The following is a 57,671-nucleotide window of genomic DNA, read 5'->3' on the forward strand; positions in this document are numbered from 1 at the left end:
CTGAGCCGCCTCGCCCTGCTCGAGACCAACGCCGCTCCGTTCCGCGGCTGGCGGCCGGTCGGCATCTTCGACCCGGAGCGACTCACCGACTTCAGCGAACTGTCGGAGGTGCCGCTGGAGACCTACGAGCCACCGGCCGTCGAAGGCGCCGACGACCGCAGCCGGCAGGCGCTCGGCAACCAGCCGCTCGAACCGAGCGGCAACCCGGGCGGCTACCGCTCCGCGCCCCCGCTGCTGCTGACCAACCTCGCCTCGGTCCCGAAGCTGTTCGAGCACGCATCGAGCCCACAGGCCGCCGCGCCGATCAGCGCGGTCCGGGTCCGGGTTGCCGGCGTGGACGGCTTCACCGAGGAGTCCGCCGAGCGGGTGCGGCTGGTCGCCGAGCGGATCGCCACCGCGACCGGCCTGGACGTCGACATCACCCTCGGCTCCTCCCCGGCCCCGTATCCGGTCGAGCTGGCCGGCGGCTCGTTCGGCCGGCCGGACCTGCGGCTGACCGAGGCATGGTCCTCGCTCGGCGTGGCCTCCGTGATCGCCCAGGCCGTGGACCGCAAGAGCGTCGCCCTCTTCCTGCTCGTGCTCGTGGTCTGCGCACTCTTCCTCGGCAACGCCGTGTCGGCCGCGGTCCGCGCCCGCGGACCGGAGTTGGCCGTGCTCGCCTGCCTGGGCTGGCCGGCCCGGCGGATCGGCGCGCTGATCCTCGGCGAGGTCGCCCTGCTCGGCCTCGCCGCCGGCCTGCTCTCCCTCGGGTTGGCGTTCCCGCTCGGCGCCGCGCTCGGCATCGACGTCGGCTGGCAGCGGGCCATCCTCGCCGTACCGGTGGCCTTGCTGCTCGCGCTGGCGGCGGGCGTCGCGCCCGCGCTGCGGGCCACGCGCGCCCACCCGGCCGCCGCGCTGCGCCCACCGGTCGCTGCCGCCCGCTGGGTACGACGGCCCCGCACCCTGTCCGGCCTGGCCCTGGCCAACCTGGTCCGCGCGCCCGGCCGCACCCTGCTCGGCGCCGCCGCCCTCGCCATCGGAGTTGCCGCACTCACCCTGGTCACCGCCGCCGCGTGGGCGTTCCAGGGCACTATCGTGGGCAGCCTGCTCGGCGACGCGGTGTCCCTGAGCGTCCGCAGCGCCGACGCCATGGCCGCCGTCGCCACGGTACTGCTCGGCGCCGCCGCCGTCGCCGACGTGCTCTACCTCAACATCCGGGACCGCTCCGCCGAACTGGCCACACTCCGCGCCACCGGCTGGACCGACGCCGCGCTCGGCCGCCTGATCGGCTACGAGGCGCTCTTCCTCGGCCTGCTCGGCGCACTCACCGGGGCGGCGCTCGGACTCGGCGGTGCAGCCTGGCTGGTGGGCGACCTGCCGGAGGCGCTGGTGCTGGTCGCCGCAACGGTGGCGGCAGCCGGGGTGCTCGTCACCTGCGCTGCGGCGCTGATCCCGGGCGCGCTGCTGCGCCGGCTGCCGACCGCACAACTGTTGGCCGAGGAGTGACGGTAACGCTGAGCGGCGGGCCGGCGTTGTCAGCCGGCGGCGCGGGTCGTTCCGGTGCGGTCCGGTGAAGCCGTCGGCACGTCGGCGGCGAGAGTGGCGAGCACCTCGCCGCCGTCGGCCAGCAGCGCCGCCTCGGCGTCGTCGACGAAAGCGAGGTCCGCCTCGACGTGCCGGCTCGCCGCGGTGAGCAGCAGCCCGACCACCGGGTCGTCCGCCCTGCGTCGCAGCCCGTCGAGGTTACGCAACTCGCGCATGAGGTGACCGCGTTGATTGCCCAGCACCGCCCGTACGGTCTCCGGAGAACCGGATCGGGCGGCGGCGGTGACCTTGAGAAAGAAGTCGTCCCGGAAGCCGCTACTGCGCGGGCTCGGCTCGGCGAGCCAGCGCTCCAGCTCGGTGCGCCCGTCGGCGGTGATCTCGTAGACCACCCGGTCCGGCTTGACCGGCTGAGCCTGCCGCTCGGCGACCACCAGCCCGTCCCGGGAGAGCCGCTCCAGGATCTGGTAGAGATGCCCGATGTTCAGCGGCCCCCATTGCGGGCCGACCGCCGCTTCGAAGGCACCCTTCAACTCGTAGCCGTAGCTGGGGCCCCGGGCCAGCAGTGCCAGTACCGCGTGCTGGATCGCCACCGTCTCCTCCAATCGGGTCTTGCATTGTGACAATGTATCGCGCAGAGTGTGGAACAGCACACGGGGAGGCGCGACATGTTCCGGTTCATCTGGGGGCAGCTACGTGGCCGTGCTGGTCGGTCGGTGGCGCTGCTGGCCGGCGTGCTGGTGGCCACCACCGGTTTCGTCGTGCTCACCGGCGCCACCACCACCTCACGGCTGGAAGTGACCGGCGCCGTCGAGCGAAACACCCGGGCGGCGTACGACATTCTGGTCCGTCCACCGGGGGCGCGCACGCCGCTGGAGGCCGAACGTCGCCTGGTCCGGCCCAACTACCTCTCCGGCCTCTACGGCGGCATCACGCTTAAGCAGTACGAGCAGGTGCAGGCCGTCGCCGGGGTGAACGTGGCCGCCCCGATCGCGATGCTCGGATATTCGACGTCGTACGTGCCGGTGTCGATCGACCTCACCGACGCCGTCGACCCCTCCCTGGACCGTCAGGTGATCCGGATCGACCCGGCCTACGTCGCCGAGCGCGGCCTCTCCGCCGCCCCGGGCAAGCCCACGTACGTGTACGTCACCCGGCGCCCACTGATCCACGCCGACTTCGATCCGAACACGCCCGACTCGGCCCGCTACACCGACGGCCGGGTCTACTCCGTCTCGGAGGCCTGCGGGCCGGTTCCCCGCGAGGTCCAGCCGGACGGAACCAGCCGGCCGGTCTGCGACCCGCGGACCGCCGTCGTCGAAGGCAACCCCGGCTGGTCGGAGCGCGAATTATGGGCGGTCGTCTCGGCGCGGCTGCTGCCCGACGGCCGTTTCGAGGTGACCCCAGGCCCCCTGTGGCGTAATAGCCCCTTGGACAGCACCCCCACCACCACGACCGACCGGCTGGTGCTGGAGAAGCTGCTGACCGTCCCGTTCCTGCTGGCCGCCGTGGACCCCGACGCCGAGCAGCGTCTGGTCGGCCTCGCCGACGCGGTGGTCGACGGCCGGCCGCTGAATCCGGCGGACACGCTCGTCGACGACACGCCGCCGGGCTTTTTCCCCCAGCGGTCCGTCCCGGCGCTCACCACCAACCGGCCCTACCTGGACGGGGGGCTACAGGCCCGCCTCACCCGGCTGCCGGCCGCCCAACCGGCGGGACTGCCGCCCGATGCATTGGAGAAGACGTTGGGGCAGGCGACGGGCATCCCAGCTGGTGATCGCCAGGTCGACCTGACGGAGAGCTACCAGGCCCTGCTCGCCCGCGGCCTCGGCGCCGACGGCATCGGCTTCGGGTGCTGCCGGGGTCAGATCCAGGTACTCGCCCAGCCCGGCGCGGTGGACTACGAACGCGGGCCGGACGAAACCCTGCGCGTCGCCCGCGCGTCGCCGCCTGACCCGGCGATCTTCGGCGACCGGAACGACCCCTGGACGCTTCCTCGGCCCGCGCTCAGCGACGACTTCGGCTTCCGCGAGGTGCGCCGGCTGGTCGTCCCGGCGGACAACGCCCTCCACAGTTGGAACGCGGTGGGCGTGTTCGATCCAAACAAGCTGACCGGCTTCGGGGAGCTGAGCAAGGTGCCGCTGGAGACGTACGAGCCGCCCACCGCCGAGGGGGCGGACGACCCCAGCCGCGCCGCGCTCGGTGGCCAGCCGCTGCTGCCCAGCGGCAACCCGGCCGGCTACCTGTCCGCTCCACCGCTGGTCCTGACCACCCTCGAGAGCGTCCCGAAGCTGCTGGAAGCCAGCAACTGGGCCAACACAAGAGCACCGATCAGCGCGATCCGGGTCCGGGCGGCCGACGTGGACGGTTACAGCGAACGCTCCGCCGAGCGGGTCCGGCTGATCGCCGAGCGGATCGCCACCGAGACCGGCCTGGACGTCGACATCACCCTCGGCTCCTCGCCGGCGCCGCAGACGGTGGAGCTGCCCGCGGGCTCGTTCGGCCGGCCGGACCTGCGGCTGACCGAGAACTGGTCGGCGCTCGGGGTCGCCTCGGTGATCACGAAGGCGGTCGACCGGAAGAGCGCCGCGCTCTTCCTCCTGGTGCTGGTCGTCTGCGTGCTCTTCCTCGGCAACGCGGTCACCGCCGCCGTCCGGGACCGCCGACCCCAGCTGGCAACGCTCTCCTGCCTGGGCTGGCCGGCCCGGCGGATCGGCGCGCTGATCCTCGGCGAGGTCACCCTGCTCGGCCTGGCCGCCGGTCTGCTCGCAGTCGGGCTGGCGTTCCCGCTCGGCGCCGCGCTGGGCATCGGCATCGACTGGCGACGGGCGCTGCTCGCCGTACCGGTGGCCCTGCTGCTCACGCTCGTCGCGGGGCTGACACCGGCGCTGCGGGCCGCGCGCGCCCACCCGGCCGCCGCGCTGCGGCCCCCGGTCGCCACCGCCCGCTGGGTACGACGGCCCCGCACCCTGCCCGGCCTGGCCCTGATCAACCTGATCCGCACCCCCGGGCGCACCCTGCTCGGCGCCGCCGCCCTCGCCATCGGAGTCGCCGCACTCACTCTCGTCACCGCCGCCGCCTGGGCATTCGAAGGAGCCATCGTCGGCAGCCTCCTCGGCGACGCGGTGTCCCTGAGCGTCCGCAGCGCGGACGCCATGGCCGCCATCGCGACCGTGCTGCTCGGCGCCGCTGCCGTCGCCGACGTGCTCTACCTCAACATCCGGGACCGCTCCGCCGAACTGGCCACACTCCGCGCCACCGGCTGGACCGACGCCGCACTCGGCCGCCTGATCGGCTACGAAGGGCTGCTCCTCGGCGCGCTCGGCGCAGTGGCCGGCGCCGGGCTCGGACTCGGCGGGGCAGCATGGCTGGTCGGCGACCTGCCACCGGCACTGGTGCTGGTGGCGGCCACCGTCGCGCTGACCGGGGTGCTGGTCACCTGCATCGCCGCGCTCGTTCCGGCCGCGCTGCTGCGCCGCCTCCCCACCGCACAACTACTGGCACAGGAGTAACCATGGACGCGACCACGGGCAGCACCGTCCGCATCGCCGGACTGGTCCGGCAGTTCCGCACCGGCCCCGAACGGCTGACCGCAGTCGACGACGTCTCCCTGGAGATCGCCGCCGGATCGGTCGTCGCGCTGACCGGACCGAGCGGCTCCGGCAAATCCACCCTGCTGCATCTGATCGGCGCGATCGAGCAGGCCGACGGGGGCACCGTGACGGTGGACGACCTGGAGATCACCGCGCTGCGCCGGGCCGCCCTGTCCCGCTACCGCCAACGGGTCGGCTTCGTCTTCCAGCGCTACCACCTGCTGCCGGCGCTGACCGTGCTGGACAACGTGAGCGCCCCGGTGCTGCCTCGCCGGGGGCGGGCCGACCACGCGGCACGGGCCCGGAAGCTGCTCGAATCGGTGGGCCTGGCAGACCGGCAGCGGGCACTGCCCGCGCAGCTCTCCGGCGGCCAGCAGCAGCGGGTGGCGATCGCCCGGGCGCTGATGGGCGAACCGCGCCTGCTGCTCGCCGACGAGCCGACCGGCAACCTGGACTCGACCACCGGTGCACAGATCCTCGATCTCCTGCTCGACCTGCGCGACCAGCACGGGATGACCATCCTGCTCGCCACCCACGAACGGGCCATCGCCGCCCGCTGCGACCGGCTGATCCGGCTCGGCGACGGGCGGATCGTGGAGGACATCGACCTGACCGACGGCGAGGACCCCGCTGACACCTACGACCGGGCGGCCCGCCTCCGCCTGTGAGCGTCAGCCGGTAGGGCTGGCGGTGCGGACCTGCTCGGCGATGCGCTCGGCGACCTCGCGGGCGGTCGCCTCGGTGGCGGCCTCGACCATCACCCGCACCAGCGGCTCGGTGCCCGACGGGCGCAGCAGTACCCGACCGGTCTCGCCCAGCTCGGCCTCGGCCCGCTCCACCTCGGCGCGGACGGCCGGCGCGGCGGCGCCGACGGTACGGTCACCGACCGGCACGTTGATCAGCACCTGCGGCAGCTTGGTCACCACCGCCGCGAGGTCGGCCAGCGTACGGCCGGTGGCCCCCATCCGGGCCATCAGGTGCAGGCCGGTGAGTACCCCGTCGCCGGTGGTGGCGTACGCCGGCATCACGATGTGTCCGCTCTGCTCGCCGCCCAGGGCCAGCCCGGAGGCGCGCAGCTCCTCCAGCACGTACCGGTCGCCGACCTTGGTCTCGACCAACCGGATGCCCTCGGCGGACATGGCCAGGCGCAGGCCGAGGTTGCTCATCACGGTCGCCACCAGAGTGTCCTCGGTCAGCGTGCCGGCCGCCCGCATGGCGAGGGCGAGGATCGCCATCACCTGGTCACCGTCGACCTCGTCGCCGTCGGCGGTCACCGCGACGCACCGGTCGGCGTCGCCGTCGTGCGCGATGCCGAGGTGCGCGCCGTGCTCCACCACGGCCTGCCGCAGGGCGGCGATGTGGTTCGAGCCGCACTCGTCGTTGATGTTGAGCCCGTCCGGCTCGGCGTGGATCGCGATCACCTCGGCGCCGGCCTCCCGGTACGCGGCCGGAGCCACCTCGGCGGCGGCACCGTTGGCACAGTCGACCACGACCTTGATCCCGTCGAGCCGGTGTGGCACCGTGCCGACCAGGTGCTGCACGTAGTGGTCGGCGCCGTCGAGCAGGTCGTGCACCCGGCCCACCCCCGCGCCGACCGGCCGCTGCCAGGCGGTGGTGGCGTTGGCCTCGATGGCCGCCTCGATCCGCAGCTCGATCTCGTCGGGCAGCTTGTGACCACCGGCGGCGAAGAGCTTGATCCCGTTGTCGGGCATCGGGTTGTGCGAGGCGGACAGCATCACGCCGAGGTCCGCCTTGGCCTCCGCGGTGAGGAACGCCACCGCCGGGGTGGGCAGCACACCGACCCGGACGACGGTGGCACCGGCGCTGGTCAGCCCGGCCACCACGGCCGCCTCCAGCATCTCGCCGCTGGCCCGGGTGTCCCGGCCCACCACGGCCAGCGGGGCGTGGCTACGGTCCGACTCGGCGAGGGTGTGTGCGGCCGCGACGGCCACCGAGAGCGCCAACTCCGGGGTGAGATCGACGTTCGCTCTGCCGCGTACGCCGTCGGTGCCGAACAACCGGCCCATACCCGCCAACCTCCGATGAAACTGCCGTTGAAGGAGAAGAGCGAAACGGCCGGCCCACCTCCCGCGTCGAGGGGGAGGCGGACCGGCCGTCCGTCAGAAGTACAAGGTGCGGCTGAAGGTCAGCGCTTCGAGTACTGAGGAGCCTTACGGGCCTTCTTGAGGCCGTACTTCTTGCTCTCCTTGACCCGGGCGTCACGGGTCAGGAAGCCGGCCTTCTTCAGGGCCGGGCGGTCGTCCGGCTCGCTGACGATCAGCGCCCGGGCGATGGCCAGCCGCAGCGCACCGGCCTGGCCGGTGGTGCCGCCGCCCCGCAGGTTGGCGATGACGTCGAACGCCTCGGGCTTCTCGGCGGTGACCAGCGGATCCTTGATCAGCTGCTGGTGCACCTTGCTCGGGAAGTAGGCTTCGAGGTCACGCCCGTTGCACGTGATCTTGCCGGAGCCCGGCACGATCCGGACCCGGACGATGGCCTCCTTGCGCCGACCCACGGTCTGGATCGGGCGGTCACCACGAGGCGCGCGGGCGACGGGCGCCGGCGCCTCGGTGGCCTCGAGGGCAACCTCGGTGGCGGTGATGTCGGTCATGCTGATTCCTTCGCCCGCGCTCACTGCGCGATCTGCTTGATCTCGAACGGCGTCGGCTGCTGCGCGCCGTGCGGGTGCTCTGCACCGGCGTAGACCTTCAGCTTCTTGATCAGCTGACGGCCGAGCTTGTTGTGCGGCAGCATCCCCTTGACGGCCAGCTCGATGGCCCGCTCGGGGCGCTTGGTCAGCAGCTCCTCGTAGCCGACCTGCTTCAGGCCACCCGGGTAACCGGAGTGCCGGTAAGCGATCTTCTGCTGGCGCTTGTTGCCGGTCAGCGCGACCTTGCCCGCGTTCACGATGACGACGAAGTCGCCCGTGTCGACGTGCGGCGCGAAAGTCGGCTTGTGCTTGCCCCGCAGCAGCGTGGCGGCGTGGGTGGCCAGGCGGCCCAGCACGACATCAGAGGCGTCGATGACGTGCCACTGACGCTCGATCTCACCCGGCTTCGGGCTGTACGTACGCACAGGTCTACCTTGTCTCGTCGTCGGTCTGGGGTCGCGCGCCGAGGTGACCGGAGATTCCCAGCCGGACCAGCGCGCACGAACGACCAAGCGTACCTCAGGCGGCACGCCCACAGATGTCGTACAACAGCAGGCAACGATACCCGCAGCCCTACCGGCCGGTCAAAACGGGGTCCGGCAGGCGCGTCTGGCCGGTGCCGGTGGCGCCGATCACACCCCCGCACGGGCCATCCTGCTCCCCGGCCGCAGGTACGCCAGCCAGGTGAGCACGAGCAGTACCAGGAAGAAGCCGACGTAGAAGCGCAGCGCCGGCTGGATGCCGCCGTAGCTCGACCGGGCCCAGGCGTAACAGATCGGCACCAGGAAGCCACCGAAGGCGCCGACCGAGGAGATGATGCCCAACGCCCCGGCCGCCTGCCGGCGCATCGCCAGCATGATCTCCGGCGAGCCGCCCAGGTCCTCCCCCTTGACCTGGAAGATCCGGCTGATCATCCGGTAGGTCGAGCCGTTGCCGACGCCGGTGGCCACGAACAGCAGCAGGAACGCCACGAAGAACAGGCTCAGGCTGCGCCGCTCGACCGACCAGAGGGCGGCCAGTGCGCCGATCGCCATCAACACGAAGCTAGCCACAGTCACCCGGGCACCGCCCACGACGTCGGAGAGCCGGCCGCCGAACGGCCGGCACAGCGAGCCCACGGCCGCGCCGAGGAAGGCCCAGGCCAAGGCGATGTCCGGCCGCCCGAACACCGAGGTGAGCAGAGTCGGGAAGGCCGCCGAGTAGCCGATGAACGAGCCGAAGGTGCCGATGTACAGCACGGACATGATCCAGGTGTCCCGGTGTCGCAGTGACGACCAGACCGGTCCCACGTCGGCTTTGGCCTCCACCAGGTTGTCCATGAACAGGTACGCGCAGACCGCGGCGATCACCGCGAGCGGTACGTACATCAGGCCGGCCCGGGCCAACGCGAGCCCGCCACCGAGCACGATCACCTGCGGCACCACGAACTGCACCACCGCCACACCGATGTTGCCGCCGGCCGCGTTGAGTCCGAGCGCCCAGCCCTTCTCCCGTTCCGGATAGAAGAAGGAGATGTTCGCCATGCTGGAGGCGAAGTTGCCGCCGCCGAACCCGGCGCTGGCGGCGATCAGCAACAGCACCGGGTAGCCGATCTCCGGGCGCTCGACCGCCCAGGCCAGGCCCGCGCAGGGCACCACCAGCAGCAGGGCGGAGATGATCGTCCAGTTCCGACCCCCGAAGACCGGCACGGCGAAGGTGTACGGCAACCGCAGCAGCGCGCCGACGCCGCTCGGTACGGCGGTCAGCCAGAGCGCCTGACTGGTGGTCAACTGCCAGCCGGCGTCGCCGAGCCGGACGACCACGATGCTCCACAGCAGCCACACCGAGAAGCCGATGTGCTCGGCGAAGATCGACCAGATGAGGTTGCGCCGGGCGATCCGGCTGCCGGTCGTACGCCAGAATCCCGGATCCTCCGGCGTCCAGTGCCCGATCCACCGGCCGGGCCGGCGATCCAGTCGTTCCGCTTCGATAACCTCGGGTTGCGCGCTCGTGGTGGTCATGGCGCGAAGCTAGGAATCGACCGTTACCGTGGCGTTCGTCGTTCGGGTCGGTCGGGCAACGGGTACCGCACCACCGGTCGGCGCCGACGGTGAGGAACGCGCCGGCTCGGAGTTGCTGGAGGATGCTCAGAGTTGCTGGAGGATGCGCAACGCCCGGTCGACGCGCCGCATGGTCTCGGCGTCGGCCACGTCCACGCACTCGGTGAACCACTTCTTCATCGGCGAGGAGATCCGGTCCGGCATCACCACCCAGCCGCCCATCGGCACCGCCAGCGGCGAGTCACGCAGCAACGCCGCCTCGACCACCTCGGTGACGATCACGATGGGTACCGCCGTGGAGTTGTAGACGTCGGAGCTGATCACCAGCCCGAGTCGCTCGCGGGCCCCCTCGATCCGCCAGACCTCGCCCCTACGCAGCACGCGGACGACCGCCGAAGAGCAGGTCGTCGACCAGGCCGACCTCCTGCGCGTCGGCCAGCGAGGCGGACTCCAGGTCCAGTCCGGCCCGACCCACTGCGGCGGCGTGCGCCGCGAAGACCTCACGCAGCGCCTTCTCCCGCGCCGCCTGATCCATCCAGGCCGAGAGGCTGAGCCCCTCGCGCTCGGCGAACCGCCGCGCGTCCGCGATCGTCTCGTCGGAGAACGACAGAGTCACCTTGGCTGTCATGCCACTCAGACTACCCGCTGGTATGACTCCCAGTCATCCAGCAAGCTGCCCACGGTCGGCACCCTGCCTTCCCGAGCCGGCCCTGTCGAGCTGATAGCGCAGACGGATCGCCAACACCGACCCCGCCGTGACCTCGCCCCAAGCCCGCACCGCGACTCCCTGGCCCACGGCGCCCCCGACCACAGCGCAACACAGCCCCGCCAACCCGCGCCTCCCGACCGCAACACAACCCCCCGCCAACCCGCACCTCCGACCGCAACACCCCCCACCACCAACCCGCACCTCCCGACCCCGCACAACCGCGCTGCCGATTCGGCGCCGGGCCGTTGATAGCGCAGACGGTTCAGCTCGACAGTGCCCACTGGAGGGTCTGGTGGGCAGCTCCGAGACAGCCCGCCGGGCCGAAGGAGCAGCAACCGGCGGAGGCGCCACCAGCCCGGGTCACGGCGGGTCAACCCGGGTCGGAGCGTGGCCACCGAAGACGGCGAAGCGCCAGGACTTGAAGAAGCAGTCGACGTCCACCAGACCGGCCTCGGTCAACCAGCGGCACTGCTCGTCCACCGGGGCGGGCCGGTCGTACGTCATCCGCTGTTCGGCGGCGGCGATCTCGGCGGCGTCCGAGCCGAGGGCGGCGACCTGGGCCAGCCAGACCTGGTGGTAGCGCCGGTCCAGCTCCGGTGTGGGGCCGGCGACCTGCTCGGCGTTGACGAAGACCCCGCCGGGGCCGAGCGCGGCGGCCACCCGCCGGTAGAGATCCCGCTTGCCGGCATCGTCTAGGTGGTGGATGGCCAGGGCGCTGACCACCGCGTCGTACCGGCCGGCGGGTAGCGGGTCGGCCAGGTCGGCCAGGACCACCCGGTGCGGCACGTCGTCCGAGGTGAACCGCTCGGCGGCGACCGCCAGCATCTTCGGCGCCGCGTCGACCAGGGTCAGCCGGGCCTCGGGCACGGCGGCGGCGAGCAGCGCGGAGAGCAGGCCGGTGCCGGCACCCAGGTCCAGCACCCGCGGGGTACGGCCGGCGGCGAGCGCGGCCCGCAACACCGGCACGGTCACCTCGGTCGCCGTGCCGTAGAAGTCGTCGAAGCAGGGCACCAGTCGACGGCGGGCCGGGTCGTAACCCACGGCCGTCGCGTCGAACACCCGGGCCACCTCCATGCCGCTCTCCGATCCGCGCCGCCGGGCCTAGCCCAGCCTCCGACCCTTCCCATTATATAGGAAGACAGTTCCACATTGTAGACCACGCGACCCGGCCCGCAGCCGTCGTGCGGTGTGAGCGGCTCTTGACAGGACCGAAACAAATGGGACGCGGACCGGAAACCGCCCAGCGGCACGCTTTGCCGACATGACAGACGGTGCACGGACGGCGACACGAACGGGGCATCCGCTCCGGGAAGTGGCGACGCACTGCCCGTACTGCGCGCTCCAGTGCGGGATGGTGCTGCGCGAGGAGGACGGCCGGGTGTCGGTACTCCCCCGGCAGTTCCCGACCAATCGGGGCGGCCTGTGCCAGAAGGGCTGGACCTCGGCCGAGTTGCTGGCCCACCCGGACCGCCTCACCACGCCGCTGCTGCGCGACCCGGCCAGCGGTGAGCTCCGCCCGGCAAGCTGGGACGACGCCCTGGCGTACATCGCCGCCGGCATCCGCGACGTACAGCGCCGGCACGGCCGCGACGCGGTCGCCGTCTTCGGCGGCGGCGGCCTCACCAACGAGAAGGCGTACGCGCTGGGCCGGTTCGCCCGGGTGACCCTGCGTACCCGGCACATCGACTACAACGGACGGTTCTGTATGTCGTCGGCCGCCGCGGCCGGCATGCGGGCCTTCGGCGTCGACCGTGGACTGCCGTTCCCGCTGTCCGACCTCGGCCAGGCGGACACCCTGCTGCTGGTCGGGGCGAACCCGGCGGAGACCATGCCACCACTGGTGCGCTGGCTGACCGAGCAACGGCAGCGGGGCGGCAAACTGATCGTGGTCGACCCCCGGGTCACCGCCACCGCCCGGCAGGCCGACCTGCACCTGCAACCGCTGCCCGGCACCGACCTGGCGGTGGCGAACGCGCTGCTGCACATCGCGTTGACCGAGGGCTATGCCGACGGCGACTACATCGCCACCCGCACCACCGGCTTCACCGACGTACGGCGTACCGTGGCCGGCTGGTGGCCGGCCCGCGCCGAGGCGCTCTCCGGCGTACCGGTGGCCGACCTGGAGGAGACCGCCCGGGCGCTCGGTACCGCCGAACGCGCGATCGTCCTCACCGCCCGCGGCGCGGAACAGCACGCCAAGGGCGTCGACACGGTCACCGGCTTCGTCAACCTCGCGCTCGCCCTCGGCCTGCCCGGCCGCCCCGGGTCCGGGTACGGCTGCCTGACCGGGCAGGGCAACGGACAGGGTGGCCGGGAGCACGGGCAGAAGGCCGACCAACTGCCCGGGTACCGGAAGATCGACGACCCCGAGGCCCGCGCGCACGTCGCCCGGGTCTGGGGCGTACCCGCCGACGAGCTGCCCGGGCCGGGCGTGCCGGCGTACCAGTTGCTGGATTCGCTCGGTACCCCGGCCGGCCCCCGGGCGCTGCTGGTCTTCGGTTCCAATCCGGTGGTCTCCGCCCCCCGCGCGGCCCGGATCGAGGGTCGGCTGCGCGACCTGGACCTGCTCGTCGTCGCCGACTTCCTGCTCTCCGAGACCGCCGCGCTGGCCGACGTGGTGCTGCCCACCGCCCAGTGGGCCGAGGAGGACGGCACCATGACCAACCTGGAGGGACGGGTACTGCGCCGTCGCGCACTGCGCCCGCCACCGAACGGGGTCCGTACCGACCTCGCCATCCTCGCCGACCTCGCCACCCGGCTGGCGGCCCCCGGGACGACCGCGGACCCGAGTGCGGTCTTCGCGGAGCTGCGCCGCGCCTCGGCCGGCGGGATCGCCGACTACGCCGGGATCAGCTGGGCGCGGATCGACGCCGCCGACGGGGTGTTCTGGCCCTGCCCCCGCGAGGACGGGCCGGACGCGCCGCGCCTCTTCGCCGACGGCTTCGCCACCCCCGACGGCCGGGCCCGGTTCCACCCGGTCGAGCATCGGCCGGCCGCCGAGGAGGTCTGCGCGGAGTACCCGCTGTACTTCACCACCGGGCGGGTGCTCGCCCAGTACCAGTCGGGCACCCAGACCCGCCGGGTGGCCGCGCTACGCCAGGCCGCACCCACCGCCTTCGTCGAGCTGCATCCCGACCTCGCCGACCGGCTCGGCATCGCCGACGGTGAGCCGGTCCGGGTGTCTTCTCGACGCGGCGAGTTCCAGGCGCCCGCCCGACTCAGCCCGACCATCCGACCGGACACCGTCTTCGCGCCGTTCCACTGGGGCGGGACGGCGCGGGCCAACTCCGTCACCAACGACGCCGTCGACCCGATCTCCGGCATGCCCGAGTTCAAGATCTGCGCGGTTCGGGTGGCGAAGGCCGGACCTCCCGGGGTGGACCGGTGACCGGCCGGATCGTGGTGGTCGGCAACGGGATGGCCGGTGCTCGCCTGGCCGCCGAGCTACACGCCCGCGGCACCGACCGGAAGGTCACGGTGCTCGGCGCGGAGCCGCATCGGGCGTACAACCGGATCATGCTCTCCACCCTGCTCGCGGGGAAGATCGGCGAGCCGGAGGTGGAGCTGGCCGAGGCCACCGGGCGCGGGGTGGACCTGCGGACCGGGGTCACGGCGAGTGCCATCGACCGCACCGGCCGGGAGGTACGCACCGACGACGGCGACCGGATCCGCTACGACCACCTGGTGCTCGCCACCGGCGCCCGGGCGGTGGTGCCGCCACTGCCCGGCCTCGACCCGCTGCGGCTGCCCGACCGGGTGGCGGCGTTCCGCACCCTGGACGACTGCCGGCGCATCCTGGCCCTGGCCGGCGACGCCCGACGGGCCCTGGTGCTCGGCGGCGGGCTGCTCGGCCTGGAGGCGGCCCGGGGGCTCGCCGCCCGCGGGCTCGACGTGGCCGTGGTGCACCGGGTGCCGTACCTGATGGAGCGCCAGCTCGACCCGGCCGCCGGCACGATGCTCGCCGGCACGCTCGCCGACCTCGGCGTACGGACCCACCTGGCGGTCGCACCGACCCGGGTGACGGCGGACGCGACCGGGGTACGCCTGGACCTGTCCGACGGGCGGGTACTCGACGCCGACCTGCTGGTGCTCGCCTGCGGGGTACGCCCCGACACGGCGCTCGCCGAGACGGCCGGCCTGACGGTGCGCCGGGGCGTGCTGGTCGACGAGCGGCTACGCACCAGCGACCCACGGATCTCCGCGATCGGCGACTGTGCGCAGCACGGCGCCGCCCCGACCGGGCTGGTGGCGCCCGCCTGGGCGCAGGCCCGGGTGGTGGCCCAACTGCTGACCGGCGAGGATCCGCTGGCCCGCTACCGGCCCCGGCCGGTGGTCACCCGGCTCAAGGCGGCCGGCATCGACCTGGCCGCGATGGGCGACCCGGCGGACGGGCCCGGCGAGGAGCTGACCTTCGCCGACCCGGCCCGCGGCACCTACGCGCGGCTGCGCATCCACGAGCAACGGGTGGCCGCGGCGATCCTGCTCGGCGACAACCCGTCGGTGGGCACGGTGATCCAGCTGTTCGACCGGGGTCACCCGGTACCCACCGACCGGCGGGCGCTGCTGCTCGGCCGGGCCGTCGGCGGTGCCGTCGCCGCGCCCGCCGCGTCTCCGGCGCTGATGCCGGACGCGGCCACGGTGTGCCAGTGCAACACGGTCAGCAAGGGCGCGTTGGTCGGCTGCTGGCGCGGCGGGGCCCGCACGCTCGACGAGGTGATCGCCGGGACCAGAGCCGGTACCGGTTGCGGAAGTTGCCGGGACGCCGTCGCCGGCATCGTCGACTGGCTGTCCAAAGCGGATCCGGTGGAGGTGGGACGATGATCGGCGGCAGCGTGGTCGTCATCGGCAACGGCATGGTGGGCCAGCGGTTCGTGGACGCGCTGCGCTCGCGCGATCCCGACGGGCGCTGGCGGGTCACGGTCCTCGCCGAGGAGAACCGACCGGCGTACGACCGGGTGCGGCTCTCGGCGTACTTCGACGGGGTCTCGGCCGACGAGTTGAACCTGCACACCCCGTACGACGGGGTGCGGTTGCGCCTCGGCGAGCCGGTCACCGGGGTGGACCGGGTCCGTCGGCTGGTGACCACCGCCGCCGGTGAGTACCCGTACGACGTGCTGGTGCTCGCCACCGGCTCGTCGGCGTTCGTACCGCCGGTGGACGGCGCGACGCTGCCCGGGGTCTTCGTCTACCGGACCCTGGACGACCTCACGGCGATCCGCGAGCACGCCCGGGGCCGGCGGACCGGCGCGGTGATCGGCGGCGGCCTGCTCGGGCTGGAGGCGGCGAACGCGTTACGCCTGCTCGGGTTGACCACCAGCGTGGTGGAGTTCGCTCCGCGGCTGATGCCGGTGCAGGTCGACACCGCCGGTGCCGCGATGCTCCGCCGCTACGTCGAGGAGCTGGGCGTGACCTGCCACCTCGGGGTGGCCACCACCGCGGTGCGGCCCGGCCCGGACGGCACGGCCGGCGCCCTGGAACTGGCCGACGGCACGCTGCTCGACGCCGACCTGGTGGTGGTCGCCGCCGGTATCCGGCCCCGCGACGAGTTGGCCCGCGCGGCCGGGCTCGGCGTCGGCCCGCGCGGCGGTGTGCTGGTCGACGACACCGGCCGGAGCTCCGACGACCGGATCTACGCGGTCGGCGAGTGCGCGGCGGTCGACGGCACCTGTTACGGCCTGGTCGCCCCCGGCTACGCGATGGCCGAGGTGGTGGCCGACCGGCTGGTCGGCGGGGCGGCCACCTTCCCCGGCGCGGACACCGCCACCAAGCTGAAGCTGCTCGGCGTCGACGTGGCCTCCTTCGGCGACGCGCACGGCACCACGCCGGGCTGCCTGGACGTGACCTGGACCGACCCGGCCACCCGGGTCTACGCCAAGCTGGTGCTCTCCGACGACGCGACGACGCTGCTCGGCGGCGTGCTGGTGGGCGACGCCGCCGCGTACCCGACGCTGCGGGCCAGCGTGGGCGGACCGCTGCCGGCGGCCCCGTTGGCGTTGCTCGCCCCGGCGGGTTCGGGCGCTGCGGCGGCCGGCGCGCTACCCGCCTCGGCCCAGGTCTGTTCCTGCAACGGGGTGACCCGGCAGGACGTGGACACCGCGATCGCCGGCGGCTGCGCGGACGTGCCGGCGCTGAAGGCGTGCACCCGGGCCGGTACCAGTTGCGGCTCCTGCGTGCCGATGCTCAAGCAGTTGCTCGACGCGGCCGGGGTGGTCCAGTCCCGGGCGCTGTGCGAGCACTTCGACGTCAGCCGCCAGGAGCTGTTCGACATCGTCCGGGTGCACGGCATCCGGACGTTCTCCCGGCTGATCGCCGAGCACGGTCGGGGGCGGGGCTGCGACATCTGCAAGCCGGTGGTCGCCTCGATCCTCGCCTCCTTGGGCGGCGGGCACATCCTCGACGGCGAGCTGGCCTCGTTGCAGGACACCAACGACCACTTCCTGGCGAACCTGCAACGCGACGGCAGCTACTCGGTGGTGCCCCGGATACCCGGTGGCGAGATCACCCCGGAGAAGCTGATCGTCATCGGCGAGGTGGCCCGGGACTTCCAGCTCTACACGAAGATCACCGGCGGGCAGCGGATCGACCTGTTCGGCGCCCGGGTCGACCAGTTGCCGCAGATCTGGCGCCGGCTGGTCGACGCCGGCTTCGAGTCCGGACACGCGTACGGCAAGGCGCTGCGGACGGTGAAGTCCTGCGTCGGGTCCACCTGGTGCCGGTACGGGGTGCAGGACTCGGTCGGGCTCGCCATCGCGCTGGAGCTGCGCTACCGCGGGCTGCGCGCCCCACACAAGATCAAGTCTGCGGTCTCCGGTTGCGCCCGGGAGTGCGCCGAGGCCCGCAGCAAGGACTTCGGCATCATCGCCACCGAGACCGGCTGGAACCTCTACCTCGGCGGCAACGGCGGCTTCCGGCCCCGGCACGCCGACCTGTTCGCCACCGACCTGAGCACCAGCGAACTGGTCACCCTGATCGACCGGTTCCTGATGTTCTACGTACGCACCGCCGACCGGCTGCAACGCACCGCCGCCTGGATCGAGGCGATGGAGGGCGGGCTCGACCACCTCCGGTCGGTGATCGTGGACGACTCCCTCGGCCTCTGCGCCGAGTTGGACGCCGCGATGGCCCGGCACGTCGCGTCCTACTCCGACGAGTGGCGCGACGTGTTGGACGACCCGGACCGGCTGCGCCGGTTCACCTCCTTCGTCAACGCACCCGACGTACCCGACCCGTCGATCACCTTCGTCACCGAACGCGGACAACCCGTTCCCGTCGGTGGCCGGTCCCCCTCGCCCGACGGCCGCCAACCGGTCACCCTCGGGCTGCCGGAGGTACGGCGATGAGCACCACGACCACACTGCACTGGCACACCGTCTGCCCGCTCACCCGCCTGGATCTCGACCGGGGCGTCGCCGCTCTCGTCGACGGGATGCAGGTGGCGTTGTTCCGGACCGCGGACGGGCTGTACGCGATCGACAACCGAGACCCGGTCACCGGCGCGTACGTGCTCTCCCGGGGGATCGTGGGCAGCCGGCAGGGCGTGCCGACGGTCGCTTCGCCGCTGCACAAGCAGGTGTACGACCTGCGTACGGGGGATTGTCTCGACCTGCCCGGTGTCGCCGTCACCCGGCACGAGATCCGCTGCCGGGAGGGCCTGGTCGAGGTGCGGCTGCGACAGGAGGAGTGAATGCGCGAGGAACTGGCCGGCTTCACCATCGGGGTGACCGCCGACCGGCGGCGGGACGACCTCGCCGCGTTGCTCCAACGGCGTGGCGCCCGGGTGGTGCTGGCTCCCGCCCTGCGGATCGTGCCGCTGGCGGACGACACCGAACTGCGCGACGCGACCCGGGCCTGCCTGGACCGGCCGCCGGACGTACTGATGGCGAACACCGGGATCGGCATGCGCGGGTGGCTCGAGGCGGCCGAGGGGTGGGGCCTGGCCGAGCCGCTGCGCTCGGTGCTCGGCGGCGCGTACGTGGTGGCCCGGGGACCGAAGGCACGCGGTGCGATCCGCGCCGCCGGCCTGTACGACCAGTGGTCCCCCGAGTCGGAGAGCTGTGACGAGGTGGTCGACCACCTGCGTCGGCGGGGCGTGGCCGGGCAGGTGATCGCCATGCAGCTGCACGGTGACCGGCAGCCGGAGTGCACCCGCGCGTTGGAGGAGGCCGGCGCCAGCGTCATCGAGATCCCGGTCTACCGGTGGGCGCCGCCGACCGACCCGGCACCGCTGCACCGGCTGGTCGACCTGGTGGCCGGCCGGCTGGTGGACGCGGTCACCTTCACCTCGGCACCGGCGGCGGAGGCGCTGCTGCGGGCCGCCGGTGACCGGACGGAGGCGGTGCTGGACGCGTTCCGTGGTGACGTGCTGGCCAGCTGCGTCGGCCCGGTCACCGCCGAACCACTGGTCCGCCGTGGGGTGCCGGTGAGCGCGCCGAGCCGGGCCCGGCTGGGCGCGATGGTCCGGACCATCGTCGACGAGCTGCCCCGGCGCACCGTCACCATCAAGGTGGCCGGGCACCTGCTGACGCTGCGGGGACACGCGGCCGTGATCGACGGTGAGCTGCGACCGTTGGCTCCGGCGCCGATGGCGGTGCTGCGGGCGTTGGCCCAGACGCCGGGCCGGGTGCTGTCCCGGACCGCCCTGCTGCGCACCCTGCCCCGGGGCGCGGACGAGCACGCCGTGGAGATGGCGGTGGCCCGGCTGCGGGCCGGGCTGAAGGCACCCCGGGTGATCCAGACGGTGGTCAAGCGCGGCTACCGCCTCCGCGTCGACTGACGCGCGGGACGGGCCGGTCGACGCCGGCACCCGACGGGCCGCCGTCCCGCCGTACCGGGCGAAGCCGGCAGGCGGGACGAAGGCCCGTCAGGGTCAGCCGACCGGGGTCGGGAAACCCCGGTCGTGCTCGGCCTGGAGCCGAGCCATGGCGTGCTCGACGACGGTCACCATCACCTGCTTGACCGACTCGCGCCGCCGGGCGTCGGTCATCACCAACGGCACGTCCGGCGAGATCGCCAACGCCTCACGCACCTCGTCCAGCTCGTACTCCGGCGCGCCGTCGAACCGGTTCAGCGCCACCACGTACGGCAGGTTGCGGTTCTCGAAGTAGTCCAGCGGGGCGAACGCGTCCGTGATCCGGCGGGTGTCCACCAGGACGGCGGCCCCCACCGCACCACGGATGATCTCGTCCCACATGAACCAGAACCGGGTCTGACCGGGTGTGCCGAAGAGGTACAGGATCAGGTCCTGTGCCATGGTGATCCGGCCGAAGTCCATGGCGACCGTGGTGGTCTCCTTGCCCGGCACCTTGGACGGGTCGTCGATACCGACACCCGCCGCGGTCATCACCGCTTCGGTGGTCAGCGGTGTGATCTCCGAGATCGCGCCGACCAACGTGGTCTTACCGACACCGAAGCCACCCGCGACGACGATCTTCGCGGAGATGATTCCCCGGCTCTGGCGGGCCCCGGCGGGGTCATAGCTCGCGAAGTCCACTCAGCACCCTTCCCAGCATTTCCATCCGCTCCTCGTAACCTGTGGCGGGAGCGGCCGTCTGTAGCGTCAACAGGCCCTCGGCCACCATGTCGGCGACCAGCACCCGAGCGACACCCAGCGGCAGCCGGGTGTACGCGGCGATCTCCGCAAGTGACTCGGGACGGCCCTCGCAGACCATGGCGATGCGATGCTTGTCATGCCCGGCAAACCGCGACTCGGCGATCTGGGTGGGGCTGGCAATCAACACCGCTTCCAGGGCAATGTCCTGAAGCGGCTCGGTACGGCCCCGGGTGACCGCGTACGGCCGCACCAGCGCACCCCGTGGGTCACGTCGCTGTTGTTCCATCCGCGATCACCTCCTCTCCCCTTCGCCGCTCGCGCACGGGCTACGACCGCACCGCGTCCCGGGGCAGCGGCACCAGTGCCGCGCCGACTCGCTCCACCAGCAGTGCCATCTCGTAACCCACCTGGCCGACGTCGCAGCTGCGCGCCGCGAGCACCGCCATCGACGACCCGTCGCTGATGGACATCAGGAACAGGTAGCCGCTGTCCATCTCGATGACCGTCTGCAACACGCCGCCGGCGCTGAACATCCGCGCGGCGCCCTCGGTGAGGCTGACCACGCCGGAGGTGATCGCGGCGAGCTGGTCTGCTCGGTCGCCCGGCAGGTCGCGGGAGGAGGCCAGCAACAGCCCGTCCGCGGACACCGCCACCACGTGGGCGATACCCGCCACGCTGTCGGCGAAGTTGGTGAGCAGCCAACCCATGTCCTGCATGGCCGCGGGCCTGTTCATCGGCTCGTCTCCTTGGTCGTGGTGCTGTTCTGACTGGCGCCGGCCGTCCGGCCGCGCTGGACGCCGCGGTGGTAGGCCGACAGCAGACCGCGTACTTCGTCGGGCGTACGCCGGCTGTGCTCCCGCCCGCCACGGGGTTCGATGCCGCCGGGCACCAGCTGCGCCTGTGGTACCCGCTTCGGCAGGCCGGAGCGGGTCGTCCCGGCGGGCATCGGCTCGGCCGCCTGGCTGGCCCGCGACCAGCCCTCGTCGGCCGCGGTCCGCCAGGCGTCGTCGGGCGACCCGCCGGATCCGGACGGCGCGGACGGCGCCGCGGGGGCGGGCGGTGGCGTGGGGGCCGGTGCCGGTCGTACGGGGCTCGCAGCAGCGCCGGACGCAGCGTACGACGACGACGGCTGCTGCTGCGGTTGCGGTGGCACGGTCGTCCCACCGGCCGCCGCCCCGGGCGTCCGGGTGGGCAGCGGGCTGCGCCCCTTGGTGGGCCCGGCGGCCGACGCCGACGGGGCCGCGTACGACGGCGCCGTCGGGGCGGCGACCGGCGCGGGCGGCGGCTCGTCGAACTGCGGCCGGCTGAAGATGGCGGTCGCGTCGTTGCCGTGCGACCGGAACCAGACCGCCTCCATCTCACGGAAGATCGGCGCCTCGGCCTGCGGCTCCGGCGGCGCGGTGATCGGCGCGCTGACGATCGGGTTGGTGGCGGCCAAGCTGGCGCCGAGCCCGCCGAAGTTCGCGCCGTCGTAGCTTCCGCCTCCCGGGTTCTGCGCCGGGCCGGGCGGGAAGGCGTTCTGGGCCGGGCTCTGCCCGAAGGTGTTCTGGGCCGGGCTGGGCGGGAGCCCATTCTGGGCCGGGCCGGGCGGGAATCCGTTCTGCTGGGCCGGGCTGGGCGCGAACGCGGAGGGGGTGCTCACACCGCCGCCGGCGACCGGCCCCACCGGCAGCCCGGGGGTGGTGTGCTGGGGCTGGCCGGGAGCACCGGCGTTCCGGTACGGCAGCGGGTCGAGCGTCGGCTGGGCGACGGTGGGCGTACCGGCACTGAACCCGCCGGCGAAGGCCGGCGGCGTGGTGTGCGCCGGTGGCGCGCTCTCCGGTGCCGCTTCGGTGGCCGGCCAGGGTGCGGTGGCCGGTGCGCTGTTGCGCCACCGGTCGCTGAGCGTGGCGGTGCTGGTCCGGCCGCCGGCCGGTTCGTTGACCCCCGCCGAAGCCGGGCTCTGCTCGACCGCGAGCGGCTGCCGTGGCCGGGTGATCGCCTGGTCACGGCCGCGCAGGCTGGGCAGCACCACCGTGGCGGCGGGCAGCGTGACCTGTGCGACGGTGCCACCGTCGACGTTGCGGCGTAGTTCGACCCGGATGCCGTACCGGGCCGCGAGCCGGCTGACCACGGCCAGGCCCATCAGCCGGAACGACGCGACGTCCACGCTGGACGGGGCGGCGAGTCGCCGGTTGAGCGACTCCATCTGCTCGTCGGTCAGGCCGAGACCGCGGTCCTCGACCTGGATGAGGACGTAGTCCCGGATCCGCCGGCCGTCGGCGACCACTGTGGTGTTCGGCGGCGAGAACCGGGTGGCGTTGTCCAGCAGCTCGGCGACCAGCCGTACCACGTCGTTGACGGCGTGCGCGGCCACCGAGACGTCGGTGTCAACGGTGCCGAACTCGATCCGGTTGTACAGCTCGACCTCGGACTGCGCGGCCCGCAGCACGTCCACCAGCAACGCGTCGTCGCGCCGGGGCACCGTCGAGTCGGCGCCGGCCAGCACGAGCAGGTTCTCGTCGTTGCGGCGCATCCGGGTGGCCAGGTGGTCGAGTTCGAAGAGCTGGGCGAGGCGCTTGGGGTCCTCCTCACCCCGCTCGATCGCGTCGAGTTCGCCGATCATGCGGTCGACCAGGCTCTGACTACGCCGGGCCAGGTTGAGGAACATCGCCGAGACGCTGGTCCGAAGGGCCGCCTGCTCCGCCGCGACGCGCACCGCCTCCCGGTGTACGACGTTGAACGCCAGGGCCACCTGGCCGACCTCGTCGCGGTTGTTGAGCTGGATCGGGTCGCGTACCTCGCGGACGATCTCGTCGACGCTGCCGTCGCTGACGTTGCCCATCCCCTGGAGTCGGCGCACCGCCTCGGGCAGGTCGTGGTTGGCCACCGAGAGCGCGCCCTCACGCAGCCGGCGCAGCGAGTGGTTGAGCGAGCGGGCCAGCACCACGGCCAGGGTGACCGCGATGAGCAGGGTGAGCAGCACCAGCGTCGACTCGACGATGGCCTGCCGGATGACGTCCGACCGGGCCTGCTCGGCCTGGGACAGCAGCCGGTCCTGTAGCTCGATCTCGGCCCAGCGCATCAGCTCGTTGACGGCGCCGATCGCCGCGGTGGCGTCCTGGGCACTGATCGGCGAGCGCTGACCCACCGCCCGGCTGATGTCGGTCGCGATCCGGTCGGCCAGCACCACCGCGTCACCGGAGACGGTGCTCTCGACCAGGGTGCGCTGCTCCGGGTCGGCGGCCAGCGAGAAGGCGAGCAGCGCCTCCTGCTGCCCGGTCAGGGTGGCGACGAAGGCGGAGAACTGCTCGTTGTCCAGCCGGCCGGTGCTCAGCGCGGTGAACGCGACCGACTCCTCCTCGGCGACGGCCGCCTTGGCCCGGGCGAAGGCGGCGACCGCGCGCCGGCTGTCCGCGAGCTGCTCCTCACCGGGCAGCTGGGCCAGGCCGTCACCGTAGGCGACCAGGTCGGCCAGGATCACGCCGTAGCGCAGGGCGGCCTCGGCGACCTGCATCTGCTGCCGGTCGAGCACCTCCTGCCGGGTGCCGTCGAGGGTGTCCAGGTGGGCGTCGATGGCCGCCAGGCGGTCGCGGACCGCGGCGGGAGCCTCGCCGACCCGGGCCCGCTCCGCGCGGTACTCGTCGATCCGCTCCTGGGTCCGCCGGACCCGCAGGTTGTACGCGTCGGTCTGCTGCTGGGGCGCGGCGAGGTAGGCGGCCGCCGCCATCCGCTCGGCATGCAGGTCGTTCGTCAACGCGGAGACGTTGATGGAGAGCACGGTGAGCGATCGGGCCTGGGTCGCGTCGTAGGCGCCCTCGCCGACGGAGACCAGGCGGACCGTGGCCAACGCGATCACCGCCGCCACCGGCACGACCAGGATCAACGCCAGCTTGGACCGGATCCGGACGTCACGCAGCCGCGGCAGCCCGCGGCGTCCGTACTGCGCGGCGTCACCGCTGGCGGGCAGGGTCGTCGGTCCGGTGCTCACGACATCGCCTCCGTCGGTTTCTCCACGCCTGACCCGTCGATCCGTGTCTGGAACGACGGCCGGCGCCACGCGCGGCACGGCCGCGATTTCATCAGACGAGATCGAGTTTGGGAAGCCGCAGTGGGGCAGGAAACGGTCGGAGGGCACGCATCCCGTGATCCGGTCAACTAATACCTACATTTCCACAGTGCCCTTGATCAGGGCATGTAGCTCCAGAGTGGTCATTCGTGTCGCCAGAGTGAGCGTTTGAAAACATCCGGTTACCCCAACATGTGGGATTCGTGTCCCGAAACGCCTCCGGTAGCCCCGCTTGACCGCGGCGCCCGGCATTGGCAAGGTTTTGCAGGCTTCGCGCACACGGTACGGCAGACCCACCCCGAATATCCACTGAGGACGGACGGTTGTGCCGCCGGTGACCGGGCCCCGCCCGCGCCGCATCAGGAGGACAGACTTGACCCCCTTCCGCTCCGCGACCGCCACGGCGCTCGCGTCAGTCCTGCTGGCCACCACCCTGACCGGCTGCCAGTTCGGCGGGCCGGAGCAGGACACGTCGCCGATCTTCATCGCCGCGGACCTGGAACTGTCCGGCGCCGCGGCCGGAGTCGGCAAAGCGTACCGACAGGCACTGGAACTGAAGGTCGACCAACTGAACAGCTCCGGCGCCCTCGGTGGCCGGCGCATCGAACTGTTGCCGAAAGACAACCGTTCCGACGCCAGCGAGTCCCTGCGCAACATCGCCGACTTCACCAACGATCCGCGGGTCAGCGCCATCATCATGGGCGGCTGTAACGAATGCGCGGTGGGCGCGGTCCGCACCGTGAATGAGAAGCAGATGCCGACCATCGCACTGGCCGCGGCCGGCGCGGTGGCCAGCCCGGTGGCGGATCGGCGCTACGTGTTCAAACTGGCGCCGAATGCCGCCGACAACGCCGGCGCGCTCACCGTCGAACTGCGCCGCCGCAACATCCGCACCGTCGGGGTGCTGCGCAGCGACGACACGTACGGCCGCGAGGGTGCCGCCGCGCTGCGCGGCGAGTTGAGCAAGGCCGGGATCGAGGTACTGGCCGAAGCATCGGTGCGCGGCACCGACACCGAGCTCGACCGGCAGACCGATCCGCTGGTCGCGGCCGAGCCCGAGGCGCTGGTCATCTGGACCCCGCCGGAGCAGGCGCTGCTCGCCGCGAACGCGGTCCGGCGGGCCGGCTTCAGCGGCGCGCTATTCCTGGACGCGGCGGCCGCCGGCGACCTCTTCCTCGGCTCGTCGGCCCGGGCGGTGGAGCGGGCCACCCTGGTCTTCACCCAGACCATGGTGATCGACGACGTGATCGCCACCACCCCCGCGAAGGCCGCCCGCCGCCAGTGGTTCCAGGACTACACCGCCCGCTTCGGCGGTTACCACGGTTCGTCGTCGTTCGCCGCCGACGCCGTCCAACTCATCGCCGACGCCGAGCTGCGCGCCGGTGGCCCGGCCGGCCAGGTCAACCGGGAAGCCCTGCGCGACGTGCTGGAGACCTCCCAGTTGGACGGGCTGTCCGGGCCGATCCGGATGACGCCGGACAACCACTCCGGACTGATGCCGCAGGCGTTGACCACCCTGGTCGCCCGTAACGGCCGCTGGCGCCTGGCCAGCTGACCCGGTCCGTCCCCGCCCCAGTCTCGCGGATCTTGGTACGAGAGCGCCCGCCCCACGGGCCGCCTCGCACCAAGATCCGCAGAGGCCGACGGAGGCTCGTGGTCAGCGGCTGGAGGTGGTTTCCCGCAGCCAGGGCAGGCTGAACCGCTCGACGAGCACCAGGGCGCCGTAGAGCAGGATGCTGACCAGCGCGATCAGGATGATCGCCGCCCAGGCCGTGGCGGTGTCACCGATGCCGGCGTACTGCTGGATGACGTAGCCGAGACCGCCCTCGCCGGCCTGGAACTCGCCGATCACCGCGCCGATCGCGGCCAACGGCATGGCGACCTTGAGCCCCACGAAGATCTGCGGCAACGCGGCCGGGAAGCGGACCTTGCGGAACGCCTGCCAACGCGAGGCGTTGTACGAGCGCACCAGCTCGGCCAACTCGGCCGGGGTGGTGGTCAGGCCGGTCGCGGTGGACAACACGATGGGGAAGAAGCAGAGCAGGAACACCATCGTCAGGATCGGCTTCTGCCCCCAGCCCAGCGCCACCACCAGCAGCGGGCCGAGGGTGATCTTCGGCACCGCGTTGACGGCCACCAGCAGCGGGGTGAACATCCGCTCCACAGTGCGGGAGGCGGCCAGCGCCAGGCCGATCAGCACGCCGGCCACGGCGGAGAGGGCGAAGCCGAGCAGGATCTCGCCGGTGGTGTCGGCGGTGTGCTCCAGCAGCCGCTGCGGCCGTTCGGCGAACGCCGCGAGCACGTCGCCGGGGGGCGGCAGGGCGGCCGGGTGGATCAGCTCGAGCCGGGCGACCAGCCACCAGATACCGAACGCGATCAGCAGGCCGGCGGCGGGCAGCAACGCCGCGACGGCGGCGAGTCGCAGGTCACCCAGCCGCAGCCGCCGGCCGCGCGGTACGGCCGCGGCCGGTTCGGGTGCGGTCACCGCCTCCGGCTGCCGTGGGCGGACGTCGGTCATCGGATCCTCCTGCGGTTCTGGCGGGTCTGGTACGGGAAGCGGGGTACGCCGTACCGGCTGTCCGGTGCGGCGTACCCCGTGGTGAGAGTGGATCGACCTCAGGCCTTCGGCGCGAGGTTGAAGTCGATGACCTGGTCGGGGGTGAGGTCCGACTTGAGGGCACCGGCACCGCGCAGGATCGCGATGCTCTTGGCGACCCGGCCGCTGTCCAGCGTGCCCAGGGCGGTGCCGGAGTTGCTGGAGCGGACGTAGCCGGCCATCAGCTGCAGCTCGGCGGCGGCCGCGGCCTCGTTCACCGCCTCGGCGTTCTTGGCCAGGATCCCGGCCGCCTCCTCCGGGTTCGCCAGGGCGTACTCCAGGCCCTTGAGCAGCGCCTCGGTGAACCGCTTGACCTGCTCCGGCTTCTCACCGGCGTACTGCTTGGAGGTGATCAGCACGTTGCCGTAGAGGTCCTGCATCACGTTGCTGTACGGCAGCAGGACAGCCTTCTTCTTGGTCACCGCCTCGATCGTGGGCTGGCCGACGACGAACTGACCGATGCCGTCCACCGAGCCCGAGGCGAGGGTGCCCATCAGGGTCTGCGCCTCGCCGTTGACCCAGGTCACCTTCTCGTAGTCGATGCCGGCCATCCGCGCGTACGTCGGGAAGAGGTTCCGCACGACGGAGCCGGGGGTGTCGGCGAGCTTCTTGCCCTCCAGGTCCTTGGGGGTGTTGATCCCCGTGCCCTCGACGGTGGCGATGGCGGCCATGGTGCGCTGCTGGATCGCGGCCACCGCCACGAAGTCCTTGGCCTCGCCGTTGCCGAGCTGGAGCAGCCCACCGGTCAGGTCGATCGGGCCGAACTGGGCCTGGCCGCCGACGATCGTCTGGATCACGGCGTTGGTGCCCTGACCCGGCTTGATCTCGACCTCGAAGCCGGCGTCCTTGAAGTAGCCCTTCTCCTTCGCCACCCAGGCGTACGCGTCACGCCCGAAGTTTCCGAACGACGTGAGGTACGTCACCTGCTCCAGGGACGAACCCACACCGTTGTCGGCGTCGTCGTCGGAACCGCTGCTGCACGCGGCGACGAGGGCGAGGGCGGTGGCCATCGTGGCCGCGGCGACCGTTCGGGTCAGCCTTCTCATCAGTGCACCTTGTCCTTTCCAACCGGGGCGTCGGGCCGCCGGGAGGGGATTGTCAGGCGGCACCGGCAGCCGGGACGGAAGCCGACACCGCGTATCGAGGGGACTCTTCGCGGGCACAGCGTACGAGAACCCCACCTTTGGGTCGCCAGGCGTATCGGGTTGCGGAACGGAAACAAAGTGATGTCCACCCCGGACGGTGCGATAGAGGGCGGAGCCGGATAACCTTTGACGGATTCCTGACTTCCCACTCAGTGGAGGCCCGCCGCAGATGATCCGGCTGTCCGGGGTGTCCCGCGTCTTCGACGGCCGCTCCGGTCGGGTCGAGGCGCTGCGCGGCATCGACCTCGACGTGGGCGACGGCGAGTTCGTCGCGGTGCTCGGCCGCTCCGGCTGCGGCAAGTCCACCCTGTTGCGGCTGATCGCCGGCCTGATCCCGGTCAGCGGCGGCGAGATCACCGTGGCCGGCACCCCGGTCACCGGCCCGCGCCAGGACATCGCCATGCTCTTCCAGCGCCCGGCGTTGCTGCCGTGGCGCACGGTGCTGGACAACGTCCTGCTCCCGGTGGAGATCTTCGGCTGGAAGCGCGCCGACCATCGGGACCGGGCGCGCGAACTGCTCGAGGTCGCCGGGCTGGCCGGGTTCGAGAAGCGACTGCCGCACGAACTCTCCGGCGGCATGCAGCAGCGCGTCTCGCTGTGCCGCTCGTTGATCGGTGACCCCCGGGTGATGCTGATGGACGAGCCGTTCTCCGCCCTCGACGCCCTCACCCGCGAGGAACTCTCCGGCGAACTGCAACGGGTGCACATGCGCAGCCGGGCGACGATCGTCTTCGTCACCCACTCCATCGACGAGGCCGTGCTGCTCGCCGACCGGGTGGTCGTGCTCAGCCCGCGCCCCGGCCGGGTACGCAAGATCGTCGAAGTGGCCATCCCCCGGCCCCGCACCCTCGGCCGCAACGCCCACCTGGCGGAGGTCGCCCAGGTCAGCGCCGACCTGCACGAGCTGCTGATGGAACGGGACCAGCCGGCGGGCGTCGGCCCGGAAGGACGATGAGCGTGCGGGTGACGGTCTTCACGGAGCCGCACCGTGGCGCCGACTACGACGACCAGCTCCGGTTCGCCCGGCTGGCCGAGGACGGTGGCTTCGAGGCGTTCTTCCGCGCCGACCACTACCAGGCGATGGGCGACGACCCGGCGCTGCCCGGCCCGACCGACGCCTGGCTGACGCTGGCCGCGCTCGCCCGGGAGACCAGCCGGATCCGGCTGGGCACGCTGGTCACCTCGGCGACCTTCCGGCTACCCGGCCCGCTGGCGGTGATGGTGGCCCAGGTCGACCAGATGAGCGGCGGCCGGGTCGAGTTGGGCATCGGCGCCGGCTGGTACGCCCGTGAGCACCTCTCGTACGGCATCCCGTTCCCCGGCACCACCGAGCGCTTCGACCGGCTCGCCGAGCAGCTCGAAGTGATCACCGGACTGTGGGGCACCCCGTCGGGCGAGACCTTCAGCTTCACCGGCCAGCACTACCGGCTCACCGAGGCGCCCGCCCTGCCCAAGCCGGTGCAGACGCCCGGACCGCCGGTCATCGTCGGCGGGCGCGGCCCCAAGCGCACCCCGGAACTGGCCGCCCGGTACGCCGACGAGTTCAACGTCCCGTTCACCGGCGTCACGCAGACGGCCGAGGCGTACGAGCGGGTCCGGGAGGCGGGCGACCGGGTCGACCGCGCCGGGACCGGACGGCCACCGCTGGTGCTCTCCGCCGGCATCGTGGTGGCCATCGGGCGTACCGACGCCGAGGCCCGGCGGCGGGCCGCGCCGCTGCACGCCAAGAGCGCACTGCCGCCCGAGGATCCGGTGGTCGGTTCACCCGAGCAGTTGGTCGACCGGATCGGCGAGTTCGCCGCGATCGGCACCGAACGGGTGCACCTTCGCCTGATCGACTTCGAAGACCTGGACCATCTGGAGCTCATCGCCGCCGAGGTGCTCCCGCGACTGGACGGAGTCCGCTGATGTCGACGCCACCCGAGACCGGCCCGCCCCTCGGACCGGTGGGTCAGGAGATCGTCTACGAGAACGACCGGGTCCGGGTCTGGCACATCCGGCTGGAGCCGGGCGAGTACCAGCCGCTGCACCGGCACGACCACCCCTATCTGGTGGTGGCCGTGCAGGGCGCGAAGAACGTGATCCAGACCGTCGACGGCGTCAAGATCGACGCGGACGAGCCGACCGGTGGGGTGGTCTACCGCGATCCGGGCGCCGTGCACATGCTCACCAACGTCGGGGACACGACATACCTCGCCCGGCTGGTCGAGCTCAAGTAGACACGCCCCGAGCAGCTGTTACGTCATGTCACGGCGCGCCGGTGGCGATCGGTGGCGACGGACCGTAACGTGCCGAACATGGCCCATCGGAGCTTGAGCCGCCTACTACTCACGGCGTTCGGCGTCAGCCTGCTGGCCGGGGCCGGTCAGCTCGGCCTCGCGTTCGGCTTCGGCATCGTCCGGCTGACCGGCGAGTTCAGCGGTGCCACCGTCAACCAGTGGCCGGCCCAGCTCGTCTGGGCCGGCTGGTTCGCGGCGAACGCCGCCGTCGTCGGTGCCGTACTCACCGAGCGACTGGCGCGACCCGACGCCGAACTCACCGGCACCGGCCGGCAACTGGCGGTGGCCGGCAGCGCCGCCCTCGGTGCCACGGTCGTGGCGCCGTTGTGCATGCAACCGGCCCGCAGCGCCGAACTCATCTCGGTCGACCCGGTCTGGGCCGTGGCCATCTGCGCCGTCCTCGGCGCGGTGGTCGGCGCCGGAGCCGCCGTGGCCGTACTGGTCCGGCCGCCGTTGGCCTGGAACATGGCCGCCGTGGCGGGTGCGGCGTGGCTGATCGCGCTGCTGTCGGTGATTCCGTCGCTGGGTGCCAGCGGACCGTTGACCCCGGTACGCCTCGGTGTCCTGGAGCCGGCCTGGCTCGCCGCCGGCGCCACCCAGCAACTCGCGCTGCTGATCCTGCCGCTGGTGGCGCTGCTGGCCGGCGCGGTGACCGGCACGATGTCCCGGTGGCGCGGGCACCCGGCGCTGGTCAGCGGCGCGAGCGGGGTGGTCGGCCCGGTGCTGGTGGCGTTCGCCTACCTGACCGCCGGGCCGGGCGACGCGGCCGACCGTTACCAGCTCTCGCCCTACTACGGCGCCCTGATCGCGGTCGCCGTCGGCGCGCTCGGTTCGACCGCCGCGACGTTCCTGCCCTGGGCGCCCGGCGCCGCCGGCGGCTCGCGGCCCATCGAGCCGACCGCCATCCTCAAGCCGCTGCCCGCGGTACCCACGTCGCGCCCGCCGGCCGGCCGCCCGGCCGACCAGCCGCGCACCCCGGCCCCCACGCCACCGCACTGGCACTGGCCGGACGACAGCAGTCCCCGCCCGTCCGCCGGTGCCGGCCCGGCTGCGACCGGGATCGTGGCCGCGGCACCGCCCCTGGCGGAGACCGTCTCGACGGGCGTCGGCCACGCGTCGGATGCCGGCTCCGGACCCGCCCGCAACCCGGCACCCGACGACAGCCCGGGATCCGACGACCGTCCGGCCGGGGACGACAGCCCGGGATCCGACGACCGTCCGGCCGGGGACGACAGCCCGGCAGCGGATGCCGCACCCGAAGCGGTAACGGCCCACGCCGACGACGCACCCACGATCGACGGCTTGATCGACGCGGCCGCGACGACGGACGAGGACCGGAAAGCGTCCACGGCGGGTGCCCCGGAGGTCGCCGCGCCGGTCGACCCGGCGCCGGTGGGTGACGGCAGCGACCCGGCGCCGGTGGGTGACGGCAGCGACCCGGCGCCGGTGGGTGACGGCAGCGACCCGGCGCCGGTGGGTGACGGCAGCGACCTGCCGACGGTGGTACGACGCCCGCAGCGCCCGGCCGACTCGGCGCCCCAGCCGGCCCGGTCCGGTGGGCAGCCGACCGGCCCGACGCCCCAGTCCGCGCCGACAGCCGAGCCGACACCGGCGGCTACCTCCTCCGGCGCCGCACCCGCGCCCCGGCGGACCCGCCGGCCCCGGGCGAACGAGGGCACGCCGGTTCCGGCGGCTCCCCCAGAACAGGCCCGCGGCACGGGCACGCCGCGCACCACCGGCGCCGCCGCCGACCTCCCGGCCGACGGCTCCCTCCCCGCCGACGGCAGCAGCGCCCCCGTTCCGGCCGACGACGCCACCGGAGTGGCCCCGGAGGCCCGCACCGGTCTCGCCACCGGTCCGGACGTGCACTCCGGTCCGGCCACCGGGCCGGGTGTCGACGCCGTGCCGGTCCCGCATACCGGCGCCGAGCACGCCACGCAACTCCAGGTCGACGCCGCGACACCGGAACCTCGCCCGGCCAGCGACGAGGACGAGCCCACCACGGCGGTACGGCCCGAGCCGGCACCACGGCCCCGACACCGGCTGATGCTGCCCGACCTCAAGCCGGGCACCCCGTGGAACGCCTTCGCCGTCGCCCGCCCGGCCGATTCCCCGCCGACCGGTGACCTGGCCGCCTCGGCCACGCCGGGTACCGGCGTCGCCGTGCCGCGAGCCGAACTCGCCGGTCCGGACACGTCCGATCCCGCTGACCCGACGGCCACCGGCGGGCCAGCCTCCGACGGCAGCCGCGCTTCCGACGGCGCCGACCCGAGCGGCCCCGCGACGACGACCTCGGTCGAGCAGCCGGCAGCCCCGGCGGCCACACCGACCGGACCGACCGGACCGACCGGACCGACCACGCCGACCGGACCGACCACAATGACCACGCCGACCGGGCCGGATCCGGCGGCGGCGGCACGTGAGGTGTCGGCCGCCTTCGCCGTCACCCCGGTGGTCTCGACCGATCCGGCCAGCACCGCCCGTGACCTCTCCGCGGCCTTCACCAAGCCGCCCGCCGTGGCCCGCCCCGAGGACGTCCAGCCCAGCGGTGACCGGGACAGGGGTCGGCGCGGCCTGTTCCGCCGGAACTGGTCGCGCTCCGGCGACCCGGCCACCGCTGACGACGAACCGCTGCCGGCGCAGGACGAGGAGTACGTCGACTGGGTGGCCGGGCTGGGCCGGTCCGAGGACGACGAGGAGCCGGCGCCGAAGAAGCCCCGGCGCTCGCTGCGCTCGACCGGCCGGCATCACCGGGACTGACCCCTCGCCCCGCCCGTCCGGACCGGCCCCGGCCGGTCAGGCCAGCGGCAGGTAGACCCGTCCGCCGGCGGCGAGGAACTCGTCGGACTTGTCCTGCATGCCGCGGGCCGCGTACTCCTTGAGATCCTGGGTGATCTTCATGGAGCAGAACTTCGGCCCGCACATCGAACAGAAGTGCGCGGTCTTCGCCGGCTCGGCGGGCAGCGTGGCGTCGTGGTACGACCGCGCGGTCTCCGGGTCCAGCGAGAGGTTGAACTGGTCCTCCCAGCGGAACTCGAACCGCGCCTTGGAGAGCGCGTCGTCCCACGCCTGCGCGCCCGGGTGCCCCTTGGCCAGGTCCGCCGCGTGCGCGGCGATCTTGTACGCGATCACACCCGCCTTCACGTCGTCCCGGTCCGGCAGCCCGAGGTGCTCCTTCGGGGTGACGTAGCAGAGCATCGCGGTGCCGAACATGCCGATCATCGCGGCGCCGATCGCGGAGGTGATGTGGTCGTACGCGGGGGCGATGTCGGTAGTCAGCGGGCCGAGCGTGTAGAACGGCGCCTCGTGGCACCACTCCTGCTGGAGGTCCACGTTCTCCTTGATCTTGTGCATCGGTACGTGACCCGGGCCCTCGATCATCACCTGCACGTCGTACTCCCAGGCGATCCGGGTCAACTCCCCCAGCGTGCGCAGCTCGGCGAACTGCGCCTCGTCGTTGGCGTCCGCGATCGAGCCGGGCCGCAGCCCGTCGCCGAGGGAGAACGTCACGTCGTAGCGGGCCAGGATCTCGCACAGCTCCCGGAAGTTGGTGTAGAGGAAGTTCTCCTCGTGGTGCGCCAGGCACCAGGCCGCCATGATCGAACCACCCCGGGACACGATGCCGGTGACCCGGTCGACCGCCAGCGGCACGTACGGCAGCAGCACCCCGGCGTGCACCGTCATGTAGTCGACGCCCTGCTCGGCCTGCTCGATGACGGTGTCCCGGAACACCTCCCAGCTCAGCTTCACCGGGTCGCCACCGACGGACTCCAACGCCTGGTAGATCGGCACCGTACCGATCGGCACCGGGGAGTTGCGCACGATCGCCTCGCGGGTCTCGTGGATGCGCTTGCCGGTGGAGAGGTCCATCACGGTGTCCGCGCCCCACCGGGTGGCCCAGGTCAACTTCTCCACCTCCTCGGCCACCGACGAACTCACCGCCGAGGTACCGATGTTGGCGTTGACCTTCACCAGGAACGCCTTGCCGATGATCGCCGGCTCGCACTCCGGGTGGTTGATGTTCAGCGGCAGCACCGCCCGACCCGCCGCGATCTCGTCCCGCACGAACTCGGGCGCCATCCCCTCCCGGATCGCCACGAACTCCATCTCCGGGGTGACGATCCCGGCCCGCGCGTACGCGAGCTGCGTCGGCCGCCTGCCGTCCGCCCCGGCCAGCGGGGTGCCCGGACCGCGCACCGGAGCCACGTCGCCCCGCTCGGCGATCCACGCTCCGCGCAGCGGCGCCAGACCGACCTGCGGGTCGGAGCCCGGACCGGAGGTGTCGTAGAGCCGCACCGGCGGGTTGTCCCCGGTCAGCTCCACCTCCGCGAACGGCACCCGGATCTCCGGCCGCGAACCCTCGACGTACACCTTGCGCCGTACCTGCATGACAACCTCCCTGCTCAGCCGGACCAACCGAAGTGGTCCAGGGGGCCGCGTCCCGCGCCCAACTCCCAGTCCCGCGCGCCGGTCAGCGCCCGGGTGACGTACTCCTTCGCGGCGGTGACCGCCACCGGCACCGGGTCGCCCAGCGCCAGTCGCACGGCGATGGCCGCCGAGAACGAACAACCGGTGCCGTGGCTGTGCCGGGTCGGCACCCGGGGTGCGCGCAGCAGCGTCGTCCCGTCCGGGCCGTGCAGTACGTCCACCGCCTCGTCCCCGGCGTCCACGTCGCCGCCGGTCACGATCACCCACTCCGGACCGCCGGACGCCAGGGCCCGGGCGGCCGTCGTCATCTCCGCCACGTTGGTCACCGGGGCGCCGGTGAGCGCCGCGGCCTCCGCGCTGTTCGGGGTCGCCACCCGGCCGTACGGCAGCAGCCGCTCCACCGCCGCCACCACACCGAGGCGGTGTCCGCTGGTGGCGACCAGCACCGGGTCGACCACGAGTTGCGGCAGCCGGCCCGCCACCGCCGCCTCGGCGATCGCCTCCGCCACGGCCGGCGTGCCGAGCATCCCGGTCTTGACCGCGCGCACCGTGAAGTCGGACAGCACACTGTCGAGCTGCTCGGTGACGGTCTGCGGGGGCAGCGGCAGTACGGCGTCCACGCCACGGGTGTTCTGCGCGGTTACCGCGGTCAGCACGCTGGTGCCGTACGCGCCGAGCGCGGCGAAGACCTTCAGGTCGGCCTGGATGCCGGCGCCACCGCCGGAATCCGAGCCGGCGACGGTGAGCACGGTCGTGGGGGTCACGTCTCTCCCTCGGTGGTCGCGGTCAAGGGCCGCGGCTGCTGACGGATCGCCTGGTGGAAGGCGCCGGTCAGGGCGGCGGCGGCCGACTGTGGATCGGGAGCCCGCATGATCGCGCCGAGGACGGCGACCCCGACGGCACCCGCCTCGACACAGGCGCGTACCTGGGCCGGTGTCTCGATGCCACCGAGCGCCAGTGCCGGTACCGGGCTCAGCCGGATCAGCCTGGCCAGCCCCTCGGCGCGCAGGGGTGGGCCGTAGCCGGGCTTGGATCTGGTGGGCAGGACCGGGGAGAGGGTGACGTAGTCCTCGGTGGTCAGTCGGTTCAGTTCCGCCCGGTCGTGGCACGAACGGCCGACCAGGTCGACGGCCGGCGGCGGGTACGGGCCGGCGGCCGGCAGGTGCAGGGCCACCGGTGGTCGGCCCCCGGCCGGGGCGGGAGTGGGCAGCAGCGGGTCGGGACCGGCGACGATCAGGTTGCCGTCGACTCCGGCCAGGAGCGGCCGCAACTCGTCGGCGAGCGCCTGCCGTTCCGCGCGCGGCAGATCCTTCTCGCGCAGCACCACCCACCGCACGCCCCCGGCAACCGCCCTGGCCACGACGCCCACCAGACCGCCCCGCGCCACCCGCCGGTCGGTCAGCAGCACGACGCCGCCGGGGAGCCGGGTTCGCGACGGCCCCGCGCGGGGTGCCGCCGTAACAGGATCGGCGAGTTGGTGGGTCATAGGTCGGGTCGGCCTTCGTCGGGGGTGGAGGCGAGGGCGTGGAACCGGCGGGGGATGCGGCCCGCGGAGGCCGCGAGGCGGCCGGCGGTGACCGCGTGGCGCATCGCGGTGGCCATCGCCACCGGGTCCGCGGCCCGGGTGACCGCGCTGGCCAGCAGGACAGCGTCGCAGCCCAACTCCATCGCCAGCGCCGCGTCGGAGGCGGTACCGATCCCGGCGTCCAGGATCACCGGTACGCCGACGCTCTGCCGGATCAGCCGGATGTGGTGCGGGTTGGACACGCCGAGCCCGGACCCGATCGGCGATCCGGCCGGCATCACCGCGGCGCAGCCGACGTCGGCGAGGCGCCGAGCCAGGATCGGGTCGTCCGAGGTGTACGGCAGCACGGTGAACCCGTCGGCGACCAGTTCCTCGGCGGCACGCAGCAACTCCACCCCGTCGGGCAGCAGCGTGCGCTCGTCGCCGATCACCTCCAGTTTCACCCAGTCGGTGTCGAACGCGTCCCGGGCCAGGTGCGCCACCTTCACCGCCTCACCGGCGGTGTAGCAGCCGGCCGTGTTCGGCAGCAGGCGTACCCCGCACCGGTCGAGCAGGTCCAGCAGGCCGCCGGAGCCACCCGGTACGGCGTCCACCCGACGCAGCGCCAGGGTGACCAGCTCGGTGCCGGAGGCCCGGATCGCCTGTTCCAGTACGTGCAGGTTGGCCGCCCCACCGGTGCCGAGCACCAGCCGGGAGCCGAACCGCAGGCCGCCGAGTTCGAAGTCCGTCGTCGCGTCCACCGGGCTCAACCGCCCTGCGCGGCGCTGAGCACCTCGACCCGGTCGCCGCCGCGCAGCACGGTCGCCGGCCAGCCGGTACGCGGCACCACCTCACCGTTCACCGCCACCGCCACGCCCCGCTGTTGCGGCGTGACCTGACGGACCAGTTCGGCCACCGTGACTCCGTCCGGCACGTCCCGCCCGACCCCGTTCACCGTCAACTCCACCCTCGGCCTCCTCCCCTTCGACGTCGGATCTCTCAGGTGGTCCGGAACCGGTCCGCCCGGAAGGGCGCGAGCAGCGGCTCGGCGACGCCCGCCCCGGTGATCAGGTCGGCGACCAGATCCGCGGTGATCGGCGTGAGCACGATGCCGTGCCGGTGGTGGCCGGTGGCCGCCAGCACACCCGGCCGGCCGGGCAGCGGCCCGAGGATCGGGGCGTTGTCCGGCGTACCGGGGCGCAGCCCGGCGATCGTCTCCACCAGGTCGTACTCCGCCAGTTCGGGCAGCAGGTCGGTGGCGGCCCGCAGCAGTCGCAGCACCGCCGCGGCGGTGACCGTCCGGTCGGTGCGTTCCTCGACGGTGGCGCCGACCACCACCTCACCGTTCTCGCGCGGGACCAGGTAGACCTGCTCGCCGTCGGCGTACCCCCGGATGACGTGCCGGAAGCCCGGCGGGCCGCCGTCGGGCGTACGCAGCCGCAGCACCTGGCCCTTGACCGGGCGGACCGGCAGTCCGGTCAGGGCGGCGGCGCCGCAGCCGGCGGCCACGACGGTCGTCCCGGCCACCACGTCGGAGAGTCGCCGGACCGGTTCGGCCACCAACACCGCACCGGCCCGTTCGGCGGCGAGCCGCAGCGCCGGCACCAGCCGACGCGGGTCGACCTGGTGGTCGGTGGCGGCGAGCGCGCCACCGCGGACCCGGGGTGCCAGCGCCGGTTCGCGCTCGCGCAGCTGCGAGGGGCGCAGCGGCGTCACCGGCAGGCCGAGCCCCTGTTGGTACGCCCACAGTCGCCGCGCCTCGGCCAGGTCGTCGGCGGTGAGACCGACCATCAGGGTGCCCTCGGTCCGGTAGCCGATGTCGTGCCCGGTCGCCTCGGTCAGCTCGGCGGCGAACTCCGGCCACCGGCCGGCGGACTCGGTGAGCAGCCGGGTCAGTTCCCGTTCACCGAAGTACGCCTCGGCCACCGGCGCCAGCATCCCCGCGGCCACCCCGGAGGCGCCGGATCCCGGCGCCGGATCGTGCACGACGACCCGCAGTCCCCGGGCCGCGCACCGCCAGGCGACCGCCAACCCGATCGGCCCCCCGCCCACCACCGCCACCTCCGGTGCGAGGAACGGGTCCGCGCCTGCGGTAGCGGAAGGGTCCCCGCTCAACACGTCAGCTCCCGGATCAGCGCGGCGGCGGTGCGGGCCGGATCGTCGGCACCGGAGAGCGCGCCGACCACCGCCACCCCGTACGCCCCGGCGGCGCGCAGCGCCCGCACGTCCTCGCCGGTCACTCCCCCGATGGCGAGCACCGGTACCCCGACCACCTCGGCCACCGCCCGTACGCCCGCCGCGCCGATCGCCGGTGGCAGCCCGTCCTTGGTGCTGGTGGCGCGGTACGGGCCGACGCCCAGGTAGCTGGCGCCGGCGCTGACCGCCGCGGTGGCGGTAACCGGTTCCCGGGCGGTGGCGCCCAGCACGGCGGCCGGCCCGAGTACCCGCCGCGCGGCGGTCACCGGCAGATCGTCGGCGCCGACGTGGCCACCGTCCGCACCGACCGCCAGGGCCACGTGCAACCGGTCGTTGACCAGGCAGCTGACCTCGTACGGCCGGCACAGTTCGACCACCCGCCGGGCCAGGTCGTACGCCTGCCGGTCGGTCGCGCCGTCCTCGACCCGGACCTGGACGACGAGTTCGGCGTGGGCCACCGGCAGTACGGCGCCGAGCACGGCGAGCGGACGTCGCCCGGCTCGGGTGTCGGTGATCAGATGCAGTCGTCCCAGGGACGGCACGGCAACGCTCCTCCCTGCGCCGGCATTACCCGGATCAGGTTCGACGGTCGGGGGCTCACAGCCCCCCTCTCAGCCCGGTCGACCGGGCTCCCGTGGGTCACTTGGGTGTCACCGTACGGCAGATCCGCCGGGCTGCCAAGGTGCGGGTCCGTCGGCTGCGGGGCGCCGTCGGCGTGCCCGGAGGCGCCGGTCGATGCGGCGCGAGGCGTCGGATGGAAGGGCCGCGTCGTGTCGGGACCGGGGCGTGCCGGTGCCGGGGAGGTAACGAGGGAGCCTCTTCCGTCACCAGAGGCCGGGCGCTTTGCCCGCTCCGAAACAAAATGTCACCCGATGTTGCTGAAACGTTACCAATCGAGACCTTGCCATGAACCGATTTAGCGGAATTAATTTGTTCAACGAGTTGCCCTAATGCCGGACGGATGCCCTGGCAAGGTGTTCCGCCCGGTGCCACCTGGGACGGTACTTCGGCGAACCGGCCCCCGCGACCCCTGTCCAGTAAGGACAAAGGAGACCGGAGTGTCCCAAACACGCCGTGCCCGCGTACCCATCACCGCAACGCTTCTCAGCCTCGGCCTCGCCGCGACCGGCCTTGTCGGCGCACCCGCCGCACAGGCCGCGCCGAGCACCAAGAATGTCGCGCAGAACAGCACCGTCCCACAGGCCGCGCCCGCCGCGGCCCCGAACGACGCAGCCGACGACTTCTCGGTCCTGGTCTTCTCCAAGACCGCCGGTTTCCGGCACGACTCGATCCCGACCGGTATCGCCGCCATCCAGCAACTCGGCGCGACCAACGGATTCACCGTCGACACCACCGAGGACAGCGCCACCTTCACCGACGAGAACCTGGCCCGCTACCAGGCGGTGATCTGGCTCTCCACCACCGGTGACGTGCTCAACGCCGAGCAGCAGCAGGCGTTCGAGCGCTACGTCCAGGCCGGCGGCGGCTACGCCGGCATCCACGCCGCCTCCGACACCGAGTACGACTGGCCCTGGTACGGCGAGCTGGTGGGCGCCTACTTCGCCAGCCACCCGGCGAACCAGACGGCCACCGTCAAGGTGGAGGACCAGGCCCACGAGTCAACCGCCCACCTGCCGGAACGCTGGTCCCGGTACGACGAGTGGTACAACTACCGGACCAACCCGCGCGGCAAGGTGCACGTGCTGGCCACCCTCGACGAGCGCAGCTACAACGCGGGCGCCGGTGCGATGGGCCACGACCACCCGATCGCCTGGTGTCAGGACTACGACGGCGGCCGGGCCTGGTACACCGGCGGCGGGCACACCCGCGAGTCGTACGCCGAGCCGGAGTTCCTCCAGCACCTGCTGGGCGGCATCCGGACCGCCGCCGGGGTGAGCGGCGCGGACTGCCGTGCCTCGCTGACGTCGAGCTTCGAGAAGGTCACGCTGGACAGCAACACCAGCAACCCGATGGAGCTGGACATCGCTCCCGACGGTCGGGTCTTCTACATCGAGCGCGACGGCCGGGTCCAGATCATCAAGCCGGACACCGGCAACACGGTCACCGCCATCAACCTCGACGTCTTCACCGGCAACGAGGACGGCCTGATCGGCATCCGGCTCGACCCCGACTTCGCCACCAACAACTGGGTGTACCTCTACTACGCCCCGAACGACGGGATCGCGCGCAACCTGCTGTCCCGGTTCACGGTCACCGGTGACACGATCGACCGGGCCAGCGAGAAGCAGGTACTGCGGGTCGACACGCAGCGCAACACCTGCTGCCACGCGGGCGGGACGATGACCTTCGACTCCGCCGGCAACCTCTACCTGGCCACCGGCGACAACACCAACCCGTTCTCGTCCGACGCGTTCACCCCGATCGACGAGCGGCCGGGCCGCAAGGACTACGACGCGCAGGGCAGCTCCGGCAACACCAACGACCTGCGCGGCAAGGTGATCCGGATCCACCCGGAGGACGACGGGACGTACACCATCCCGGAGGGCAACCTGTTCCCGCCGGGCACCGACAAGACCCGCCCCGAGATCTACGCGATGGGCTTCCGGAACCCGTTCCGGATGGGTATCGACCCCGCCACGAACGTGCTCTACGTGGCCGACTACGGACCCGACGCCGGCTCGGCGAACCCGAACCGGGGGCCGGAGGGCCTGGTCGAGTGGAACATCGTCGACCAGCCCGGCAACTTCGGCTGGCCGTACTGCACCGGGCCGAACCGGGCGTACAACGACTACCAGTTCCCCTCCGGTCCGTCCGGCGCGAAGTTCGACTGCGCGAACCTGGTGAACGACTCGCCGAACAACACCGGCCTGACCAACCTGCCGCCGGCGATCCCGGCCACCGTCGACTACGGCTACGCCACCAACCCGCTCTTCCCGGAGATCGGCGGCGGTGGTGCGCCGATGGGTGGACCGGTCTACCGGTACGACGCCGACCTCGCCTCGGACCGCAAGTGGCCGGCGTACTTCGACGGCAAGGCGCTGTTCGGTGAGTGGAACCAGTCGCGGATGTACACCATGCAGGTCACCCAGGACGGCAAGTCCCTGGTGGACATCAACCGCCTGCTGGAGGGCATGACCTTCATCCGGCCGATGGACTTCGAGTTCGGCCCCGACGGCGCGATGTACCTGATCGAGTGGGGCAGCGGCTTCGGCGGCAACAACGACAACTCCGGGGTCTACCGGATCGACTACATCGCCGGTGACCGGGCTCCGATCGCGATGGCCAGCGCCGACCCGAACTCCGGTCCGGCACCGCTGACCGTCAACTTCTCCAGCGCCGGTTCCCGCGACCCCGACGGCGGAGCGCTCAGCTACGCCTGGACGTTCGGTGACGGCAACACCTCCGACGAGGCCAACCCCACCCACACGTACGCCTCGGCGGGCAACTTCAACGCCCAGCTCACCGTCACCAACCCCAAGGGCCGGACCGCGGTGGCCAACGTGCCGGTCACCGTCGGCAACACCGCGCCGACGGTCACCATCGAGTTCCCGCCGGACGGCGGCTTCTTCGACTGGGGTGACCAGGTCAGGTACACCATCAAGGTGACCGACCCGGAGGACGGCGAGATCGACTGCGCCGACGTGGAACTCCAGGTGCTCCTCGGCCACGACGAGCACGCGCACCCGCTGGAGCAGCACACCGGCTGCGAGGGTGTGGTGCAGACCCAGCTCGCCGCCGGGCACGGCGCCGAGGCCAACGTGTTCACCGTGCTGGAGGCGACCTACACCGACCGGGGTGGTGCCGGCGGCGCCGGTCCGCTCACCGGCCGGGCGCTGGAGATCCTGCAGCCGAAGCGCAAGCAGGCCGAGTACTACTCCAACACCGGCCGGGTGGCCGGCAGCACCGGCGGCGGCGACCCGGGCGTGGGCAAGGAAGCCACCGGGGACACCGCCGGTGGCGGTGACAACATCGGCTGGATCGAGGACGGCGACTGGTGGTCGGTCGAGCCAGCGAGCCTGAGCGGGATCGACGCGATCCGCTTCCGGGTCGCCTCGGCCACCTCCGGCGGTCGGCTCGAGGTCCGCGCCGGTGCCGCCGACGGTCCGCTGGTCACCTCGGTCGTCGTACCAGGCACCGGAGGCTGGCAGACGTACACCGACGTCACCGCGCAGGTGCCGGCGGACGCCGACTCGAACGGGAAGCTGTTCTTCGTGGCCCGCGACCCCGCGGGCGGCGCCGGCAGCCTGTTCAACGTCAACTGGATGGACTTCCTCGGCAAGGGTGTCACCGACAACGCACCCCCGGTGGTGACCGCGTCGGCCACCCCGACCACGGGCACCGCGCCGGTCACGGTCGCGTTCTCCGGCACGGCCACCGACGTCGAGGACGACACCCCCTTCACGTACGCGTGGGACTTCGGTGACGGCAACACCGCCGACACCCTGAACGCCACCCACACGTACAACGTCCCGGGCACGTTCACCGCCACCCTGACGGTGACCGACAGCCGGGGCGCGCGGGCGTACGCCACCGTCCAGGTGAAGGTCGAGGCGGCGAACACCTCCTGCTTCGGAGCGCGTTCGGACGACTTCGGCGGCACCTCACTGGACCGTGACCGGTGGACGAACGTGGTCCGGGAGAACCAGCTGTACTCGGTCTCCGGGGGCGCGCTGCGCCTGCCCACCTCCGTGGGTGACCTGTACGGCGGTCGCAACGACGCGACCAACCTGGTGTTGCAGGCCGCGCCCTCCGGGGCCTGGCAGGCCACCACGAAGTTGACCGTCCCGGTGACGGCCGACTACCAGCAGGCCGGCCTGATCATCTACGGCGACGACGACAACTACGCCAAGGTGGGCCTGCTCTACGGCGGCAGCCGGAGGGTGGAGTTCATCCGGGAGACCGCGGGCAGCCCCCGCAACGAGGGGGCCGACAGCACCGCCGCCCCCGCCGGTGACACCATCCACCTGCGGCTGATCAGCGACGGGACGAACCTGACCGCGGCGTACTCGGCCGACGGGCAGACCTTCACCCCGGTCGGCCGCTCGGCCGCGCTCGCCGGCATCACCAACCCGCAGGTCGGTCTCTTCGCGCTCAACGGCGGCACCAGCGCGCCGGTGGTGGACGCGGCCTTCGACTGGTTCCAGTTCACGCCGGACAGCCCGGCCGGACCGGTCGAGCCGTCGGACGAGTTCACCGGCGACACGCTGGACAAGTGCCGCTGGGACGCGATCGTCCGGGAGGACCCGGCCGGTTACCGGGTCAACGGCGGGTCGTTGCGGATCGACGTGCCGAACGGCGACATCTACGGCACCAACAACACCGGACCGACCAACTTCATCCTGCAGACCGCGCCGGAGGGCGACTGGACCCTGGAGACGAAGGTCGACGGCAGCCTGCTGAACGAGCAGTACCAGCAGGCAGGTCTGCTGGTGTACGCCGACGACGACAACTACCTGAAGTTCGACTACATCGTGGACAACCAGACCGGCCAGCCGGTGACGCGGCGGATCGAGTTCCGCAGCGAGGTCGGCGGTACGGTACAGAACCCGCAGCCCGAGGCGACGAACCTGACCGGGTCGGTGTGGCACCTGCGGCTGGCCCGCAGCGGCAACACCTACACCGCCTCGTACTCGGCCGACGGCACCACCTGGACGGCTCTGCCGGAGCTGACCAGCACGGCCGTCGGTGCGACCCCGAAGGTGGGTCTGTTCACCCTGGGGGCCAACCAGACCGCCTCGAAGGCGGCGTCGTTCGACTACTTCCGGCTCTCCGCCGGTGAGCCGGCCGACGACGTCCCGCCGGTCACCACCGCGGAGATCTCCGGCACGCCGGTCGAGGGCTGGCACACCGGGCCGGTGACGGTCACGCTGTCCGCCACCGACGCCGAGGGTGGTAGCGGGGTGGCCCGCACCGAGTACCAGCTCGACGACGCCACCGGTTGGACCACCTACACCGAGCCGGTGCAGGTGGCCGGGGACGGCGAACACGAGCTGCGGTTCCGGTCCGTCGACGAGGCCGGCAACGTGGAGGAGACCCGGGCGACCACCGTCAAGATCGACGCCACCGCACCGGTCAGCACCGCGGCGTTCGCCCCGGCGAACGACGAGGGCTGGCACGACGGCGCCATCCCGGTGGTGCTCACCTCGACCGACGCCGGTTCCGGGGTGAAGCTGCTGGAGTGGGCGCTGGACGGCGGCGGGTGGACTCCGTACACCGAGCCGATCGAGATCAGCGGTGACGGTACGCACGAACTGCTGTACCGGGCCGCCGACCACGCGGGCAACGCCGAGACGCTGAAGTCCGCGGTGGTGCGGATCGACGGCACGAAGCCGACCCTGCTGGTCTCCGGCCTCGCCGACGGCCAGCTCTACGGCGACAGCCAGGACGTTCGGGTGTCCTGGCAGGCGGTCGACCCGACCTCGGGCATCGCCACCGTGGTCGGCACGCTCAACGGCCAGGCGTACGCCAGCGGCACGCTCCAGGCGATGTACGAGCTGCCGTTGGGTCTGCACGAGCTGACCGTGACCGCGACCGACAAGGCGGGCAACGCCACCACCACCAACGTCCGGTTCTTCGTCACCACCTCGTTCCGGGACATGCAGAACCTGCTGGACCGGTTCAGGGCGACCGGGCGACTGTCGAACAAGTCGTACGACCAGCTGTCCAAGCAGCTGGAGAAGGTCCGCAAGGAGGAGGCGAAGGGCAAGGACGACAAGGCGATCAAGGAGCTGGTCAAGTTCCGCGACCTCGCCAACGACACCAAGCTGGGCATCGAGACGGAGATCCGGGACGTGTTGGTCCGGGACGCCGACGCGATGATCGTCCGGCTCGGTGGTACGGCCAGCAAGGCGGGCGTACGGGCCAACGACGGCAAGGCCGTCGCCGGCGCCGGCCGACTCGGCGACGACCCCACCCGGCTCGCTCCGGGCCGTCGCCTGTGATTCCGGGGGCCCCGTCCGGCATCGGCCGGGCGGGGCCCCGCTCAGCACTTCGAGGAGGCCCCTGTGACGGGTACCCGGAAGGCGATCGCCGCCGTGTTCACCGGACTGCTCCTGGCGGTCCTCGCCACGACTCCGGCCGCAGCGCACGGCGACAAACTCAAGTTGACGGTGGCCGGTGACGGCGCCGACGGGGTGACCATCCAGGCCAGCTACGCCGACGGGCACCACCTCGACAAGCCGGTCCGGTTGGTGCTCACCGCCACCGGGTCGGAAGGGCGGACGGTCGGCCCGGTGCAGCTGGAACCGGCCACCGAGGGACAGGGTTTCTACACCACCGGCCCGATCCTCTCGCCCGGCGAGTGGAAGGTACGGGTGACCGCACCGGCACCACACACCGGCGCGGCGACCGCGCAGGTGCAGGCCCGGGTGGCGCAGACTCCGGCGGTGGCCCCGGTCGCGGACACCCGGGACGCGGACTCGGCGTCGACCGAGAACTCCGGCGGCGCCGCGCCCGGTTGGTGGTTGGCGGTCGCGGTCGGTGTCGCCGTGCTCGTCGTGGTGGCGCTCACCGCCCCGCTGCTGGGTCGGCGGCGCAGCCGGCCGTAACCGGCAGTCGACGCAACGGCCCGGCCCACGTGGCCGGGCCGTTGCGCGTCCACCAGCCGGTCCGCGCCGACCTGGTAAACGCTAGCGGTCGAGGACCGCGCGCAGCGCCTTGAGGTCGGTGGCGGTGGGCTGCCAGGCGCCGGCGGCGGCGTTGGCGCGTACCTGCTCGGGCGTGGTGGCCCCGGCGATGACCGAGGTGACGGCCGGCTGGGCGGCCAGCCCGCCGATCGCCGCGTGCAGCACCGACACACCCCGCTCGTCGGCGTACGCCTCGATGGCCTCGATGGTGTCCCAGTCGGCGGCGGCGAGGCGCTGGGCGTACCGGCCGCCACCGGCGAGCCGGCTACCGGCGGGCGGGGCTTCGGCACGCTTGTACTTGCCGGTGAGCAGCCCGTTGGCCAACGGGAAGAACGGCAGCATGCCGAGCCCGAAGCGCTCGCAGGCGGGCAGCACCTCGATCTCGGCGTCCCGGTTGAGCAGGCTGTAGTGGTTCTGCGCACTGACGAACCGGGTCAGCCCCCGGGTCTTCGCCGTCCAGTCGGCGTCGGCGATCTGCCAGCCGGCGAAGTTGGAGTTGCCCAGATACCGCACCTTGCCGGCGCGGACCAGGTCGTCCAGGGCGGCCAGCGTCTCGTCGATCGGGGTGCCCGGGTCCGGCTCGTGGAACTGGTACAGGTCGATGTAGTCGGTGTCCAGCCGGCGCAGCGACGCCTCCACCGCCCGGATCACGTACCGCCGGGAACCGCGTACCCCGAAGTCCCGCCCGTTGTCGCCGCCCATCGACATGCCGAACTTCGTCGCCACCACCACGTCGTCCCGGCGGCCCTTGAGGGCCGCGCCGAGCTGTGCCTCCGACGCACCGTGCGGCTCACCATAGATGTCGGCGGTGTCGAAGAAGTTGATCCCGACGTCGAGGGCCGCGTCGACCACCGCGCGGGTGCCGTCGAGGTCGAGCTTGCGGCCGAAGTTGTTGCAGCCGATCCCCACCACGGACACCACGAGCCCGGAGTCGCCCAGCCGGCGATAGGTCATCTCAGTCACGAGATCAACCATATGTCGCCCGCCGGGCGCCCGGACCGCCGGTGACCGACGGCACCGGGCTGGTCAGCCGGTCAGCGCACGTCCCACACCGGTTCCTCGGTCTCCACCACCTCGCCGTCGCCGCGGAACAGCAGGAACCGGTCGAAGGTCCGGGTGAACCAGCGGTCGTGGGTCACCGCCACCACCGTGCCCGCGAACGCGGTCAGCCCGGCCTCCAGCGCCTCGGCCGAGGCCAGGTCGAGGTTGTCGGTCGGCTCGTCGAGCAGCAGCAGGGTCGCCCCGGACAGCTCCAGCAGCAGCACCAGGAAGCGGGCTTGCTGCCCGCCGGAGAGGGTGCCGAAGCGCTGGTCGCCCTGCCCGGCCAGCTCGTACCGGGACAGCGCCGCCATCGCCGCGTGCCGGTCCATGCCGGCCCGGTGCTCGTCACCCCGCCAGAGGATCTCGACGAGCGTCTTCGCCATCAGCTCCGGCCGGTCGTGGGTCTGCGAGAAGTGCCCGGGACGCACCCGCGCGCCGAGCCGGGCCACCCCGTCGTGGGCCACCGACGCGAGCGCCGCCGCGCCGTCGACCGGACCGTTCGCCGGGTCGGGATCGGTGCCGCCCCGGGCCAGCAGCCGCAGGAAGTGGGACTTGCCGGTGCCGTTGGCGCCGAGCACCGCGAGCCGGTCGCCGTACCAGAGTTCCAGGTCGAACGGGTAGGTCAGGCCGTCGAGTTCGAGCTGCTCGCAGACCAGCGCCCGCTTGCCGGTCCGCCCGCCGGTCAGCCGCATCCGGATGTCCTGCTCCTTCGGGGGTACGGGCGGCGGCCCGGCCTCCTCGAACTTGCGCAGCCGGGTCTGCGCGGCCTGGTAGCGGGAGGCCAGCCCGTCGTTGTACGCGGCCTTCTGCTTGTACATCAGCACCAGGTCGCGCAGCTTCTGGTGCTCCTCGTCCCAGCGTCGGCGCAGCTCGTCGAGGCGGGCGTGCCGGGCCACCCGCGCGGAGTGCCAGCTCGCGAAGCCACCCGGGTGCACCCACGCGCTGCCGCCCTCCACGGCCACCACCCGGTCGGCGGTCTGCGCCAGCAGCTCGCGGTCGTGCGAGACGTAGAGCACCGACTTGCCGGACTCCCGCAGCCGCGCCTCCAGCCAGCGTTTGCCGGGCACGTCGAGGAAGTTGTCCGGCTCGTCGAGCAGCAGCACCTCCTCGGGGCCGCGCAGCAGCAGTTCGAGCGCGAAGCGCTTCTGCTGCCCACCGGAGAGGGTGCGCACCGGCCGCTGCCGGGCGGCGTCCCAGGGCAGGTCGAGGACGATGGTGGCGACGGTGTCGAAGAGCACCTCGGCGTCGTACCCGCCGGTCTCGCCCCAGGCGGCCAGGGCGTCCGCGTACGCCAGCTGCGCCTTGCCGGCGGCGGTGCTGTACTTGCCGCGCAGCTCGGCCGCGCGCATGGCGGCCTCGGTCTCGGCGAGTCGGCGACCGGCCTCGCGCAGCGGCGGCGGGGCGAGCGAGAGGGCCAGGTCGGCCAGCGTCGACTCGTCACCGATCATGCCGATGAACTGCCGCATCACGCCGAGCCCGCCGCTGCGCGCGATCGTGCCGGTACGCACCGGCAGGTCCCCTGCGACCATCCGCAGCAGCGTCGTCTTGCCGGCGCCGTTCGGCCCGACCAGCGCCACCTTGGCACCCTCACCGACCCGGAACGACACGTCGGTGAAGAGTTCCCGGCCGTCCGGCAGGACGTACCCGACCGCTGCCACGTCCACGTATCCCACCCGGGCATCCTCCCGGAGCCCGGCCCGGGCGCCAACCGATTACCCGGCCGGGCCGGTCACCGCGTGACGCGCAGTACCCGGAAGCCCTTCTGGCTGGCGTGCCGGCCGACCTGCCAGCCCTGCTCGACGAGCCACCGGTGCAACGAGTCACCGCCGAGGTGCCGGGCCACCACCAGCCAGGCCACGCCGTCCGGGGCCAGCCGGGGCAGCCAGCGCAGCAGCAGCTGGTGCAGCTCGTCCTTGCCGACCCGGATCGGTGGGTTGGACCAGATCTGGGCGAACCCGAGGTCCGCGGGAACCCGCTCGGGATCCGTCACCCGGACCCGGTCGGCGACGCCGAGCCGGGCCGCGTTGCCGGCGGTGAGTTCGCGGGCCCGCTCGTTGACGTCCACCGCCCACACGGTGGCGGCCGGCGCGACGGTGGCGAGCACGCAGCTGATCGGGCCGAACCCGCAGCCGAGGTCGAGCAACGCGCCGCTGGTCGCCGGGGCGGGCAGGTCAGCCTTGCGCAGCAGCACCGACGTGCCCGGGTCCAGGCGACTAGCCGAGAACACACCGGAGGCGGAGGTCAGGGTGTACTCGCGGCCGGCGACGGCGAACTGCACCTCGCGCGGCTGGACGGGGGTGCTCGGTTCGGCGCTGAAGTAGTGGTCCGCGGTCACGCCGGCCATTCTCGCACCGGGCCGGATCCGTGCCGCCGGACGGGAGTCCGGACCGACCCGACACCGCCGAACGGCGCGATTTTCCAAAAATACCTACTAAAGGGACAAACATCCTTACTCTGGACAGCATGGTTTATCGGTACGACTCCGATGGGGACGCCTACGCCCCGTACCGGGAGGACGAGCCCGAGGAGCAGTCGCCCAGGACCGGTCCGCCGCCACCGGCCGGGCCGTCGCCGTCGCGCTTCCCCACGCCGTCGCTGCCGCGCCCCAATCAGATGATGCTGCCCTCGTCGGGCGCGGCCCCCGTGCCGCCGCACGACCCGGCTCCGCGATACGAGCCGAGCCCGGCCGCACCGTACGAGCCCGCCCCGGCCGCGCAGTACGAACCGAGCCCGGCCGCGCAGTACGAACCGAGCCCGGCCGCGCAGTACGAGCCGAGACCGGCCACTGGCTACGGTCCCGCGTCCGTGCCGGCGCAGCCGCCGGCCGCCGCACCGCCGCCGCGCCGGGGCGGCGGCCGGGCCTGGCAGCTGGTGATCGCCGGGGCCGCCGTGCTGGTGCTGCTCGCCCTCGGCGGCCTGACCGCCGCCGCCCTGCTCGACGGCCGGCAACTGCTCGGCACGCAGGCGGCGCCCAGCTCCGCACCCGAGCCCACCCGGGACGCCACGCCGGCCGCCAGTGACCTGGACTCCCGGGACACCGACCAGGCGCCGCTGACCGCCCGCGAGGTCTTCCCCGGCAGCACCCTGGCCATCGGCGACAGCCAGACCGGGTACGAGGTGCTGCGCACCCAGTCCAGTGCGAGCTGCCCGGTGGCCGCCGCCGGCGAGGTCGCGGACCTGCTGGTACGGCTCGGCTGTAACCAGGTCGTCCGGGCCACCCTGCGGGCTCCCGACGGGGAACACCTGGTCACCACGGGACTGTTCAACCTGACCGACCGCTCCAGCGCGGAGCGGGCCCGGGACCGGATCCGCCAACTGCTCGACGAGCGGCAGGGCCGGTTCCGCGGGATGACGGCGGGCGACGGCACGGACGCCATCGCCACCGCACCGGCCCGGGTCGGCTGGCAGGTACGCGGCCACTACGTCGCGTACGCGGTGGTCGCCCGCGCCGACGGAGCGGCCATCCGCACCGGCGACACGGTCGTCCGCGAGATCCTCTACGACATGCTCGAACTGCACCTCAACCGCGGCGTACTGGACCGGCGCGCCGACGGCGGCATGGCCAGCCAGCCGACCGCGACACCCTCCGACGGCACCGGCAGTCAGGACGAGTCCACCGAGGACTGACCGGCACACCAGCGAACGGGCACCTGCGGGGGCCGGGCACCAAGCCCGGTCCCCGCCTCGTCGTCCGCCACCGGCCGGCTCAGTCGCCCCGGCGGCACCTGCTGCCCGCCCGCCCCCGGTCGGCTCAGGTCTCGGCCGGTACCCGCAACCGCCGGGTCTTCTCGGCCCGGCCCGCGTACTCGGCAGGGTCGTCCGGGTAGCCCACCGCCACCAGGGTCAACCCGTGTGCCGGCGCCACCGTCACCTCGCTGGACCGCTCCCGCCGGCTGAGCAGCCCGGCCGGCCACCGCACCGGACGCCGGCCGTCCCCGGCGACCAGCATCGCCCCGACCAGGCTGCGCACCATCGCCTGGCAGAACGCGTCCGCCTGCACGGTGGCGACCAGAATCCCGTCGGGCTCGCGCCGCCAGTCCAGCCGGGTCACCTCGCGCAGCGTGGTGGCGTTCTCCTTACGCCGGCAGTACGCGGCGAAGTCGTGCTCCCCCACCAGCCCCGCCGAGGCGACCGCTAGCCGGTCCAGGTCCAACGCACGGGGCCAGGAGAGGATCTCGTGCCGGCGCAGCGGCTCGGCACCCCACGGCGCGTCGGTCACCCGGTACTCGTAGCGCCGGAACGTCGCCGAGAAGCGGGCGTCGAAGGTGGCCGGCACCTCGGCCATCGCCCGCACCCGTACGTCACCGGGCAGCAGCCGGGCCAGCCGGCGCAGCAACCCGCCCTCGTGCGCGCGCCACCCGTCGGCGGGCAGGTCGAGGTGGCAGACCTGCCCGGTGGCGTGCACGCCCGCGTCGGTGCGGCCCGCCACGGTCAGCCCGGTCGCGGTACCGGCACCGAGCACCAGGTCCAGCGCCTCGACCAGCACCCCGGCGACCGTACGCCGGGTCGGCTGGGCCGCCCAGCCGGAGAAGTCCGTGCCGTCGTAGGCGACGTCCAGCCGCAGCCGGATCCGCTCGTCCACGTCGTACCTCCTGGAGACGAGTCGGGCCCGGCACCCCGTGAGGGATGCCGGGCCCGACAACGGCCTGGGTCAGGCCTTGCCTTCTTCGGTGGCCAGGTCGCTGTCCTCGCGGGCGGCGGCGGTGTCACCGGACGCCGACACCGGCGGCTCGGCGTCCTGGTCGGCCGACCGCGCCTGCGGGTTCTCCTCGGCCGGCGCCAGCGCCTCGACCTTGTCCTGCTGGGCGGCCTTGCGGGCGGCGGTCTTGCGGTTCGCCGTCGGCTCGGTGACCTGCAGCTCCTCGACCAGCTCGATGATCGCCATCGGCGCGTTGTCACCCTTGCGCGGACCGGTCTTCACGATCCGGGTGTAGCCGCCGTTGCGGGTGGCGTACCGCGGCGCGATCTGGTCGAACAGGGAGTAGACCACGTCCTTGTCCTTGACCACACCCGCCACCCGCCGACGCGAGGCGAGGTCGCCCCGCTTGGCCTTGGTGATGAGCTGCTCGGCGAGCGGGCGCAGCCGCCGGGCCTTGGTCTCGGTGGTCTTGATCTTGCCGTGCTGGAACAGCGCGGTGGCCAGGTTGGCCAGCATCAGCCGCTCGTGCGCGGGGCTGCCGCCGAGGCGGGGGCCCTTGGTGGGCGTGGGCATGCTTGGTGCTCCTCAGGTGTGGCGGCAGCGCGGACTAGAGCTGCTCGGTCTCGCGGTAGTCGTCGGTGTCGTAGTCGGCCTCGCCGAAGGCGTCCACGACGTGCGCCGGGTCGAAGTTCGGAGCCGAGTCCTTCAGCCCCAGACCCATCCCGGCGAGCTTCATCTTGACCTCGTCGATCGACTTCTGGCCGAAGTTGCGGATGTCGAGGAGGTCGGCCTCGGTACGCCCGATGAGCTCACCAACGGAGTTGATGCCCTCGCGCTTGAGGCAGTTGTAGGAGCGGACGGTCAGGTCCAGCTCCTCGATCGGCAGGGCCAGGTCCGCCGCCAGCTGCGCGTCCTGCGGGGACGGGCCGATGTCGATGCCCTCCGCCGTCTCGTCCAGCTCCCGGGCCAGCCCGAACAGCTCGACCAGCGTCGAACCGGCCGAGGCCAGCGCGGTACGCGGGCCCATCGACGGCTTGGTCTCGACGTCGATGATCAGCCGGTCGAAGTCGGTACGCTGCTCGACACGGGTCGCCTCGACGCGGTACGTCACCTTCAGCACCGGCGAGTAGATCGAGTCGACCGGGATCCGGCCGATCTCCGCGCCCGCCTGCTTGTTCTGCGCCGCCGTGACGTAGCCCCGGCCCCGCTCGACGGTCAGCTCCATGTCGAGCCGGCCCTTGCCGTTGAGGGTGGCGAGCTTCAGATCCGGGTTGTGCACCGAGACACCGGCCGGGGGCTGGATGTCACCGGCGGTCACGTCGCCCGGACCCTGCTTGCGCAGGTACATGCTGACCGGCTCGTCGTGCTCGGAGCTGACGCACAGCTCCTTGATGTTCATGACGAGCTCGACCACGTCCTCCTTGACACCGGGGATCGTGGTGAACTCGTGCAGCACGCCGTCGATCTTGATCGAAGTGACCGCCGCACCCGGGATCGACGACAGCAGCGTACGCCGCAGCGAGTTGCCCAGGGTGTAGCCGAAGCCCGGCTCCAGCGGCTCGATGGTGAACCGGGACCGGGTCTCGTTGATCGACTCCTCGGAGAGGGTCGGTCGCTGGCTGATGAGCATGTCTTCTCTTCTCTTCCGGGACGCCCGCTATATGACGCCCACGACACAACGTGTTCCGGTGGTCCGCCCGTCGCCGGGCGGACCACCGCAACGAGCCCCTACTTGGAGTAGAGCTCGACGATCAGCTGCTCCTGGACCTGGGTGTCGATCACCTGGCGGGCCGGGAGCGAGTGCACGAGGATCTTCAGCTGGCTCGGGATCGCCTCCAGCCACGCCGGGACGGTCTTCGAGCCGGCCTCACCCTGCGCCACGAGGAACGGGGTGATCTCCTTGCTCTTCGTACGCACCTCGATGATGTCGTGTGCGCTGACCCGGTACGACGGGATGTCGACCTTCTTGCCGTTCACCGTGAAGTGACCGTGCTTGACCAGCTGACGGGCCATGTCCCGGGACTTGGCGTAGCCAGCCCGGTAGACCACGTTGTCCAGCCGCGACTCGAGGATCTGCAGGAGGACCTCACCGGTCTTGGCCTGCTTGGCCACGGCCTCCTCGTAGTAACCGCGGAACTGCTTCTCCAGCACGCCGTAGACCCGACGCGCCTTCTGCTTCTCACGGAGCTGGAGCAGGTACTCCGTCTCCTTGGTGCGGCCGCGGCCGTGCTGCCCGGGCGGGAACGGCCGGGACTCGAACGGGCACTTCGGACCATCGCACTTGCTGCCCTTGAGGAACAGCTTCATCTTCTCCCGCCGGCAACGGCGGCAGTCAGCACCGGTGTAACGAGCCATCTCTCTCTAACCTCTCAGACCCGGCGACGCTTCGGCGGACGGCACCCGTTGTGCGGCTGCGGGGTGACGTCGGAGATCTGCCCGACCTCCAGACCCACCGCCTGCAACGAACGGATGGCGGTCTCCCGGCCGGAGCCGGGGCCCTTGACGAACACGTCGACCTTGCGCATGCCGTGCTCCATCGCCCGACGCGCGGCAGCCTCGGCGGCCAGTTGCGCGGCGAACGGGGTCGACTTGCGGGAGCCCTTGAAACCGACCTGGCCCGCGGAGGCCCAGGAGATGACGGCACCGGTCGGGTCCGTGATGGACACGATGGTGTTGTTGAAGGTGCTCTTGATATGCGCCTGCCCGTGGGCGACGTTCTTGCGTTCCTTGCGCCGGACCTTCTTTACGGCGGCTCCGGCACGAGCCTTCGGTGGCATAAGTCTGTGCGCTCCTAGTTGACTTCCCGGCACGGGTTGCGGCCTGGCCTACCTCGGCGGACCCGGACCCGCACTCCGGTTTAAGAATTACTTCTTGCCGGGCTTCTTCTTGCCGGCGACCGTCCGCTTCGGGCCCTTGCGGGTACGAGCGTTGGTACGGGTCCGCTGGCCACGGACGGGCAGGCCCCGGCGGTGCCGGATGCCCTCGTAGCAGCCGATCTCGACCTTGCGACGGATGTCAGCGGCGACCTCGCGGCGCAGGTCACCTTCAACCTTGTAGTTGGCCTCGATGTGGTCACGGAGCTGGACCAGCTCCTCGTCCGTGAGGTCCCGGGCGCGCTTGTCCGGCGAGAGGCCGGTGGCAGCGAGCGTCTCCAGGGCGCGGGTGCGACCCACGCCGAAGATGTAGGTGAGCGCGATCTCCAGCCGCTTCTCGCGGGGAAGATCCACGCCGACTAGACGTGCCATCTGCGGGCGTACTCCTTGTGGTTTCTACCGGAGGTGTGGACCCGTCCCACCCCGCCACCGACCGTCCTGTCCTTCCGGCGCGTCACGCGCCGGCGACCGGATCGATCGCTGCCCGAGCGGGCCCCGGCCTCCGACCGGGGGTCAACCACGATTCGGTACGCGCTGCGCACCGCCCGCGGCTGGGACGAGCATGTGATGTGTTTCTGGTGGATCTGCGGCCCGGATCGCCCCGGTCGGCCGGTTACCCCGGTCGACCGTGACGGTTCAGCCCTGGCGCTGCTTGTGGCGCGGGTCGGTGCAGATGACCATGACCCGGCCGTGCCGGCGGATAACCCGGCACTTGTTGCAGATCCTCTTGACGCTCGGCTTGACCTTCACGGTTGCCTTACTTCCCATCTGGCCCGGCAGCACGAGGCGCGACACCGGACGTCGAAGACGGACACGGACGTTTCCCGGCCGTCGTCAGGACTACTTGTAGCGGTAGACGATGCGCCCGCGGGTCAGGTCGTACGGCGAGAGTTCGACGACGACCCGATCCTCCGGCAGGATGCGGATGTAGTGCTGCCGCATCTTGCCGCTGATGTGAGCCAGCACCTTGTGGCCGTTGGCGAGCTCCACCCGGAACATGGCGTTCGGCAGTGGCTCGATGACCCGGCCTTCGATCTCGATGGCTCCGTCTTTTTTCGGCATGTCCTCCGCTGTCCTGACGTCGGTTACTCCGGATCGGCCCACAACGCCTTACACGGGTTTCTGACAAGATCAGATGCCCGCGCCAGCCGCGGCTCCGCGACCCACCGAAGCGCTTGGTGGGCATGGCAGAGTGGACGCTGTGCGCCGATCAGAAAGTGTACGCCCGCCGGCACGCCGCCGCCAAACCGACCGGCCAACGAGCACCAAGTAGCCGGACAAATGTGACGTTCAGGCGATGCCGTCGCGGCCCGGACGGTGCCGTTGCTCTCCCGGCCCAGGTCCGTCGCCGTTCTCGGCCGCCCCGGTCGGCGCACCGCCCAGGTTCTGCGGGCCCGGCGTGACGTCGGTCGCACCGCCGACCTGCGGGCCCGGCGTCACACCGCTCGCCCCGCCGTCGTCCGTCTGCTCGGCACGAAGTGCCTTGCGCTCCCGCTTGAGCGCCTTCTTCTCCGCCCGCCGCTGCCGGCGTCGCTCCTGGTCGGCCGCCCAACGCTGCGGCTCGCCGGTGGCCAGGCCGGTGACCGTCCGGACCAGCACCACCGCGCCCCACGGCCCGGCCACCCAGCCCGGCCAGAAGTAGAGCGCATCGCCAGCTGCCAGCGAGGTTGCCGCCCAGATTGCGGTCACGATCCCGACGGTCTTGAGCCAGGGCTCCCAGACCTCGACCAGCCAGCGTGCGGTCACGCCCCTCCCGGCGGCGGAAACCGCCGGGGCCGACCCGGCATCGCTCCGCTGGCCCGGCACCGTGGCCGCCGCCGGCACCACCGCGCCCGCCGGCGGCAGATCCTCCACCAGGTCGTCCAACTCGGCGTACGTGCGAGCGGCGTACGTGCGTCGCAGTCGCTCGTCGTACTCGTGGAGGTCCAGCCGGCCCTCGTCGAGCGCGACCCGGAGCCGTTCGGCGGTGGCCTGCCGGTCGGAATCCGCTGCCCGCATGCCGTCACGCCCGTCCATGCCGGCAAGCATGCCACCGGCCCGCCAGTCCGCCCACCCGACCCCACCGGCCGACCGCGGCGGCCACCGCATCCGGTCGAGGGGACACTGCTGGTCAGGCCTTCGGGGCACTACTCGGCTGGCGCGCGGTGACCAGGTCACCGAGGCGGGCCCGCCCGCCGTCGAACGCGGTCAGCACCCACACACCGTCCGGCAGCAGCGCCATGGTGTGCTCGACGTGAGCCGCCCGGGATCCGTCCCGGGTGACCACCGTCCAGCCGTCGGCCAGCTCCGCGGTACGCGGCGAACCCATGGTGATCATCGGCTCGATAGCCAGCGCCATCCCCGCCACCAGACGCGGGCCCTTGCCCGGCCGGCCGTGGTTGAGCACGTGCGGGTCCTGGTGCATCTCGGTGCCGATGCCGTGGCCGCCGTAACCGTCGACAATGCCGTAGCGGCCCGCCTTGCGGATCGCGTGCTCCACCGCGTGCGAGATGTCGGTGAGCCGCCCACGACCGCCCGCCGCACCCCGGGCCGCGGCGGCGATGCCGGCCCACATGGCGTCCTCGGCGACCTCGGCCATCCGGAGCAGTGCCGGGTCGGCCTGGCCCACGCCGACGGTGATCGCGGCGTCGCCGTGCCAGCCGTCGAGCACCGCTCCGCAGTCGATCGAGATCAGGTCGCCCTCGGCGAGCACCTGCGAAGGCGACGGGATGGCGTGCACGATCTGCTCGTTGACCGACGAGCAGATCGACGCCGGGAAGCCGTGGTAGCCCTTGAAGGAGGGAACGGCGCCCGCCTCGCGGATCGTCGCCTCGGCGATCGCGTCCAGGTCGGCCGTGGTCACCCCGGGAGCGACCGCCTCCCGCATTCTCCGCAGCGCCTCGGCGACCACCAGACCGGCGGCCCGCATCTTCTCGATCTGCTCGGGGGTCTTCAGCTGGATGTCCAGCTGGGGACGACGCATGGCGGCGCTACCTTTCCTTGCCACAACAGCGGGGCACGTCGGACGTACCCCGCTGTTCGCACTTTATCCGGCCGGGTGTCGGGCCGAGGTCAGCCGCCGTACGACCGCAGCGCGTCGATCGCGCGGACCGTGACGTCCTCCACCGGGCCGGTGGCGTCGATACCGACCAGCTTGCCCTGGGCACCGTAGTAGTCCACCAGCGGTGCGGTCTTCTCCGCGTACTCCCGCAGGCGGGCCGCGATGGTCTCCGGCTTGTCGTCGTCGCGCTGGAACAGCTCGGCACCACAGCGGTCGCAGATGCCGTCCCGGCTG

Annotated in this window: 51 protein-coding genes and 1 riboswitch (2 of these 52 running past the window's edge); of the genes, 16 read left to right on the forward strand and 35 right to left on the reverse strand. The window is 72.5% G+C overall.

From position 1 onward, the window contains the following. On the forward strand, positions 1–1,485 hold the 3' portion of the coding sequence (locus tag D2L64_RS11835; RefSeq protein WP_119575346.1) for an FtsX-like permease family protein. It extends 15 nt beyond the left edge of the window; 1,485 of the gene's 1,500 nt are visible here — the last part of the coding sequence; the start codon falls outside the window, past its left edge; its stop codon occupies positions 1,483–1,485. 29 nt (positions 1,486–1,514) lie between these two features. Here the strand turns inward: D2L64_RS11835 and D2L64_RS11840 are convergent, their stop codons facing one another. Beyond that, a complete protein-coding gene (locus tag D2L64_RS11840; RefSeq protein WP_147376229.1) occupies positions 1,515–2,114 on the reverse strand; it encodes a PadR family transcriptional regulator in 600 nt (199 codons plus the stop codon). Between the two features lie 75 nt (positions 2,115–2,189). On the opposite strand from D2L64_RS11840, the gene D2L64_RS11845 reads away from it, so the two are divergent. Beyond that, positions 2,190–5,033, forward strand: coding sequence for an FtsX-like permease family protein (locus D2L64_RS11845; protein ID WP_119575349.1), 2,844 nt, complete (start codon positions 2,190–2,192; stop codon positions 5,031–5,033). Between the two features lie 2 nt (positions 5,034–5,035). Next, a complete protein-coding gene (locus D2L64_RS11850) occupies positions 5,036–5,782 on the forward strand; it encodes an ABC transporter ATP-binding protein (protein ID WP_119575351.1) in 747 nt (248 codons plus the stop codon). A 3-nt stretch (positions 5,783–5,785) separates the two neighbouring features. Here the strand turns inward: D2L64_RS11850 and glmM are convergent, their stop codons facing one another. From glmM to D2L64_RS11885, 7 genes are all read right to left on the reverse strand, one after another. Then, the gene (gene glmM / locus D2L64_RS11855) at positions 5,786–7,141 is read right to left on the reverse strand and encodes a phosphoglucosamine mutase (protein WP_119575353.1); all 1,356 of its coding nucleotides are present in this window, start codon (positions 7,139–7,141) and stop codon (positions 5,786–5,788) included. A 119-nt stretch (positions 7,142–7,260) separates the two neighbouring features. Continuing rightward, the gene (gene rpsI / locus D2L64_RS11860; protein ID WP_119575355.1) at positions 7,261–7,725 is read right to left on the reverse strand and encodes a 30S ribosomal protein S9; all 465 of its coding nucleotides are present in this window, start codon (positions 7,723–7,725) and stop codon (positions 7,261–7,263) included. 20 nt (positions 7,726–7,745) lie between these two features. Then, positions 7,746–8,189, reverse strand: a complete 444-nt coding sequence (gene rplM, locus D2L64_RS11865) for a 50S ribosomal protein L13 (RefSeq protein ID WP_119575357.1) — start codon at positions 8,187–8,189, stop codon at positions 7,746–7,748. A gap of 207 nt (positions 8,190–8,396) precedes the next feature. Further along, positions 8,397–9,764 carry a NarK family nitrate/nitrite MFS transporter gene (locus D2L64_RS11870; RefSeq protein WP_119575359.1) on the reverse strand — a complete coding sequence of 456 codons (1,368 nt, stop codon included), beginning with the start codon at positions 9,762–9,764 and terminating at the stop codon, positions 8,397–8,399. A gap of 126 nt (positions 9,765–9,890) precedes the next feature. After that, positions 9,891–10,184, reverse strand: coding sequence for a type II toxin-antitoxin system PemK/MazF family toxin (locus tag D2L64_RS11875; protein ID WP_119575361.1), 294 nt, complete (start codon positions 10,182–10,184; stop codon positions 9,891–9,893). Then, a complete protein-coding gene (locus D2L64_RS11880) occupies positions 10,174–10,431 on the reverse strand; it encodes a hypothetical protein (RefSeq protein WP_102658798.1) in 258 nt (85 codons plus the stop codon). The genes D2L64_RS11875 and D2L64_RS11880 overlap by 11 nt, the downstream gene beginning before the upstream one ends. A gap of 441 nt (positions 10,432–10,872) precedes the next feature. Next, positions 10,873–11,571 carry a class I SAM-dependent methyltransferase gene (locus D2L64_RS11885; RefSeq protein ID WP_233558917.1) on the reverse strand — a complete coding sequence of 233 codons (699 nt, stop codon included), beginning with the start codon at positions 11,569–11,571 and terminating at the stop codon, positions 10,873–10,875. A gap of 202 nt (positions 11,572–11,773) precedes the next feature. On the opposite strand from D2L64_RS11885, the gene D2L64_RS11890 reads away from it, so the two are divergent. The 5 genes from D2L64_RS11890 to D2L64_RS11910 are packed head-to-tail and all read left to right on the forward strand — an operon-like array spanning position 11,774 to position 19,285. Next, entirely contained in the window at positions 11,774–13,900 is a 2,127-nt protein-coding gene (locus D2L64_RS11890; RefSeq protein WP_119575365.1) for a molybdopterin oxidoreductase family protein, read from the forward strand. Next, positions 13,897–15,333 (forward strand): FAD-dependent oxidoreductase, encoded by a 1,437-nt coding sequence (locus D2L64_RS11895; RefSeq protein ID WP_119575367.1) that lies wholly within the window; start codon positions 13,897–13,899, stop codon positions 15,331–15,333. The genes D2L64_RS11890 and D2L64_RS11895 overlap by 4 nt, the downstream gene beginning before the upstream one ends. Continuing rightward, positions 15,330–17,852 carry a nitrite reductase large subunit NirB gene (gene nirB / locus D2L64_RS11900; RefSeq protein ID WP_119575369.1) on the forward strand — a complete coding sequence of 841 codons (2,523 nt, stop codon included), beginning with the start codon at positions 15,330–15,332 and terminating at the stop codon, positions 17,850–17,852. Before D2L64_RS11895 ends, nirB begins: the two co-directional genes overlap by 4 nt. Next, the gene (nirD, locus tag D2L64_RS11905; RefSeq protein ID WP_119575371.1) at positions 17,849–18,196 is read left to right on the forward strand and encodes a nitrite reductase small subunit NirD; all 348 of its coding nucleotides are present in this window, start codon (positions 17,849–17,851) and stop codon (positions 18,194–18,196) included. Before nirB ends, nirD begins: the two co-directional genes overlap by 4 nt. After that, positions 18,197–19,285, forward strand: coding sequence for a uroporphyrinogen-III synthase (locus D2L64_RS11910; protein WP_119575373.1), 1,089 nt, complete (start codon positions 18,197–18,199; stop codon positions 19,283–19,285). A gap of 93 nt (positions 19,286–19,378) precedes the next feature. Here D2L64_RS11910 and D2L64_RS11915 read toward each other — a convergent pair whose 3' ends face one another. From D2L64_RS11915 to D2L64_RS11930, 4 genes are read right to left on the reverse strand one after another with little or no spacing between them, the layout of a single operon-like run. Then, the gene (locus D2L64_RS11915) at positions 19,379–20,002 is read right to left on the reverse strand and encodes a GTP-binding protein (RefSeq protein ID WP_119575375.1); all 624 of its coding nucleotides are present in this window, start codon (positions 20,000–20,002) and stop codon (positions 19,379–19,381) included. Beyond that, positions 19,983–20,348 carry a DUF742 domain-containing protein gene (locus tag D2L64_RS11920; protein WP_119575377.1) on the reverse strand — a complete coding sequence of 122 codons (366 nt, stop codon included), beginning with the start codon at positions 20,346–20,348 and terminating at the stop codon, positions 19,983–19,985. The genes D2L64_RS11915 and D2L64_RS11920 overlap by 20 nt, the downstream gene beginning before the upstream one ends. Before the next feature lie 40 nt (positions 20,349–20,388). Continuing rightward, entirely contained in the window at positions 20,389–20,796 is a 408-nt protein-coding gene (locus tag D2L64_RS11925; protein ID WP_007465177.1) for a roadblock/LC7 domain-containing protein, read from the reverse strand. Beyond that, positions 20,793–24,032: a sensor histidine kinase gene (locus D2L64_RS11930; protein ID WP_119575379.1), complete on the reverse strand. Its 3,240-nt coding sequence runs from the start codon at positions 24,030–24,032 to the stop codon at positions 20,793–20,795. The genes D2L64_RS11925 and D2L64_RS11930 overlap by 4 nt, the downstream gene beginning before the upstream one ends. A 451-nt stretch (positions 24,033–24,483) precedes the next feature. Here D2L64_RS11930 and D2L64_RS11935 point away from each other — a divergent pair, with 451 nt between their 5' ends. After that, the gene (locus D2L64_RS11935; RefSeq protein ID WP_119575381.1) at positions 24,484–25,665 is read left to right on the forward strand and encodes an ABC transporter substrate-binding protein; all 1,182 of its coding nucleotides are present in this window, start codon (positions 24,484–24,486) and stop codon (positions 25,663–25,665) included. A gap of 102 nt (positions 25,666–25,767) precedes the next feature. On the opposite strand, the gene D2L64_RS11940 is transcribed toward D2L64_RS11935, so the two are convergent. Beyond that, positions 25,768–26,628 (reverse strand): ABC transporter permease, encoded by an 861-nt coding sequence (locus D2L64_RS11940; protein WP_119575383.1) that lies wholly within the window; start codon positions 26,626–26,628, stop codon positions 25,768–25,770. Between the two features lie 98 nt (positions 26,629–26,726). Next, positions 26,727–27,752 (reverse strand): ABC transporter substrate-binding protein, encoded by a 1,026-nt coding sequence (locus tag D2L64_RS11945; RefSeq protein WP_119575385.1) that lies wholly within the window; start codon positions 27,750–27,752, stop codon positions 26,727–26,729. Positions 27,753–28,020: 268 nt separating this feature from the next. Here D2L64_RS11945 and D2L64_RS11950 point away from each other — a divergent pair, with 268 nt between their 5' ends. From D2L64_RS11950 to D2L64_RS27550, 4 genes are all read left to right on the forward strand, one after another. After that, positions 28,021–28,806 (forward strand): ABC transporter ATP-binding protein, encoded by a 786-nt coding sequence (locus tag D2L64_RS11950; protein ID WP_119575387.1) that lies wholly within the window; start codon positions 28,021–28,023, stop codon positions 28,804–28,806. Positions 28,807–28,808: 2 nt separating this feature from the next. After that, positions 28,809–29,759, forward strand: a complete 951-nt coding sequence (locus D2L64_RS11955; protein WP_119575389.1) for an LLM class F420-dependent oxidoreductase — start codon at positions 28,809–28,811, stop codon at positions 29,757–29,759. Continuing rightward, the gene (locus D2L64_RS11960) at positions 29,759–30,070 is read left to right on the forward strand and encodes a cupin domain-containing protein (protein WP_119575391.1); all 312 of its coding nucleotides are present in this window, start codon (positions 29,759–29,761) and stop codon (positions 30,068–30,070) included. The genes D2L64_RS11955 and D2L64_RS11960 overlap by 1 nt, the downstream gene beginning before the upstream one ends. A gap of 78 nt (positions 30,071–30,148) precedes the next feature. Next, complete coding sequence (locus D2L64_RS27550; RefSeq protein ID WP_199714509.1) at positions 30,149–32,890, forward strand: hypothetical protein; 2,742 nt, start codon at positions 30,149–30,151, stop codon at positions 32,888–32,890. Positions 32,891–32,926: 36 nt separating this feature from the next. Here the strand turns inward: D2L64_RS27550 and thiC are convergent, their stop codons facing one another. The 7 genes from thiC to thiE form a co-directional block, all read right to left on the reverse strand. After that, on the reverse strand, positions 32,927–34,519 hold the full coding sequence (gene thiC / locus D2L64_RS11970; protein WP_119575393.1) for a phosphomethylpyrimidine synthase ThiC: 1,593 nt from the start codon (positions 34,517–34,519) through the stop codon (positions 32,927–32,929). Positions 34,520–34,533: 14 nt separating this feature from the next. Next, complete coding sequence (gene thiD, locus D2L64_RS11975; protein WP_119575395.1) at positions 34,534–35,322, reverse strand: bifunctional hydroxymethylpyrimidine kinase/phosphomethylpyrimidine kinase; 789 nt, start codon at positions 35,320–35,322, stop codon at positions 34,534–34,536. Further along, positions 35,319–35,966, reverse strand: coding sequence for a thiamine phosphate synthase (locus D2L64_RS11980; protein ID WP_233558918.1), 648 nt, complete (start codon positions 35,964–35,966; stop codon positions 35,319–35,321). Before D2L64_RS11980 ends, thiD begins: the two co-directional genes overlap by 4 nt. A 74-nt stretch (positions 35,967–36,040) precedes the next feature. Further along, the gene (locus D2L64_RS11985; protein WP_119575399.1) at positions 36,041–36,823 is read right to left on the reverse strand and encodes a thiazole synthase; all 783 of its coding nucleotides are present in this window, start codon (positions 36,821–36,823) and stop codon (positions 36,041–36,043) included. 5 nt (positions 36,824–36,828) lie between these two features. Continuing rightward, positions 36,829–37,029 carry a sulfur carrier protein ThiS gene (gene thiS, locus D2L64_RS11990; protein ID WP_119575401.1) on the reverse strand — a complete coding sequence of 67 codons (201 nt, stop codon included), beginning with the start codon at positions 37,027–37,029 and terminating at the stop codon, positions 36,829–36,831. Positions 37,030–37,061: 32 nt separating this feature from the next. Then, positions 37,062–38,180 (reverse strand): glycine oxidase ThiO, encoded by a 1,119-nt coding sequence (gene thiO / locus D2L64_RS11995; protein ID WP_119575403.1) that lies wholly within the window; start codon positions 38,178–38,180, stop codon positions 37,062–37,064. Then, positions 38,174–38,800: a thiamine phosphate synthase gene (gene thiE / locus D2L64_RS12000; RefSeq protein WP_119575405.1), complete on the reverse strand. Its 627-nt coding sequence runs from the start codon at positions 38,798–38,800 to the stop codon at positions 38,174–38,176. Before thiE ends, thiO begins: the two co-directional genes overlap by 7 nt. Beyond that, positions 38,795–38,904, reverse strand: a riboswitch (TPP riboswitch). (Overlaps the previous gene by 6 nt.) Positions 38,905–39,316: 412 nt before the next feature. Here thiE and D2L64_RS12005 point away from each other — a divergent pair. Next, positions 39,317–45,160, forward strand: coding sequence for a ThuA domain-containing protein (locus tag D2L64_RS12005; RefSeq protein ID WP_119575407.1), 5,844 nt, complete (start codon positions 39,317–39,319; stop codon positions 45,158–45,160). Between the two features lie 63 nt (positions 45,161–45,223). After that, positions 45,224–45,766: a hypothetical protein gene (locus D2L64_RS12010; RefSeq protein WP_119575409.1), complete on the forward strand. Its 543-nt coding sequence runs from the start codon at positions 45,224–45,226 to the stop codon at positions 45,764–45,766. Between the two features lie 81 nt (positions 45,767–45,847). On the opposite strand, the gene D2L64_RS12015 is transcribed toward D2L64_RS12010, so the two are convergent. The 3 genes from D2L64_RS12015 to D2L64_RS12025 form a co-directional block, all read right to left on the reverse strand. Continuing rightward, on the reverse strand, positions 45,848–46,798 hold the full coding sequence (locus tag D2L64_RS12015) for an aldo/keto reductase (RefSeq protein WP_119575411.1): 951 nt from the start codon (positions 46,796–46,798) through the stop codon (positions 45,848–45,850). Positions 46,799–46,878: 80 nt separating this feature from the next. Further along, on the reverse strand, positions 46,879–48,558 hold the full coding sequence (locus tag D2L64_RS12020; protein WP_119575413.1) for an ABC-F family ATP-binding cassette domain-containing protein: 1,680 nt from the start codon (positions 48,556–48,558) through the stop codon (positions 46,879–46,881). A 56-nt stretch (positions 48,559–48,614) separates the two neighbouring features. Then, entirely contained in the window at positions 48,615–49,220 is a 606-nt protein-coding gene (locus D2L64_RS12025; RefSeq protein WP_119575512.1) for a class I SAM-dependent methyltransferase, read from the reverse strand. 128 nt (positions 49,221–49,348) lie between these two features. Between D2L64_RS12025 and D2L64_RS12030 the strand changes: the two genes are divergently transcribed. After that, positions 49,349–50,512: a hypothetical protein gene (locus D2L64_RS12030; protein WP_119575415.1), complete on the forward strand. Its 1,164-nt coding sequence runs from the start codon at positions 49,349–49,351 to the stop codon at positions 50,510–50,512. A 124-nt stretch (positions 50,513–50,636) separates the two neighbouring features. Here D2L64_RS12030 and truA read toward each other — a convergent pair whose 3' ends face one another. The 11 genes from truA to D2L64_RS12085 all read right to left on the reverse strand — a co-directional run. Beyond that, positions 50,637–51,467 carry a tRNA pseudouridine(38-40) synthase TruA gene (gene truA, locus D2L64_RS12035; RefSeq protein WP_119575417.1) on the reverse strand — a complete coding sequence of 277 codons (831 nt, stop codon included), beginning with the start codon at positions 51,465–51,467 and terminating at the stop codon, positions 50,637–50,639. A 69-nt stretch (positions 51,468–51,536) separates the two neighbouring features. Then, positions 51,537–52,097, reverse strand: a complete 561-nt coding sequence (gene rplQ / locus D2L64_RS12040) for a 50S ribosomal protein L17 (RefSeq protein WP_119575419.1) — start codon at positions 52,095–52,097, stop codon at positions 51,537–51,539. A gap of 34 nt (positions 52,098–52,131) precedes the next feature. Beyond that, positions 52,132–53,154, reverse strand: a complete 1,023-nt coding sequence (locus D2L64_RS12045) for a DNA-directed RNA polymerase subunit alpha (protein ID WP_013735931.1) — start codon at positions 53,152–53,154, stop codon at positions 52,132–52,134. Between the two features lie 98 nt (positions 53,155–53,252). Further along, positions 53,253–53,879, reverse strand: a complete 627-nt coding sequence (gene rpsD / locus D2L64_RS12050; RefSeq protein WP_119575421.1) for a 30S ribosomal protein S4 — start codon at positions 53,877–53,879, stop codon at positions 53,253–53,255. A gap of 14 nt (positions 53,880–53,893) precedes the next feature. Then, a complete protein-coding gene (gene rpsK / locus D2L64_RS12055; protein ID WP_007073011.1) occupies positions 53,894–54,301 on the reverse strand; it encodes a 30S ribosomal protein S11 in 408 nt (135 codons plus the stop codon). A gap of 87 nt (positions 54,302–54,388) precedes the next feature. Next, positions 54,389–54,769, reverse strand: a complete 381-nt coding sequence (gene rpsM, locus D2L64_RS12060) for a 30S ribosomal protein S13 (protein ID WP_119575423.1) — start codon at positions 54,767–54,769, stop codon at positions 54,389–54,391. Between the two features lie 264 nt (positions 54,770–55,033). Next, complete coding sequence (gene rpmJ, locus D2L64_RS12065) at positions 55,034–55,147, reverse strand: 50S ribosomal protein L36 (protein WP_012184307.1); 114 nt, start codon at positions 55,145–55,147, stop codon at positions 55,034–55,036. Between the two features lie 90 nt (positions 55,148–55,237). Beyond that, the gene (gene infA, locus D2L64_RS12070; protein WP_007073013.1) at positions 55,238–55,459 is read right to left on the reverse strand and encodes a translation initiation factor IF-1; all 222 of its coding nucleotides are present in this window, start codon (positions 55,457–55,459) and stop codon (positions 55,238–55,240) included. A gap of 228 nt (positions 55,460–55,687) precedes the next feature. Next, on the reverse strand, positions 55,688–56,395 hold the full coding sequence (locus tag D2L64_RS12075; RefSeq protein WP_119575514.1) for a DUF1707 SHOCT-like domain-containing protein: 708 nt from the start codon (positions 56,393–56,395) through the stop codon (positions 55,688–55,690). A 112-nt stretch (positions 56,396–56,507) separates the two neighbouring features. Next, positions 56,508–57,359 carry a type I methionyl aminopeptidase gene (gene map, locus D2L64_RS12080; protein ID WP_119575425.1) on the reverse strand — a complete coding sequence of 284 codons (852 nt, stop codon included), beginning with the start codon at positions 57,357–57,359 and terminating at the stop codon, positions 56,508–56,510. Positions 57,360–57,448: 89 nt separating this feature from the next. After that, a protein-coding gene (locus tag D2L64_RS12085) for an adenylate kinase (protein ID WP_119575427.1) crosses the window boundary here: on the reverse strand, positions 57,449–57,671 show its end. It continues 431 nt past the right edge of the window; the window shows 223 of its 654 coding nt (coding positions 432–654); its start codon lies beyond the right edge, outside the window; it ends in the stop codon at positions 57,449–57,451.

Origin of the sequence: Micromonospora radicis, from assembly GCF_003583405.1 — a bacterium.
GTDB classification, from domain to species: domain Bacteria; phylum Actinomycetota; class Actinomycetes; order Mycobacteriales; family Micromonosporaceae; genus Micromonospora; species Micromonospora radicis.

Coding starts and splice junctions, on each gene's coding strand:
- D2L64_RS11845 (WP_119575349.1), top strand. CDS start 2,190: ATGTTCCGGTTCATCTGGGGGCAGCTACGTGGCCGTGCTGGTCGGTCG.
- D2L64_RS11850 (WP_119575351.1), top strand. CDS start 5,036: ATGGACGCGACCACGGGCAGCACCGTCCGCATCGCCGGACTGGTCCGG.
- glmM (WP_119575353.1), bottom strand. CDS start 7,141: ATGGGCCGGTTGTTCGGCACCGACGGCGTACGCGGCAGAGCGAACGTC.
- rpsI (WP_119575355.1), bottom strand. CDS start 7,725: ATGACCGACATCACCGCCACCGAGGTTGCCCTCGAGGCCACCGAGGCG.
- D2L64_RS11870 (WP_119575359.1), bottom strand. CDS start 9,764: ATGACCACCACGAGCGCGCAACCCGAGGTTATCGAAGCGGAACGACTG.
- D2L64_RS11880 (WP_102658798.1), bottom strand. CDS start 10,431: ATGACAGCCAAGGTGACTCTGTCGTTCTCCGACGAGACGATCGCGGAC.
- D2L64_RS11890 (WP_119575365.1), top strand. CDS start 11,774: ATGACAGACGGTGCACGGACGGCGACACGAACGGGGCATCCGCTCCGG.
- nirB (WP_119575369.1), top strand. CDS start 15,330: ATGATCGGCGGCAGCGTGGTCGTCATCGGCAACGGCATGGTGGGCCAG.
- nirD (WP_119575371.1), top strand. CDS start 17,849: ATGAGCACCACGACCACACTGCACTGGCACACCGTCTGCCCGCTCACC.
- D2L64_RS11910 (WP_119575373.1), top strand. CDS start 18,197: ATGCGCGAGGAACTGGCCGGCTTCACCATCGGGGTGACCGCCGACCGG.
- D2L64_RS11920 (WP_119575377.1), bottom strand. CDS start 20,348: ATGGAACAACAGCGACGTGACCCACGGGGTGCGCTGGTGCGGCCGTAC.
- D2L64_RS11925 (WP_007465177.1), bottom strand. CDS start 20,796: ATGAACAGGCCCGCGGCCATGCAGGACATGGGTTGGCTGCTCACCAAC.
- D2L64_RS11940 (WP_119575383.1), bottom strand. CDS start 26,628: ATGACCGACGTCCGCCCACGGCAGCCGGAGGCGGTGACCGCACCCGAA.
- D2L64_RS11945 (WP_119575385.1), bottom strand. CDS start 27,752: ATGAGAAGGCTGACCCGAACGGTCGCCGCGGCCACGATGGCCACCGCC.
- D2L64_RS11950 (WP_119575387.1), top strand. CDS start 28,021: ATGATCCGGCTGTCCGGGGTGTCCCGCGTCTTCGACGGCCGCTCCGGT.
- D2L64_RS11960 (WP_119575391.1), top strand. CDS start 29,759: ATGTCGACGCCACCCGAGACCGGCCCGCCCCTCGGACCGGTGGGTCAG.
- D2L64_RS27550 (WP_199714509.1), top strand. CDS start 30,149: ATGGCCCATCGGAGCTTGAGCCGCCTACTACTCACGGCGTTCGGCGTC.
- thiC (WP_119575393.1), bottom strand. CDS start 34,519: ATGCAGGTACGGCGCAAGGTGTACGTCGAGGGTTCGCGGCCGGAGATC.
- D2L64_RS12015 (WP_119575411.1), bottom strand. CDS start 46,798: ATGACCTATCGCCGGCTGGGCGACTCCGGGCTCGTGGTGTCCGTGGTG.
- D2L64_RS12030 (WP_119575415.1), top strand. CDS start 49,349: ATGGTTTATCGGTACGACTCCGATGGGGACGCCTACGCCCCGTACCGG.
- rplQ (WP_119575419.1), bottom strand. CDS start 52,097: ATGCCCACGCCCACCAAGGGCCCCCGCCTCGGCGGCAGCCCCGCGCAC.
- D2L64_RS12045 (WP_013735931.1), bottom strand. CDS start 53,154: ATGCTCATCAGCCAGCGACCGACCCTCTCCGAGGAGTCGATCAACGAG.
- rpsD (WP_119575421.1), bottom strand. CDS start 53,879: ATGGCTCGTTACACCGGTGCTGACTGCCGCCGTTGCCGGCGGGAGAAG.
- rpsK (WP_007073011.1), bottom strand. CDS start 54,301: ATGCCACCGAAGGCTCGTGCCGGAGCCGCCGTAAAGAAGGTCCGGCGC.
- rpsM (WP_119575423.1), bottom strand. CDS start 54,769: ATGGCACGTCTAGTCGGCGTGGATCTTCCCCGCGAGAAGCGGCTGGAG.
- infA (WP_007073013.1), bottom strand. CDS start 55,459: ATGCCGAAAAAAGACGGAGCCATCGAGATCGAAGGCCGGGTCATCGAG.
- D2L64_RS12075 (WP_119575514.1), bottom strand. CDS start 56,395: ATGCGGGCAGCGGATTCCGACCGGCAGGCCACCGCCGAACGGCTCCGG.
- map (WP_119575425.1), bottom strand. CDS start 57,359: ATGCGTCGTCCCCAGCTGGACATCCAGCTGAAGACCCCCGAGCAGATC.